The 57,027-nt window shown below is 57.5% G+C and carries 50 protein-coding genes, 1 tRNA gene and 2 pseudogenes (1 of these 53 only partly in view); 29 read left to right on the top strand and 24 right to left on the bottom strand.

Annotated elements, in window-relative coordinates:
* Both argB and AUC61_RS03860 read left to right on the top strand, forming a co-directional pair.
* On the top strand, positions 1–156 hold the 3' end of the coding sequence (gene argB / locus AUC61_RS03865) for an acetylglutamate kinase (protein WP_243244534.1). 750 nt of this gene lie to the left of the window's left edge; the window shows 156 of its 906 coding nt (coding positions 751–906); its start codon lies beyond the left edge, outside the window; it ends in the stop codon at positions 154–156.
* Between the two features lie 230 nt (positions 157–386).
* Positions 387–2,951 carry a hypothetical protein gene (locus AUC61_RS03860; RefSeq protein ID WP_243244533.1) on the top strand — a complete coding sequence of 855 codons (2,565 nt, stop codon included), beginning with the start codon at positions 387–389 and terminating at the stop codon, positions 2,949–2,951.
* 8 nt (positions 2,952–2,959) lie between these two features.
* Here AUC61_RS03860 and AUC61_RS03855 read toward each other — a convergent pair whose 3' ends face one another.
* Positions 2,960–3,562 carry a DUF4124 domain-containing protein gene (locus tag AUC61_RS03855; RefSeq protein WP_243244531.1) on the bottom strand — a complete coding sequence of 201 codons (603 nt, stop codon included), beginning with the start codon at positions 3,560–3,562 and terminating at the stop codon, positions 2,960–2,962.
* Positions 3,563–3,611: 49 nt separating this feature from the next.
* On the bottom strand, positions 3,612–4,253 hold the full coding sequence (gene pyrE, locus AUC61_RS03850) for an orotate phosphoribosyltransferase (protein ID WP_122667332.1): 642 nt from the start codon (positions 4,251–4,253) through the stop codon (positions 3,612–3,614).
* An 82-nt stretch (positions 4,254–4,335) separates the two neighbouring features.
* Here pyrE and AUC61_RS03845 point away from each other — a divergent pair, with 82 nt between their 5' ends.
* A complete protein-coding gene (locus AUC61_RS03845) occupies positions 4,336–5,115 on the top strand; it encodes an exodeoxyribonuclease III (RefSeq protein WP_087271629.1) in 780 nt (259 codons plus the stop codon).
* 84 nt (positions 5,116–5,199) lie between these two features.
* Here the strand turns inward: AUC61_RS03845 and AUC61_RS03840 are convergent, their stop codons facing one another.
* Together AUC61_RS03840 and rph are read right to left on the bottom strand one after the other, a co-directional pair.
* Entirely contained in the window at positions 5,200–5,568 is a 369-nt protein-coding gene (locus AUC61_RS03840) for a DUF4870 domain-containing protein (protein ID WP_243244529.1), read from the bottom strand.
* Between the two features lie 25 nt (positions 5,569–5,593).
* Positions 5,594–6,316, bottom strand: a complete 723-nt coding sequence (rph, locus tag AUC61_RS03835) for a ribonuclease PH (protein WP_027900043.1) — start codon at positions 6,314–6,316, stop codon at positions 5,594–5,596.
* 289 nt (positions 6,317–6,605) lie between these two features.
* Here rph and AUC61_RS03830 point away from each other — a divergent pair, with 289 nt between their 5' ends.
* From AUC61_RS03830 to AUC61_RS03805, 6 genes are all read left to right on the top strand, one after another.
* Positions 6,606–7,469: a YicC/YloC family endoribonuclease gene (locus AUC61_RS03830; protein WP_243244527.1), complete on the top strand. Its 864-nt coding sequence runs from the start codon at positions 6,606–6,608 to the stop codon at positions 7,467–7,469.
* Between the two features lie 13 nt (positions 7,470–7,482).
* On the top strand, positions 7,483–8,115 hold the full coding sequence (gmk, locus tag AUC61_RS03825; RefSeq protein WP_243244525.1) for a guanylate kinase: 633 nt from the start codon (positions 7,483–7,485) through the stop codon (positions 8,113–8,115).
* A 147-nt stretch (positions 8,116–8,262) separates the two neighbouring features.
* The gene (gene rpoZ / locus AUC61_RS03820; RefSeq protein ID WP_002551500.1) at positions 8,263–8,526 is read left to right on the top strand and encodes a DNA-directed RNA polymerase subunit omega; all 264 of its coding nucleotides are present in this window, start codon (positions 8,263–8,265) and stop codon (positions 8,524–8,526) included.
* Positions 8,527–8,586: 60 nt separating this feature from the next.
* Positions 8,587–10,692 carry a bifunctional GTP diphosphokinase/guanosine-3',5'-bis pyrophosphate 3'-pyrophosphohydrolase gene (spoT, locus tag AUC61_RS03815; protein WP_087271641.1) on the top strand — a complete coding sequence of 702 codons (2,106 nt, stop codon included), beginning with the start codon at positions 8,587–8,589 and terminating at the stop codon, positions 10,690–10,692.
* Positions 10,693–10,716: 24 nt separating this feature from the next.
* The gene (locus AUC61_RS03810) at positions 10,717–11,097 is read left to right on the top strand and encodes a RidA family protein (protein ID WP_122667335.1); all 381 of its coding nucleotides are present in this window, start codon (positions 10,717–10,719) and stop codon (positions 11,095–11,097) included.
* A 52-nt stretch (positions 11,098–11,149) separates the two neighbouring features.
* Positions 11,150–11,884 carry a hypothetical protein gene (locus tag AUC61_RS03805; RefSeq protein ID WP_243244523.1) on the top strand — a complete coding sequence of 245 codons (735 nt, stop codon included), beginning with the start codon at positions 11,150–11,152 and terminating at the stop codon, positions 11,882–11,884.
* Between the two features lie 261 nt (positions 11,885–12,145).
* On the opposite strand, the gene AUC61_RS03800 is transcribed toward AUC61_RS03805, so the two are convergent.
* Positions 12,146–13,000, bottom strand: coding sequence for an SDR family oxidoreductase (locus AUC61_RS03800; RefSeq protein WP_243244521.1), 855 nt, complete (start codon positions 12,998–13,000; stop codon positions 12,146–12,148).
* A 214-nt stretch (positions 13,001–13,214) separates the two neighbouring features.
* Between AUC61_RS03800 and exbB the strand changes: the two genes are divergently transcribed.
* The 6 genes from exbB (at position 13,215) to AUC61_RS03770 (ending at position 19,951) form a co-directional block, all read left to right on the top strand.
* Positions 13,215–14,198, top strand: a complete 984-nt coding sequence (exbB, locus tag AUC61_RS03795) for a tonB-system energizer ExbB (protein WP_243244520.1) — start codon at positions 13,215–13,217, stop codon at positions 14,196–14,198.
* A 3-nt stretch (positions 14,199–14,201) separates the two neighbouring features.
* Positions 14,202–14,627 carry a TonB system transport protein ExbD gene (exbD, locus tag AUC61_RS03790; protein ID WP_087271656.1) on the top strand — a complete coding sequence of 142 codons (426 nt, stop codon included), beginning with the start codon at positions 14,202–14,204 and terminating at the stop codon, positions 14,625–14,627.
* Positions 14,624–15,367: an energy transducer TonB gene (locus AUC61_RS03785; protein ID WP_243244519.1), complete on the top strand. Its 744-nt coding sequence runs from the start codon at positions 14,624–14,626 to the stop codon at positions 15,365–15,367. Before exbD ends, AUC61_RS03785 begins: the two co-directional genes overlap by 4 nt.
* A gap of 91 nt (positions 15,368–15,458) precedes the next feature.
* Positions 15,459–16,382, top strand: coding sequence for a hydrogen peroxide-inducible genes activator (locus AUC61_RS03780; RefSeq protein ID WP_122667341.1), 924 nt, complete (start codon positions 15,459–15,461; stop codon positions 16,380–16,382).
* A gap of 8 nt (positions 16,383–16,390) precedes the next feature.
* Positions 16,391–18,466, top strand: coding sequence for an ATP-dependent DNA helicase RecG (recG, locus tag AUC61_RS03775; RefSeq protein ID WP_122667342.1), 2,076 nt, complete (start codon positions 16,391–16,393; stop codon positions 18,464–18,466).
* 87 nt (positions 18,467–18,553) lie between these two features.
* Positions 18,554–19,951: an aminoacyl-tRNA deacylase and HDOD domain-containing protein gene (locus AUC61_RS03770; protein WP_243244518.1), complete on the top strand. Its 1,398-nt coding sequence runs from the start codon at positions 18,554–18,556 to the stop codon at positions 19,949–19,951.
* 224 nt (positions 19,952–20,175) lie between these two features.
* On the opposite strand, the gene AUC61_RS03765 is transcribed toward AUC61_RS03770, so the two are convergent.
* The gene (locus AUC61_RS03765; RefSeq protein ID WP_243244517.1) at positions 20,176–20,577 is read right to left on the bottom strand and encodes a GFA family protein; all 402 of its coding nucleotides are present in this window, start codon (positions 20,575–20,577) and stop codon (positions 20,176–20,178) included.
* A gap of 329 nt (positions 20,578–20,906) precedes the next feature.
* On the opposite strand from AUC61_RS03765, the gene AUC61_RS03760 reads away from it, so the two are divergent.
* From AUC61_RS03760 to AUC61_RS03740, 5 genes are all read left to right on the top strand, one after another.
* Complete coding sequence (locus tag AUC61_RS03760; RefSeq protein WP_087271672.1) at positions 20,907–22,214, top strand: CitMHS family transporter; 1,308 nt, start codon at positions 20,907–20,909, stop codon at positions 22,212–22,214.
* Positions 22,215–22,301: 87 nt separating this feature from the next.
* Positions 22,302–23,069 (top strand): TerC family protein, encoded by a 768-nt coding sequence (locus AUC61_RS03755; protein WP_243244516.1) that lies wholly within the window; start codon positions 22,302–22,304, stop codon positions 23,067–23,069.
* A 390-nt stretch (positions 23,070–23,459) separates the two neighbouring features.
* Entirely contained in the window at positions 23,460–25,112 is a 1,653-nt protein-coding gene (locus AUC61_RS03750) for a Na/Pi cotransporter family protein (protein ID WP_243244515.1), read from the top strand.
* Between the two features lie 72 nt (positions 25,113–25,184).
* Positions 25,185–26,570 carry a M16 family metallopeptidase gene (locus tag AUC61_RS03745; protein WP_243244514.1) on the top strand — a complete coding sequence of 462 codons (1,386 nt, stop codon included), beginning with the start codon at positions 25,185–25,187 and terminating at the stop codon, positions 26,568–26,570.
* Positions 26,571–26,863: 293 nt separating this feature from the next.
* Positions 26,864–28,090 carry a DUF5924 family protein gene (locus AUC61_RS03740; RefSeq protein ID WP_243244513.1) on the top strand — a complete coding sequence of 409 codons (1,227 nt, stop codon included), beginning with the start codon at positions 26,864–26,866 and terminating at the stop codon, positions 28,088–28,090.
* A gap of 3 nt (positions 28,091–28,093) precedes the next feature.
* On the opposite strand, the gene AUC61_RS03735 is transcribed toward AUC61_RS03740, so the two are convergent.
* From AUC61_RS03735 to AUC61_RS03715, 5 genes are all read right to left on the bottom strand, one after another.
* Positions 28,094–29,335, bottom strand: coding sequence for a nucleoside recognition domain-containing protein (locus AUC61_RS03735; RefSeq protein WP_243244512.1), 1,242 nt, complete (start codon positions 29,333–29,335; stop codon positions 28,094–28,096).
* 221 nt (positions 29,336–29,556) lie between these two features.
* Positions 29,557–30,297: a penicillin-binding protein activator LpoB gene (locus tag AUC61_RS03730; RefSeq protein ID WP_243244511.1), complete on the bottom strand. Its 741-nt coding sequence runs from the start codon at positions 30,295–30,297 to the stop codon at positions 29,557–29,559.
* A 3-nt stretch (positions 30,298–30,300) separates the two neighbouring features.
* The gene (gene lpoB / locus AUC61_RS03725) at positions 30,301–30,888 is read right to left on the bottom strand and encodes a penicillin-binding protein activator LpoB (protein ID WP_243244783.1); all 588 of its coding nucleotides are present in this window, start codon (positions 30,886–30,888) and stop codon (positions 30,301–30,303) included.
* 41 nt (positions 30,889–30,929) lie between these two features.
* Positions 30,930–31,301 carry a YcfL family putative periplasmic lipoprotein gene (locus AUC61_RS03720; protein ID WP_243244510.1) on the bottom strand — a complete coding sequence of 124 codons (372 nt, stop codon included), beginning with the start codon at positions 31,299–31,301 and terminating at the stop codon, positions 30,930–30,932.
* 13 nt (positions 31,302–31,314) lie between these two features.
* A complete protein-coding gene (locus AUC61_RS03715; protein WP_243244509.1) occupies positions 31,315–32,712 on the bottom strand; it encodes a COG3014 family protein in 1,398 nt (465 codons plus the stop codon).
* A gap of 345 nt (positions 32,713–33,057) precedes the next feature.
* Between AUC61_RS03715 and AUC61_RS03710 the strand changes: the two genes are divergently transcribed.
* Positions 33,058–33,564, top strand: a complete 507-nt coding sequence (locus AUC61_RS03710; RefSeq protein WP_243244508.1) for a GNAT family N-acetyltransferase — start codon at positions 33,058–33,060, stop codon at positions 33,562–33,564.
* A gap of 116 nt (positions 33,565–33,680) precedes the next feature.
* On the opposite strand, the gene AUC61_RS03705 is transcribed toward AUC61_RS03710, so the two are convergent.
* The 5 genes from AUC61_RS03705 to AUC61_RS03685 all read right to left on the bottom strand — a co-directional run bounded on the left by AUC61_RS03705 (position 33,681) and on the right by AUC61_RS03685 (position 40,050).
* Positions 33,681–35,024, bottom strand: coding sequence for an MFS transporter (locus tag AUC61_RS03705; protein WP_243244507.1), 1,344 nt, complete (start codon positions 35,022–35,024; stop codon positions 33,681–33,683).
* A 423-nt stretch (positions 35,025–35,447) separates the two neighbouring features.
* Positions 35,448–36,212 (bottom strand): hypothetical protein, encoded by a 765-nt coding sequence (locus AUC61_RS03700; RefSeq protein WP_243244505.1) that lies wholly within the window; start codon positions 36,210–36,212, stop codon positions 35,448–35,450.
* Between the two features lie 314 nt (positions 36,213–36,526).
* Positions 36,527–38,161 (bottom strand): GMC family oxidoreductase, encoded by a 1,635-nt coding sequence (locus AUC61_RS03695; protein ID WP_243244503.1) that lies wholly within the window; start codon positions 38,159–38,161, stop codon positions 36,527–36,529.
* Complete coding sequence (locus AUC61_RS03690; RefSeq protein WP_243244502.1) at positions 38,158–38,700, bottom strand: sorbitol dehydrogenase family protein; 543 nt, start codon at positions 38,698–38,700, stop codon at positions 38,158–38,160. Before AUC61_RS03690 ends, AUC61_RS03695 begins: the two co-directional genes overlap by 4 nt.
* Before the next feature lie 15 nt (positions 38,701–38,715).
* Positions 38,716–40,050: a cytochrome c gene (locus tag AUC61_RS03685; RefSeq protein ID WP_422765019.1), complete on the bottom strand. Its 1,335-nt coding sequence runs from the start codon at positions 40,048–40,050 to the stop codon at positions 38,716–38,718.
* A 501-nt stretch (positions 40,051–40,551) separates the two neighbouring features.
* Here AUC61_RS03685 and AUC61_RS03680 point away from each other — a divergent pair.
* Together AUC61_RS03680 and AUC61_RS03675 are read left to right on the top strand one after the other, a co-directional pair.
* Positions 40,552–40,824: a BrnT family toxin gene (locus AUC61_RS03680; protein ID WP_243244500.1), complete on the top strand. Its 273-nt coding sequence runs from the start codon at positions 40,552–40,554 to the stop codon at positions 40,822–40,824.
* A complete protein-coding gene (locus tag AUC61_RS03675; protein WP_087271719.1) occupies positions 40,784–41,065 on the top strand; it encodes a BrnA antitoxin family protein in 282 nt (93 codons plus the stop codon). The genes AUC61_RS03680 and AUC61_RS03675 overlap by 41 nt, the downstream gene beginning before the upstream one ends.
* A 105-nt stretch (positions 41,066–41,170) precedes the next feature.
* On the opposite strand, the gene AUC61_RS03670 is transcribed toward AUC61_RS03675, so the two are convergent.
* The 3 genes from AUC61_RS03670 to AUC61_RS03660 form a co-directional block, all read right to left on the bottom strand.
* Complete coding sequence (locus AUC61_RS03670) at positions 41,171–42,430, bottom strand: metal-dependent hydrolase family protein (RefSeq protein WP_243244499.1); 1,260 nt, start codon at positions 42,428–42,430, stop codon at positions 41,171–41,173.
* Positions 42,427–43,734 (bottom strand): MFS transporter, encoded by a 1,308-nt coding sequence (locus AUC61_RS03665; protein ID WP_371856675.1) that lies wholly within the window; start codon positions 43,732–43,734, stop codon positions 42,427–42,429. The genes AUC61_RS03670 and AUC61_RS03665 overlap by 4 nt, the downstream gene beginning before the upstream one ends.
* Before the next feature lie 290 nt (positions 43,735–44,024).
* Positions 44,025–44,921, bottom strand: a complete 897-nt coding sequence (locus AUC61_RS03660) for a LysR substrate-binding domain-containing protein (RefSeq protein ID WP_243244498.1) — start codon at positions 44,919–44,921, stop codon at positions 44,025–44,027.
* A gap of 382 nt (positions 44,922–45,303) precedes the next feature.
* Here AUC61_RS03660 and AUC61_RS03655 point away from each other — a divergent pair.
* A pseudogene (locus AUC61_RS03655) lies at positions 45,304–45,621 on the top strand (TonB-dependent receptor domain-containing protein); the annotation flags it as partial.
* 202 nt (positions 45,622–45,823) lie between these two features.
* Here the strand turns inward: AUC61_RS03655 and surE are convergent.
* Positions 45,824–46,606: pseudogene (gene surE, locus AUC61_RS03650) on the bottom strand (5'/3'-nucleotidase SurE).
* A gap of 103 nt (positions 46,607–46,709) precedes the next feature.
* On the opposite strand from surE, the gene AUC61_RS03645 reads away from it, so the two are divergent.
* Both AUC61_RS03645 and AUC61_RS03640 read left to right on the top strand, forming a co-directional pair.
* Positions 46,710–47,129, top strand: a complete 420-nt coding sequence (locus AUC61_RS03645) for a MarR family winged helix-turn-helix transcriptional regulator (RefSeq protein ID WP_243244497.1) — start codon at positions 46,710–46,712, stop codon at positions 47,127–47,129.
* A gap of 188 nt (positions 47,130–47,317) precedes the next feature.
* Positions 47,318–48,373: a permease gene (locus AUC61_RS03640; RefSeq protein ID WP_243244496.1), complete on the top strand. Its 1,056-nt coding sequence runs from the start codon at positions 47,318–47,320 to the stop codon at positions 48,371–48,373.
* Between the two features lie 23 nt (positions 48,374–48,396).
* Here AUC61_RS03640 and mnmH read toward each other — a convergent pair whose 3' ends face one another.
* The 4 genes from mnmH to AUC61_RS03620 all read right to left on the bottom strand — a co-directional run bounded on the left by mnmH (position 48,397) and on the right by AUC61_RS03620 (position 51,943).
* On the bottom strand, positions 48,397–49,497 hold the full coding sequence (gene mnmH / locus AUC61_RS03635; RefSeq protein WP_243244495.1) for a tRNA 2-selenouridine(34) synthase MnmH: 1,101 nt from the start codon (positions 49,495–49,497) through the stop codon (positions 48,397–48,399).
* Entirely contained in the window at positions 49,497–50,531 is a 1,035-nt protein-coding gene (gene selD / locus AUC61_RS03630; RefSeq protein ID WP_243244494.1) for a selenide, water dikinase SelD, read from the bottom strand. Before selD ends, mnmH begins: the two co-directional genes overlap by 1 nt.
* Before the next feature lie 406 nt (positions 50,532–50,937).
* Positions 50,938–51,471, bottom strand: a complete 534-nt coding sequence (locus tag AUC61_RS26480) for a DUF3077 domain-containing protein (RefSeq protein WP_340163283.1) — start codon at positions 51,469–51,471, stop codon at positions 50,938–50,940.
* A gap of 395 nt (positions 51,472–51,866) precedes the next feature.
* Positions 51,867–51,943: transfer RNA gene (locus tag AUC61_RS03620), tRNA-Arg, on the bottom strand.
* Between the two features lie 351 nt (positions 51,944–52,294).
* Here AUC61_RS03620 and gabD point away from each other — a divergent pair.
* The 3 genes from gabD (at position 52,295) to AUC61_RS03605 (ending at position 56,950) form a co-directional block, all read left to right on the top strand.
* Positions 52,295–53,737: an NADP-dependent succinate-semialdehyde dehydrogenase gene (gene gabD / locus AUC61_RS03615; RefSeq protein ID WP_243244492.1), complete on the top strand. Its 1,443-nt coding sequence runs from the start codon at positions 52,295–52,297 to the stop codon at positions 53,735–53,737.
* Between the two features lie 174 nt (positions 53,738–53,911).
* The gene (gabT, locus tag AUC61_RS03610) at positions 53,912–55,192 is read left to right on the top strand and encodes a 4-aminobutyrate--2-oxoglutarate transaminase (RefSeq protein WP_027901286.1); all 1,281 of its coding nucleotides are present in this window, start codon (positions 53,912–53,914) and stop codon (positions 55,190–55,192) included.
* A 411-nt stretch (positions 55,193–55,603) separates the two neighbouring features.
* Positions 55,604–56,950: an HDOD domain-containing protein gene (locus AUC61_RS03605; RefSeq protein ID WP_243244491.1), complete on the top strand. Its 1,347-nt coding sequence runs from the start codon at positions 55,604–55,606 to the stop codon at positions 56,948–56,950.
* Positions 56,951–57,027 lie beyond the last annotated feature (77 nt).

Here is a 57,027-nt window from a genome sequence, read left to right as displayed (position 1 = left end):
GGCATGCTGCCGAAGATCAAATGCGCGCTGGAAGCGGTGCAAGGCGGCGTGACCACCTCGCACATCATTGACGGTCGAGTACCGAATGCGGTGCTGCTGGAAATCTTTACCGACACCGGTGTGGGTACCTTGATCAGCAACCGCAAACGTCACTGATCAAGCGCTACGCTCTATCAAAGCCCTGCCGGTCTGCGGTGGGGTTTTTTTATGTCTGTCGTCCGGGCCCTGGGTCGATGCCCCTCCATGACGGGTGTGCTTTGGCTGTTCAAAGAAACCCCCGACCCACGATTACGAAATACCGCTGCTTAGCCGTTGAAATGACCTGCATACCATTTGTTCGCGATCGGGGAACGTCGGGAGACTTTCCTCATATCGAGAACATCTAGATGAACACGCCTATAAACCCTGCTTCACCATCAACCACATCACAGCAAGAGGCTCAGCCCCAGCGGGCATATGGAGTGAATGCGTTGACGCCACTGCTAAGCCCGGTCCAATTGGAGCTTATCCAGACAACCGTTCGTGCTTATGTGCAAGAGCAAAGTGCAGCAACCCGGCTAGAGGCAATACCTATCCTTGAGGCTCAAGGCAGTGGCGTGGCTGCCGTTGAATTTGAGCTGACAAGCCTGCTGCAGTTGTTGTCCTGGAGACGTCTGGCAGATGCTGATGCTTCGAATATGTCTGACAAGCAAGTCAAGCAGTTGCTGGACGATATGTTAGACAGTGCACAAGGCCAGGCAATAGGCCGTCGGCTGAATACGGTGTTGGGCTGGTATGGGGCGGCAGATAACGAATCTGTTGATCCGATGATTATCAGGCAGCTGGTGTGGAAGGCGCTGATTCTGGAGCTTGACCCTCCGGAAAATCGAAAGCCGGGATATGTTGCTGGGTATGAGCTTGGCAAACCAGAGAATTGGGGGGTACCGTTATCAACGATTCAGGGTGATTTCGAAAGAGTCCTTTCATGGAGGACGCGCGACGTTCAGGGGAAGCGCACTAGATGCGCGGCTCGCCTGGCCGCCTACATCCTGGCGCCTTTGGCTCCTCATCTGGTTGTAACGGGCACACCTGATGCTCTGCGCTACGGCAATGGCGTGTGGGTTAACTTTGCCCATGGTGTTGCGTTGGCTGAATCCCTCTCTCCGGGTTCGTCGCAGACTCTGGGCTACGAGCAGTTGCTGAATATACCTCTCAAGATGAGTCATTCTGCGGCAACCCAGAGCGAGAGAGACCTTATTCTTCAGACGCGTATAGCGCCTGCGCTTCAATGGGCTATCGCCAGCAATGTTTTGCCTGTCAAAGTCTCGTCGGACTATTCCGTTTCTGAAATTCAGATCGCCATGGAAGCTCTAGACGCTTACCAACACAAGGTGGCAACTGCTGTCAGTACGCTGCTGCGCAAAGTGCCGGACCGGCCGGATATTGGTTTAAAGAAATTCAATGAAGTGCTTGGGGTGTTCAACTCTAAAGCTTTACTGCGTCTTACCATGCGGCCGACGACGTTCTGGAAAACAGTTGAATATTCACTTCGCAACCCCTCGCCCCGTATACCCTCAGGCGAGTTTTATTTGCTCGATGTGTTCATTGCAGGATTCATGAAAAACGGGACAGATCAATTTGAACCGATCATTCCATCCAGTCTGAATTCTCAGAAGGAATTTTATGAGGAGTTTTATGCCGGGCAGATTGAGCTGCTGAAGGGGATTGATGTCGACGCCCTCTACCGGGAGGCATTTGATAGTTATGTTCGCGATGTGCAGAGCGCCTACTCCTGCCTGATCGAAATGCTGCTCGGCGACATTCCGTATGCCGACAGGCTGGCCGTTGAACACGGAAGAGTCGATATTTATGCTCTGGAGCAAGAAACCGGCATACCCGTTACTAAGGAAACTCGACAGGACCGTGAGCTAAAGCGCGGGCGGGCTGGTTTTATTATTGTTTGCAGGCACGGTGGTGATTCTTTTGCCTATGAAGTATTCCCGATGCTGGGCATCGTGGAGCGGCACCCAGGTCTCTCCCATTTGCCTGATGGCGGTCTGATACTCAGGGGGGCCGATAAAATCCGTCGGCCAGCTGGGCAGTTGCCTGTGGATTGGAATGCTTATGACAAGTTTGCAGACCCGGCATACAAAGTCATGAGCAGTGTGATCCCGGTAAATCTGCATAGTGGGCTACCAAGTGGTGTGCATCCTGTACCTTCGGCCTGCTCATTGATGTCACCCAGGTTCAAAAGCTTTGGGGACAGTGTTGCCGCCACTCACCTGTTTTTTAATAAGGCGTCCTGGCTCAAGGAGAATAGGCGGCAGACGGGCTCTGAGTACGTCACCGCAAACTATCCACCGGCATTGCGCATGTTGGCGGTATTTATTCCCGGGCTTAGCTGCTTCAACGCAGTACAAAATAATGAGACGCCAGTCATCGCTTGTGCGATTGACGTCGGTTTGATTCTTGCCTCGCCTGCTTTCAAATTTGCCAAAGGCTTTGTGTCATTGGTTTTGAACGCCGGCGCGCCTGTTATTGCCTTCCGCCTCCCCGCAGTGGCAAAGGCGACCGGCAACTTCCTCTCCGGTGCAGGGACTTCTTACCTGCGTGGTTTGAACCCATTCGACGGATTTTTATATCGAGTGGGGCCCTTTATCGCTATGGCTGCGTTACTACTCAAATCAACGTACAAGCTGCACGAAGCTGTCGGGCAAACACTGGGAAGGCCTGGAGAGTTTGCTTACATCAATGGCCTGGAGTCCGCCGCAAGTCCTGATAAATGGCGGCCTGTGGCGTTCGGCGACCGGTTAGTCATGATGAGCAACGGTGTTCGTGATGTGCCGGTTCGTGAGGTTCCTGCTATCAGCGGTTCCGTCAGGACCTACCTCATCAATACCGTATCCGGGCAGCCATATGGTCCGGCGCTAGAGGGGGGGCTACTGGCCGCAGCACCTGCTGCCTCGGCTTGAGTTGACGCTTATTGCGCAGTCAGTCGCTGAATGCGCGCGCGGTCCTGGGTGAATGCCGTGTCGGCCTGAGCACGAGCCTGTTGATAGCGCTGTATGTTCAGGTCGAGGTTGTGTTGCTGATCCCTAAGGTCACTCATCTGCTCGATGAGTGATTGGGGCACGGTTTTACCGGCACGCTCCAGATCCGCAGCCTGACCCTGCAGTGTGGCCTGCTGTGTGTTGAGGCCTTTAAGGTTGCCTTGCGCCAAGGCAATCAAGGCATCCAGCTCGGACAGCTTGCGGGCTTTGGCGCGATCAACATCCTCGACATTGCTGTAAAGGTTGAGCAATTGCGCATCTGCATTCGCCTGTGCTTTTTTCGCCTGAGCCTGATGGATCTCATCGGCGGTTGGAGGCGGGGGTACCACTTGCACCACACGGCCTTGGGCATTGAGCACTTCATAGCCTTTGGCAACGTATTCAGGGGGTACACCCTGACGATCCAGCACGGTCACGCCGCGACTGTCGACGTAGCGATAAAGCAGAGGTTGCGGGGTCTCTGCGGCATGCGTCGCTGCAAACGGACTGATAACAAGGGCCAACAGCAAGCAGATAAAGCCCGGCCTGGTCATTCAACTCTCCTTGATATCTCAATCCGAATGTCAGCGGGCATGAATCTCCCTAGATCCCGAACTGTGCCCTGTAAGCTTCCACTGCAGGCAGATGCTGCTTGAGTTGTGGATCGTCGGCAAGGAATTCCAGGACTTGGTTCAACGATACGATGCTGACCACCGGTATCCCGAAGTCTCGCTCTACTTCCTGAATCGCCGAAAGCTCGCCGTTACCCCGCTCCTGACGGTTGAGTGCAATCAGCACGCCCGCCGCTGTCGCTTCCTGGCCTTTGATGATCTGCATGACCTCACGGATCGCGGTCCCAGCAGTGATCACGTCGTCGATGATCAGCACATTACCGGTCAATGGAGCGCCAACCAGACTGCCGCCCTCGCCGTGTGCCTTGGCTTCCTTGCGGTTGAAGCACCAAGGCAGGTCGCGGTCATGATGTTCGGCCAACGCCACGGCTGTCGCGGCCGCCAGAGGAATCCCCTTGTAGGCTGGACCGAACAGAACATCGAAGGAAATGCCGCTCTCGACCACCGCTGCGGCGTAGAAACGACCTAGCTGCGCAAGGGCCGAACCACTGTTGAACAGGCCCGCATTGAAGAAGTACGGGCTGGTCCGCCCGGACTTGAGAGTGAACTCACCGAACCGCAAAACCCCACGATCGATGGCAAAACGAATGAAATCGCGCTGATACGCCTGCATGAAAAAAGCCCCGAATACCACGGATTTAGCTAATTAGGTAGAGCTCGGGTATCATACACGCACGTGATTTTTGGGGCCATTTATGCGGATCATCAGTGTGAACGTAAATGGCATTCAGGCGGCAGTCGAGCGCGGTTTGCTCAGTTGGCTGCAAGCTCAGAATGCCGACGTCATCTGCCTTCAGGACACCCGCGCATCCGCCTTCGAACTGGACGACCCAGCTTATCAGCTGGATGGCTATTTCCTTTATGCGTGCGAAGCTGAAGTTCCGGCCCAAGGTGGCGTGGCGCTTTACTCGCGGTTGCAACCGAAGGCGGTAATCAGCGGTCTTGGCTTTGAAACAGCCGACCGCTACGGGCGTTACCTGCAGGCAGATTTCGACAAGCTCAGTATTGCCACATTGCTGCTTCCTTCGGGAATGAACGGCGATGAAGACTTGAATCAGAAATTCAAGCTCATGGACGATTTCGGCAAATATTTGGATAAACAACGACGCAAGCGTCGTGAGTACATCTATTGCGGCTCGTTGTACGTGGCGCAGCAGAAGCTCGATATCAAGAACTGGCGTGACAGCCAGCAATCTCCTGGCTTCCTCGCGCCCGAGCGTGCCTGGATGGACGAGATTGTCGGCACCATGGGCTACGTTGATGCCCTGCGTGAAGTCAGCCGTGAAGGTGATCAGTACAGCTGGTGGCCGGATAGCGAACAGGCAGAGATGCTCAATCTCGGCTGGCGCTTTGACTATCAGTTGCTGACGCCGGGCCTGCGTCGCTTCGTGCGCAGTGCGCGTCTGCCGCGTCAACCGCGCTTCTCGCAACACGCACCGCTGGTAGTGGACTACGACTGGACGCTAACGATCTAGAGTCCATCGCCCACAAAAAAGCCGACATCGTGTCGGCTTTTTTGTTGTTCGCGAACTAGGTGCGATCCCCTGTGGGAGCGGTGCTTATTTAACCAGTCGCCACGTGAACGGATAGCGATACGCCACGCCTTCGTTGGCTTTGATGCCAGCAATGATCGTCAGGACCAGTGCGCCAGCGGCCACGAGGCCTATCAATGCAAAGCCAACAAGCACTAGCATCAGAAAGACGCACGCGATCATGGCTAACGAAACGGTGATCTGAAAATTCAGCGCTTCCTTGCCCTGTGAGTCAATAAATGGATCGGAATCCTTCTTGAGCTGCCACAGAATCAGTGGGCCCAAGATGTTGCCAAACGGGAACATCATCCCGAGAAACGCGCCAAAGTGACAGAACATCGCCCATTGGCGAACTTCCGGGCCGGGCGCTGGAACGGGCGGTTGGCTGTCACTCATCTTCGTCTCCTGCTTGCTGCCTGGATCAGTCTGCCAGTGCGGCGGTCTGCAACTCAAACAGTTCAGTCATGCCTTTTTGAGCCAGTGCCAGCATGGCATTTAGCTCTTCAGGCTGGAACGGTGCGCCTTCGGCAGTGCCCTGAACTTCAATGAAGCCGCCCGAGCTGGTCATGACCACGTTGAGGTCGGTCTCGGCTGCGGAGTCTTCAAGGTAGTCGAGGTCGAGAACCGGCTCACCCTGGTACATGCCAACCGACACCGCTGCGATCATTTGCTTGAGTGGATCGCCGCCTTTAAGGCCGCCACGCTTCTTGATCACTTTCAGAGCGTCAACCAGGGCAACCATGGCGCCTGTGATAGAGGCAGTGCGGGTGCCGCCATCAGCCTGGATCACGTCGCAATCGACATACAGTGTCACGTCGCCCAGTTTGGACATATCCAGTGCTGCGCGCAGGGAGCGACCGATCAAACGCTGGATTTCCAGGGTGCGGCCACCCTGTTTGCCACGGCTGGCTTCGCGCTGGTTACGTTCGCCGGTGGCGCGCGGCAGCATGCCGTACTCGGCAGTCAGCCAGCCTTGACCCTGGCCTTTGAGGAAGCGTGGCACACCGTTCTCGACGCTGACCGTGCAGATCACTTTGGTGTCACCAAACTCGACCAGTACAGAACCCTCGGCGTGTTTGGTGTAGTTGCGGGTGATGCGGATCGAGCGGAGCTGATCGGCGGCGCGACCACTTGGACGTTTCATCTGGGATACCTGTACTGAGACGGAAAACTGCCGAGCATTATAGAGGCGCAAGTCGGCGCTGGGCACATCTAAAACCAGAGGATGCGAATCCGAAGGCCTGGCAAGGCTCTGATCCGGGCTTTTTTCAGTCTTGAGTAAAAGCCATGCATCGCTTGTCATATTCGTTGATTGGGAGCATTCGCTGCACTGCGCTACAATCCTGCGCCTCTACAGACTCTCGTATTTTCGTGACATGCAGTCATCGCTGATCACGACACGTTCTGTTCACCGGATTTCAGAGGTATTTCCCATGGTCCACAGCATGACGGCTTTTGCCCGGGTCGAACGGGCCAGCACTCAGGGCACACTGAGCTGGGAACTACGCTCAGTCAATCATCGCTATCTGGAGCCGCACTTGCGGCTGCCGGAGTCCTTTCGTGATCTCGAAAGCGCAATTCGTGAAGCGCTGCGCCAGGGCTTGTCCCGCGGTAAGGTGGAATGCACATTGCGTTTTACTGAAGAAACGGCGGGCAAACCGTTGCAGGTTGATCGCGAGCGCGCCGGGCAACTGGTCGCGGCAGCGGAAATCGTCGCCAGCCTGATCAAGCAGCCTGCTGCTCTGAATCCACTGGAAGTACTGGCATGGCCCGGCGTGCTGGTGGGGGATGCCAGCGACCCGCAGGCCTTGAACAAAGAAGCCCTGACGCTGTTTACCGAAGCCTTGGCCGAACTGAAAAACGGTCGCGGTCGCGAAGGCGCGGATCTGGCCAAGCTGCTTAATGATCGTCTGGATTCCATTACCAGCGAAGTGGCGACCCTGAAAACCCTGGTTCCCCAGATGCTTGCAACCCAGCGCCAGAAGGTGCTGGATCGCTTCGCCGACATGAAGGCCGAGCTTGATCCGCAGCGTCTGGAGCAGGAAATGGTGCTGCTGGCCCAGAAGAGTGATGTGGCCGAAGAACTGGATCGCCTCAGTACGCATGTCACTGAAGTGCGTCGCGTGCTCAAGGCAGGTGGTCAGGCTGGGCGCCGTCTGGACTTCCTGATGCAGGAACTCAACCGCGAAGCCAACACCTTGGGCTCCAAAGCTTTCGATCCGCGTAGCACCCAGGCTGCGGTCAACCTTAAAGTGTTGATCGAGCAAATGCGCGAACAAGTACAGAATATTGAGTAAGGCTAATCCCCACATGACACACAGCACTGGCACCCTGTATATCGTTTCTGCCCCTTCTGGCGCGGGCAAGACCAGCCTGGTCAAGGCTTTGGTCGACGCCCAGTCGAGCTCGCAGCCGGAAATTCGCGTCTCCGTTTCGCACACAACCCGCGCCATGCGCCCAGGCGAAGTGGACGGTGTGAACTATCACTTTGTCGATCGTGCCGAATTTCTGCGCATGATCGAGCACGGTGATTTTCTCGAGCAGGCGGAAGTTTTCGGCAACATGTATGGCACTTCCCAAAGCCACTTGCAGCAGACGCTGGACGAAGGTCATGACCTGATTCTGGAGATTGACTGGCAAGGTGCAGAGCAGGTTCGCAAGGTCATGCCTGATGCCCGCTCGATCTTCATTCTGCCGCCTACCCAGCAGGCATTGCGTCAGCGTCTGACCAATCGTGGCACCGACAGCGACGAAATCATCGAGGGCCGGATGCGTGAAGCTGTCAGCGAAATGAGCCATTACAAGGATTACGATTACGTCGTGATCAATGATGACTTCGCTGAGGCGCTGGAAGACCTCAAAGCCATTTTCAGGGCTAACCTGTTGACCGAAGCTCATCAGCAGCAGCGCTTTAGCGGTCTGCTTGAGCAATTGCTGGCCTGAAAATCGACCTTTGGGCAACCCGGGCTACGAGCTAAATAAGACCGCTCGTGGCTTGGCGCTTGAAGCTTATGGGTTGCAGCTTGTAAACTACCGAGTCCGCTCGCCCATCCGGGCATCGCGCATCCGCATTTGCTACGAGGAATACCCATGGCCCGCGTAACCGTTGAAGACTGCCTAGAACACGTGGATAACCGCTTTGAGCTGGTCATGCTCTCTACAAAGCGTGCTCGTCAACTGGCAACCGGCGGCAAAGAACCAAAGCTGGCGTGGGAAAATGACAAGCCTACCGTTATGGCTCTGCGCGAAATCGCAGCTGGCCTGATGGATTACGCTGTAATCGCAGAAGCTGAAATCGTTGAAGATGAACCACTGTTCGCGGCATTCGAGGACGAGTCCAACGAGGCCGTCTAAGCCTATGCCGGGTCGACGTAGTACGGCGCAGGGTAAAAGCCATTGGCAGGGGGTAGCGCCTTGCCGAGCATAGACGCCCTCGCCGATCGCATTTCGACCTACCTCGGCAAGGAACAGGTAAACCTGGTCCGCCGCGCGTATTTCTACGCCGAGCAAGCCCACGACGGCCAACGCCGTCGCAGCGGCGAAGCTTACGTCACGCATCCTCTTGCAGTGGCGAATATCCTTGCCGACATGCACATGGACCATCAAAGCCTGATGGCTGCCATGCTGCATGACGTCATTGAAGACACCGGTATCGCCAAGGAAGCGCTCTGCGCACAGTTTGGCGAGACGGTGGCCGAATTGGTCGACGGGGTCAGCAAACTGACCCAGATGAATTTCGAGACCAAGGCCGAAGCCCAGGCAGAAAACTTCCAGAAAATGGCCATGGCCATGGCTCGCGACATCCGCGTGATCCTGGTTAAGCTCGCGGATCGCCTGCACAACATGCGCACGCTTGAGGTGTTGTCCGGGGAGAAACGCCGACGCATTGCCAAGGAAACGCTGGAAATCTATGCACCTATCGCCAACCGGCTGGGTATGCACAGTATCCGTATTGAGTTCGAAGACCTTGGCTTCAAGGCCATGTACCCGATGCGCTCCTCGCGAATTGGTCAGGCGGTCAAGCGCGCCCGAGGCAATCGCAAAGAGCTGGTCAACAAGATTGAAGAGTCCCTGAGCCATTGCCTGGCGGTTGATGAAATCGAAGGCGAGGTCAGCGGGCGGCAGAAACACCTGTATGGCATCTACAAGAAGATGCGCGGCAAGCGCCGCGCCTTCAATGAAATCATGGATGTCTACGCGTTTCGTATCATCGTCGACAAGGTCGACACCTGCTACCGAGTGCTGGGCGCTGTGCATAATCTGTACAAACCCCTGCCCGGCCGCTTCAAGGATTACATCGCGATCCCCAAAGCCAACGGCTATCAGTCGTTGCACACCACGTTGTTCGGCATGCATGGCGTGCCCATTGAAATCCAGATCCGTACACGGGAAATGGAAGAGATGGCCAACAACGGGATCGCCGCGCACTGGCTGTACAAATCCTCGGATGACGAAGTGCCCAAGGGCACTCATGCCCGCGCCCGTCAATGGGTCAAAGGCGTGCTGGAAATGCAGCAGCGTGCCGGTAACTCGCTGGAATTTATCGAGAGCGTGAAAATCGACCTGTTCCCGGACGAGGTCTATGTATTCACGCCCAAAGGCCGAATCATGGAGCTGCCTAAAGGCTCCACAGCGGTCGACTTTGCTTATGCCGTGCACACTGATGTGGGCAACAGCTGCATTGCCTGTCGAATCAATCGTCGTCTGGCGCCGCTCTCCGAACCGTTGCAGAGCGGTTCGACGGTGGAAATCGTCAGTGCGCCGGGCGCACGTCCGAATCCGGCGTGGCTGAACTTCGTCGTCACCGGTAAGGCACGTACCCATATTCGTCACGCGCTCAAACTGCAGCGTCGTTCCGAGTCGATCAGCCTGGGCGAGCGTCTGCTCAACAAGGTATTGAACGGCTTCGAAAGCAGTCTGGAAAAAATCTCCGCCGAGCGCGTGCAGCTGGTACTTGCCGAATACCGGGTCGAGGTCATCGAAGACCTCCTCGAAGATATCGGCCTGGGCAACCGCATGGCGTATGTCGTCGCTCGTCGACTGCTGGGCGAAGGCGAGCAGTTGCCAAGCACAGAAGGCCCGCTGGCGATTCGCGGTACTGAAGGTCTGGTGCTCAGTTATGCCAAATGCTGTACGCCGATCCCGGGCGATCCTATCGTTGGGCACCTGTCGGCTGGCAAAGGCATGGTTGTGCATCTGGACAACTGCCGCAACATCAGCGAAATCCGCCATAACCCGGAAAAATGCATCCAGCTTTCCTGGGCCAAGGACGTTACCGGCGAATTCAACGTCGAGCTGCGTGTTGAGCTTGAGCATCAACGCGGCCTGATCGCCCTGCTGGCCAGCAGCGTCAACGCGGCCGACGGCAATATCGAAAAGATCAGTATGGACGAGCGCGATGGTCGTATCAGCGTTGTCCAACTGGTGGTCAGCGTGCATGACCGTGTGCATCTGGCCCGAGTCATCCGAAAACTGCGCGCCTTGGCCGGGGTCATTCGAATCACCCGCATGCGTGCGTAGCTAATCACTCAACAGGAGTTCTTCATGACCAAGACCGTAATCACCAGCGACAAAGCCCCTGCGGCCATCGGCCCTTACTCTCAGGCGATCAAAGCTGGCAATACCGTCTACATGTCCGGGCAAATTCCACTCGATCCTAAAACCATGGAGCTGGTTGAAGGCATCGAAGCCCAGGTCGTCCAAGTCTTTGAGAATCTGAAGTCGGTTGCCGAAGCTGCGGGCGGTTCGTTCAAGGACATCGTCAAGCTGAACATCTTCCTGACCGATCTGGGCAACTTCGCCAAGGTCAACGAGATCATGGGCAAGTATTTCGAGCAGCCGTACCCGGCTCGCGCAGCCATTGGCGTGGCTGCCTTGCCGCGCGGCTCACAGGTCGAAATGGACGCTATTCTCGTCATCGACTAAAAAACCTCGCGGGGTTAACGCCCCGCCGCAGCTGATTAAGGAAGGACCTGCTATGCGCTTTGCGCTTGCCCTCTCGCTGACGGCCGTATTTTTGAGCGGCTGTGCCAGCCACGCTGATCGCAACCCTGACGGTACCTGGATCAATCAAGCGGCCATTGAAGCTGCCGTGAAAGGCGACAATCTGCGCCAGGCACTGCTTGCCAATGGCCCTAACCTGGAATGGCAGATCGATACCAAAACCAGTCAGGCGTTGTATTCCAATGGTTTTGAAGTGGGTGAAGGTAAAATCACCAGCGCTGCCAATGGCAAACTGCGCATCGACTACTACAACTTCGTCGAAGACCTGCAGGTCAAGGGCGACGAGCTGATCCAGGCGGCCAGTGAGTCGGGGCCGGAGCAGCGTTTCGAACAGCCGAAAACCCCTGCCGCCGAAGGTGCGCCGACCGGCTCAAGCTTCGAAGCTGCGCTGTATGGCGCCTACATGGGTGGCAAATGGACCATCGTCAGCGGCGACGGCCAGGGCAATACCGTGCAGTTCAAGCCGGATGGCAGTATTCAGGGCTTGCCGGAAAATGACCGCTACGCGTTGTGCCTGGCTGGCGATTGCGCTGCCATGAGCGGTGAGTACGACAGCATGTGGCTGGAGAAGAACGAGCAGGGCAACCCGTGGATTTTCTCTCGCAAAGGCAAGCAGCTGGAGATTTTCCAGGCCGTCAACGCGGCGGAAGCTGACCAGATGCCAGAGCTTCGCCCTGGCCCGCGTCGCTGGTTGCTTGAGTTGAATTGATCGGCTGCACGGCTTCTATCAGGCAAATTGCAAATCACCGAATAGATGCGATTTCTATGTGGGAGACTCTATGTTATTCCGCAAGCGTTGGTCCCACAGGTACTACGTATTAGCGCGGTCTCTGTGGGAGCGGTGCTTGCCCGCGATAAAGGCGACGCGATCTGAAGGATAAATCACGTTGTTGTTATCGCGGGCAAGCACCGCTCCCACAGGAGACCGAGTTTGCTGGGCGACAGCGTGGTAGCCTTCATGGGGCTTTACTCAATCAGACCCCAGCAACGCCTCATACCCTTCCTTATAAGTCGGATACCTCGGTGCCCAGCCTAGCGCCCGGGCTCTGGCATTACTGCATCGTTTGCTGCCGGAGCGGCGCAGGCTGGAGTTCTCCGCCCACTGCGTCACGCCCAGATATTCGCGCATCCACTGCACGACTTCCGCCAGTGGTGCAGGTGCGTCATCCACACCGATGTAGCAATCCTCAAGCTCCGCGCCCTGCGCGTCTGCGTTCAGAAGATAAGCCAGCAACCCGGCGGCATCGTCGGAATGAATACGGTTGCCATACAGCGGCGGATCGATCGCCACGCTGTAACCCTGGCGCACCCTGTTGGATAGATCGCTTCGGCCTGGGCCATAGATCCCAGTCAGGCGCACGATGCTGGCGGGTATGCCGCTATTGAGGGCGGTTTGCTCGGCTTCCAGCATGATCTTGCCCGAGAAAGTACTCGCGTCGGTTGCTGATGTTTCATCTACCCATTCGCCGTTTTGCTGGCCATAAACGCTGCTGCTCGACACGAAAATGATGCGCTTGGGCTGTTGCCCCCGCTCTTTGCTCCAGTGGAGCACTCGCTGCAAGCCTTCGACATAGGCAGCGCGATAGCCAGTTTCGTCGCGCTCCGTGGGTGTTGCGCAATACACCAGATAGTCGATTGCGGTGTCAGGCCAGTCGTCTGGAATTGTTGGCTGGAAAAGATCGCCAGCCACGCCTTTCACGCCTTCTGGCAGGCGGGAAATGTTGCGCCGCAAGCCGTAGGCGAGCCATCCCAAGGCGAGCAACTGGACGGCTAACCGGCTTCCCACATCGCCGCATCCAGCAATCAGAACAGAGGGGGCTTGCATGTTGAATCTCCACATAAAAAGGCGGGGCGCGAACGCCGGATCGGGCCTGGAACCTGATCGGAGGGCCGCATTTGGACGAAAAAAGTTACTCTATTACTTTTGTTAACAAGAATTACTTGCAATAATACCGGCCCGTTTGTTCTCCTCCAGACGTCGAACGCAACGCGCGACGTAGCAGAGCGACCCACATTTTCTTTACTCAGGTCCGGCCAGCATGACACGTACTACCTCCTCCGCTTCGCCAACCCAGCTACCCAGCCTGTCGCGTGCATGGCGTGGTGTCGCAGCACTGCTGCTGAGCCTGATGCTTGCTCCTGCTGCATTCGCTGGCCAGGCTGCTCCAGCCAGTCCGGCAACCTCACCGGCTCCAGTCACCGCTCCGGCTACGACCACTGCGCCGTCGGCGGAAACCACTGCACCGGTTGCTCAGGACGGCGCGGCACCGGTTGAAGGCCCGGCGATCGTCGAGCCAGAGGATAACAGCCTCGGCATGTCGCATGACCTGTCGCCTTGGGGCATGTACCAGAATGCCGACATCATCGTTAAGGCCGTAATGATCGGCCTCGCGATTGCATCGATCATTACCTGGACTATCTGGATCGCCAAGGGTTTCGAACTGCTGGGCGCCAAGCGTCGCCTGCGTACTGAAATCGCCAACCTGAAAAAGGCTCGTACCCTGTCCGAAGCCAGTGAAAGCGCTGCCAAAGAAGGCACGCTGGCTAACCTGCTGGTACATGACGCGATGGAAGAGATGCGTTTGTCGGTAAACAGCCGCGAACGTGAAGGTATCAAGGAGCGTGTGAGCTTCCGTCTGGAGCGTTTGGTTGCCGCTTGTGGTCGCAACATGAGCATGGGCACCGGCGTCCTCGCGACTATCGGTTCGACGGCTCCGTTCGTGGGTCTGTTCGGTACGGTATGGGGCATCATGAACAGCTTCATCGGCATCGCCAAAACCCAGACCACCAACCTGGCTGTAGTTGCGCCCGGTATCGCCGAGGCTCTCCTGGCGACGGCACTGGGTCTGGTTGCTGCGATCCCGGCGGTCGTGATCTACAACGTCTTCGCCCGCTCCATCGCTGGTTACAAGGCACAGGTTTCCGACGCTTCTGCACAGGTTCTGCTGTTGGTCAGCCGTGATCTTGATCACCAGCCGACTGCCGACCGCTCTCAGTCGCCACACATGGTCAAGGTGGGCTAAACCTTGGGCATGCATCTAAAGGAAGGCGACGACGATCTCGCCGAAAACCACGAAATCAACGTCACGCCGTTCATCGACGTCATGTTGGTACTGTTGATCATCTTCATGGTGGCAGCGCCTCTGGCGACGGTAGACATTAAAGTCGACCTGCCTGCCTCGACCGCCAAGCCGCAACCCCGGCCTGAGAAACCTGTATTCCTCAGCGTCAAGGCTGACCAGAGCGTGTACCTGGGCGACGACAAGGTTGCTCGTGAGCAACTGGGTCAGGTTCTCGATGCCCGGACCAAGGGCAAGAAGGACACCACGATCTTCTTCCAGGCCGATAAAGGTGTGGATTACGGTGATCTGATGGAAGTCATGAACGCTCTGCGCTCTGCGGGCTACCTCAAAGTCGGTCTGGTCGGTCTCGAGACGGTTGGTAAGAAATGATCAGTTCGCGCCAAAAACTGACGCGCTATAGCGGTAGTCTGTTGTTGGTGCTGGCCGTGCATGCCATCGCGATTGTGGTCGCGCTTCGCTGGCCTGCATCCCAAGCCATCGAGCTGCCACCGGCAGCCATGATGGTTGAGCTGGCACCTGAGCCAGAACCGGCCCCGCCGCCTCCGCCGCAAGTGGTTCAGCCGCCTCAGCCTCCAGCCCCCGAGGAAGAAATCATTCCCAAGGTTGCGGAAGTCGAGAAGGCTGAAATCGCCGTGCCTAAGCCCGTGGTCAAGCCAAAGCCCAAGCCGCAGCCGCCAAAGCCCGTGAAAAAGCCTGAGCCGCCGCAGGATTTGCCAGCTGACGAAAAACAGGTCGATACGCCGCCAACGACGGCCAAGGTCGAGAAGTCGGCTGCGCCGACGCCGCCAAGTCAGCCTGCCCCGCCGAGTACTGCGCTGCCTAGCTGGCAGAGCGATCTGCTGAAGCATCTGGCGAAGTTCAAGAAATACCCTGAAGACGCTCGTCGTCGGGGCATGCAAGGGGTAAGTCGTCTGCGCTTTGTGGTTGATGCCGAAGGTAATGTCCTTTCGTACTCAATCGCCAGCAGTTCGGGCAGTCCGGCGCTGGACAGGGCCACTATGGAGATGATCCGTCGTGCCCAGCCGTTGCCGAAACCGCCAGCGGAAACGTTGAACAACGGCACTATCGAGATCCTGGCACCGTTCGTTTACTCGCTGGACAGGCGTTAAGTCGCAATTTTGATACAACGCAGGCACTTGATAACGTGCGTCTATCGATTGCAGCCGCTATGCTGGGGCCGCAACTTCATGGACGCACGTTATGACTCTCACAGAATTGCGCTACATCGTTACCCTCGCTCAGGAACAGCACTTCGGCCATGCCGCTGAGCGCTGCCATGTCAGCCAGCCGACTTTATCGGTGGGCGTGAAAAAGCTGGAAGATGAACTTGGTGTGCTCATTTTCGAGCGCAGCAAGAGTGCTGTGCGTTTGACGCCCGTGGGTGAAGGCATCGTCGCTCAAGCGCAAAAGGTCCTGGAGCAAGCTCAGGGTATCCGCGAGCTGGCCCAGGCGGGTAAGAACCAGCTGACCGCGCCGCTCAAGGTCGGTGCGATCTACACCGTCGGCCCTTACCTGTTCCCGCATCTGATCCCGCAACTGCACCGGGTTGCCCCGCAGATGCCGTTGTACATTGAAGAAAACTTCACTCATGTACTGCGCGACAAGCTGCGTAATGGCGAGCTGGACGCAATTATCATTGCGTTGCCGTTCAACGAAGCTGACGTGCTGACCATGCAGCTGTACGACGAGCCGTTCTACGTCCTGATGCCTGCCGATCATCCGTGGACCCAGAAAGAAACCATTGATGCCTCGGCACTCAATGACAAGAGCCTGTTGCTGCTCGGTGAAGGCCACTGCTTCCGCGATCAGGTGCTGGAAGCGTGCCCGACCCTGACCAAGGGCAGCGAGGGTGCCAAGCACACGACAGTAGAGTCCAGCTCTCTGGAGACCATTCGCCACATGGTGGCTTCCGGTCTGGGGATCTCTATCCTGCCGATGTCGGCAGTCGACAGCCATCATTACGCGCCTGGCGTTATTGAGGTTCGTCCGCTGACCCCGCCGGTGCCGTTCCGTACGGTAGCGATTGCCTGGCGCGCCAGCTTCCCGCGGCCGAAGGCGATTGAAATCCTCGCCGACTCTGTTCGGTTGTGCTCTGTGGCACGTCCGAAAACCGAAGCGAGCTGAGTGGTCTGATGAGCGAGTTGTCTCAAGTCTCGGTCACCGCGCTCAAGGGCGTTGGCGAGGCCATGGCCGAGAAGCTTGCCAAGGTCGGGCTGGAAAATCTGCAGGACGTGTTGTTTCACTTGCCGTTGCGTTATCAGGACCGAACCCGTGTAGTGCCTATAGGTCAGTTGCGGCCTGGGCAAGATGCAGTGATCGAAGGCACGGTCAGTGGCGCTGATGTGGTCATGGGCAAGCGTCGCAGCCTCTTGGTACGTCTGAACGACGGTACCGGAAGCCTGAGCCTGCGTTTTTATCACTTCAGTAACGCGCAGAAGGACGCGCTCAAGCGCGGGACTCATATCCGTTGTTTTGGTGAGGCCCGGCCGGGTGCGTCAGGTCTGGAAATTTACCATCCGGAATACCGTGCGCTGACCGGCAGCGAGCCCGCGCCTGTTGAGCAAACGCTCACGCCGATCTACCCCACGACCGAAGGTCTGACCCAGCAACGCTTGCGCCAGCTCAGTCAGCAAACCCTGACGATGCTGGGGCCAAAAAGCCTGCCTGACTGGTTGCCTGAAGAACTTGCGCGGGACTATCAGCTTGCACCGCTGGATGACGCGATCCGCTACCTGCATCACCCACCGGCTGATGCTGATGTTGAAGAACTCGCGTTGGGACACCACTGGGCTCAGCACCGGTTGGCGTTTGAAGAACTCTTGACCCATCAATTGTCCCAGCAGCGTTTGCGCGAAAGCCTGCGCTCGCAAAGGGCTCCGGCATTGCCAGTGGCCAAAAAACTGCCAAAGCAGTTTCTTGCCAACCTCGGTTTTGCACCTACTGGTGCGCAGCAGCGTGTAGGTAAGGAAGTTGCCTACGATTTGAGTCAGCCTGAGCCGATGTTGCGTTTGATTCAGGGCGATGTCGGGGCCGGTAAAACCGTTGTGGCCGCCCTCGCCGCCCTGCAGGCACTGGAGGCGGGTTACCAGGTGGCGTTGATGGCGCCGACCGAGATTCTTGCCGAACAGCACTACATTAATTTCAAGCGCTGGCTGGAACCGCTGGGCATCGAAACCGCCTGGCTGGCTGGCAAGCTCAAAGGCAAGGCCCGAGCCGCTTCTCTTGAGCAGATCGCGGGTGGGACGCCAATGGTAGTAGGCACTCACGCGTTGTTTCAGGACGAGGTGCAGTTCAAGAATCTCGCACTGGTGATCATCGACGAGCAGCACCGTTTTGGCGTGCAGCAGCGTCTGGCTCTACGCAAGAAGGGGGTCGGCGGTCTGATGTGCCCGCACCAGTTGATCATGACGGCTACACCGATTCCGCGCACGTTGGCGATGAGCGCGTATGCAGATCTGGATACGTCGATTCTCGACGAACTGCCGCCCGGACGTACTCCGGTCAATACCGTATTGGTGGTGGATACCCGGCGCATTGAAGTGATTGAGCGCGTGCGGGCTGCCTGCGCGGAAGGTCGCCAGACGTATTGGGTCTGCACCTTGATCGAGGAGTCTGAAGAGCTCACGTGTCAGGCGGCGGAAACGTCTTTTGAAGAATTGACCAGCGCGCTGGGTGAGTTCCGGGTAGGCCTGATTCACGGCCGCATGAAGCCTGCCGAGAAGGCAGCGGTCATGGCCGAGTTCAAGCAGGGCGCGCTGCAATTGCTGGTGGCGACGACGGTAATTGAAGTGGGCGTCGACGTTCCCAACGCCAGCCTGATGATTATCGAAAACCCCGAGCGCCTCGGGCTGGCGCAGTTGCACCAGCTCCGTGGTCGCGTAGGCCGTGGCAGTGCCGTCAGCCATTGCGTGCTGCTCTACCATCCGCCGCTGTCGCAAATAGGTCGCCAGCGTTTGGGAATCATGCGTGAAACCAACGATGGCTTCGTGATTGCCGAGAAGGATCTTGAGTTGCGTGGTCCCGGCGAAATGCTGGGTACCCGGCAAACCGGGCTGCTGCAATTCAAGGTCGCAGACCTGATGCGCGACGCCGACCTGCTTCCAGCGGTGCGTGATGCCGCTCAGGCCCTGCTTGAACGGTGGCCGCAGCATGTCAGCCCACTGCTGGAGCGTTGGCTGCGTCATGGGCAGCAATACGGTCAGGTGTGATGCAGGTCGTCGCTTTGATGATCGCATCACACCCGAAACAGCCAAGCTGGTTATACTTCAGCGACTGTAAGAATTTGGATACCCGCCATGACAGAAGTTGCCCACGTCGATGAAGCGCCTCATGCCCCCTCCGTCATTCGGCAGTTGCTTGGCAAATTAGCGATTAGTTACCGCGAGGTGGATGAGTCCCCAGACCTGCCCGCCGCCCGTATCGTCCAGGCGGTACTGGTCGAGGACGCTGTCGGGGCACTTCTGATCCTGTTTCCGCAGAGCCAGTTACTGGACCTCAGCCGCATCACCGAGCTAACCGGTCGCAAACTGGTCGCCGTGTCTCATGCGCGCATGCTGAAGATGTTGGCCAAGCACAGCCTGCACGTGTTGCCAGGCCTGCCTGCGCTGACCAGTTCGCCTTGCCTGTATGACGATCGTCTGTTGCAGGAGCCGTCAGTGTTGATCGGCTCGGGCGAGCCCGGGATTTTGCTGGAGATTAGCAGCGAAGACTTCAAGTCCATGTTGAGCAAAGCCAGCGCCGCTCATTTTGGCGAGTTGCTGAGCACGATTCATCCAAACCTCGATCGTCCCGATGATGATCGCGAAGAGATTACCCAGGCCATGCACGCCTTCACGGCGCGCCGCATCCAGCAGCGTCTTGAAGCGACTCTGGAAATCCCGCCGCTGGCTGAAACCGCGCAGAAGATCATCAAGCTGCGTGTCGATCCTGACGCAACCATCGATGACATCACTGGCGTGGTCGAGACTGATCCGGCACTGGCGGCACAGGTTGTGAGCTGGGCGGCATCGCCTTACTACGCGTCCACCGGCAAGATCCGTTCGGTTGAAGATGCCATCGTGCGCGTGCTCGGGTTCGATCTGGTGATCAATCTGGCGTTGGGCCTGGCGCTGGGCAAAACCCTCAGCCTGCCCAAGGATCACCCGCAACAGACCACGCCTTACTGGCAGCAGTCGATTTATACCGCTGCTGTTATTGAGGGGCTGACTCGCGCAATGCCTCGGGCACAGCGTCCTGAGGCGGGCCTGACGTATCTGGCCGGGTTGCTGCACAACTTCGGCTATCTGTTGCTGGCCCATGTGTTCCCGCCGCATTTCTCGTTGATCTGCCGCCAGTTGGAAGTGAACCCGCACTTGCACCACAGCTACGTCGAGCAACATTTGCTGGGCATCAGTCGTGAGCAGATGGGTTCATGGTTGATGCGCTACTGGGACATGCCTGATGAGTTGTGCACAGCCTTGCGCTTCCAGCACGACCCAACCTACGACGGTGAGCACAGCGCATACGCCAATCTGGTTTACCTCTCGGTACGTCTGTTGCGCCAGAACGGCATTGGTTCGGGACCCAAGGAAGACATTCCTGACGAGCTCTTCGCCCGCTTGAGCCTGACCCGTGAAAAAGCAGAGGAGTCGGTGCGCAAGGTGCTTGAGGCAGAAGTACTGCTAAGGGAACTGGCTTCGCAGTTCTCGTCCTGATCAGCTCTTGTAACAAACCCACATGAGCACGGCTGAAACGCCACACCATTGTGGGAGCGGTGCTTGCCCGCGATAAGAACACCGCGGTGTATCTTTCAGGCCGCGTCGCCTTTATCGCGGGCAAGCACCGCTCCCACATGGATCTCTGTATGCCGCTAGACAGCGCGGTGTCAGAGGCACAGGGCGATCTCCTGTCAAAAAACCGACTGGCGCTTGTTATGGGTCTACACCGTCTCCTCTGCCTCCCCTGGCAACTGCTCATCCAGGTGCAGCCACGGCAAGCGGTTGTCCGTCCAGATATGACGATCCGCAGGGGCAAGCTCCGGTTGGTCAAAAGTGGCTACGGTGACGTCTATGTCCTGCGGGCTGTTGCGCGAGAATAATGCCAGCTGGGCACCGCAGTTATTGCAGAAATAACGCACACAGGTCGGGCCGGAGTCGTAGGTCGTCGGGCTGCCTTCGGTCCATTCGAATGACGTTACAGGCACTGAAATCCAGGTCATGACAATCCCGCCGGAGGTGCGTCGGCAGATTGAGCAATGGCAATGAGCGATGTCCTGCAGCGGTGCATCAAACTGATAACGCAGATTGCCGCAATGGCATCCGCCGGTAGTGATCTGACCCATATCCCTTTTCCCTTGTTCTAGACGTGCTGATGAGCTTCTGACCGTTCAGGCTCGCATTCGTCATTAAAAACTAACGCTCAAAGGTTTCAGCAGCGAAAGCTGAATGAAAGCTTGGCCGATTAGCATCCACCCACCGCCGGCAACAGACCGGTCAGCCACATGTGCGTTTCAAGACGTACAAAGGCCCAGTTAACAACAACAAATGGTGACCCTGATGTGCTCTAGTGCCCTGCTGCATTCCCCGCTTTCGCTCCCACTCCCTGCGCCGCTCTTTTTGAGCTGATTAGCCTTTCGCCTTAGCCAATCGCGTACCGCCTGGAGTATTTACTATGTTGACCTTCCTTGGCTTTGCCATGGTGATTGCTTTCATGTACCTGATCATGAGCAAGCGCCTTTCCGCGCTGATTGCTCTGATTCTGGTACCGATCCTCTTTGCCATTTTCGGCGGTTTCGCCACCGAAATCGGCCCGATGATGCTGGCCGGTATCACCAAGCTCGCGCCGACTGGCGTGATGCTGATGTTCGCCATTCTGTACTTCGCCTTGATGATCGACTCGGGTTTGTTCGACCCGGCCGTGCGTCAGATTCTGAGGTGGGTCAAAGGCGATCCGATGAAAGTATCGGTGGGTACTGCGGTGCTGGCACTGGTGGTTTCTCTGGACGGTGACGGCGCAACGACTTACATGATCTGCGTCGCAGCGATGCTGCCGTTGTACAGCCGCATCGGTATGAGCCCACGCATCATGGCCGGCCTGATCATTCTGGCGGGCGGCATCATGAACATGACCCCATGGGGTGGGCCGACCGCCCGCGCAGCCAGTGCGTTGCATGTGGAAGCATCCGATATTTTCGTACCAATGATTCCGGCTATGTTCGCCGGGGTGGTTGCACTTCTGCTGATTGCTTACTTCTATGGCAAGCGTGAGCGCGCTCGTTTGGGCGAACTGCATCTGCAGGGCGATGAAGCCGATCACAGCGAAATCAGTGTTTCGCAGTTTCCGGATGCCCGTCGTCCGAAGATGATCTGGTTCAACGGTGCGCTGACACTGGTGCTGATGATCTCGCTGATCATGAGCCTGTTGCCGTTGCCAGTGCTGTTCATGATCGCCTTCAGTATCGCGATGATCATCAACTACCCGAACATGCAGGATCAGAAAGACCGTGTGGCGGCTCACGCCGGTAGCGTGCTCTCAGTGGTAGGTTTGATCTTCGCCGCAGGTATCTTCACCGGCATTCTGACCGGCACGGGCATGGTTGATGCCATGTCCAAGAGCCTGTTGGCAGTGATTCCGGACGCAATGGGCCCGTACCTTGCGGTCATTACTGCACTGGTCAGCATGCCGTTTACCTTCTTCATGTCCAACGACGCGTTCTACTTTGGCGTGTTGCCGGTATTGACTGAAGCGGCTGCTCACTACGGTATTTCGCCAGTGGAAATGGCCCGTGCCTCCATCGTCGGTCAGCCGGTTCACTTGCTCAGCCCGCTGGTTCCTTCGACTTACCTGCTGGTAGCACTGGCCGGTATCGAATTTGGTGACCACCAGCGCTTCACCTTGAAGTGGGCAGTTCTGGTTTGCCTGTGCATAATGGTTGCCGCTTTGCTGATGGGGATCTTTCCTTTCTACAGCAGTCTATAAAGTCGGCTCACTTGTTTTGCGGCCCATGCCCCGGTCTTTATCGTCGGGTCTGGGCCGCAAAAGTTTAAACGCTCAAAGGATTACAAAATGGAATGGCTGACCAGTCCTGAAATATGGATTGCTTTCTTTACCCTGACTGCCCTGGAAATTGTTCTGGGCATCGACAACATCATCATGATCTCGATCCTGGTCAGCCGCATGCCCAAGCACATGCAGGCGCGCACCCGGATTTTCGGTCTGGCGCTGGCCATGGTCACCCGCATCCTGCTGCTGCTATCGATTACGTGGGTCATGCGTCTGACCGCTGATCTGTTCGTAGTGATGGGGCAGGGCATTTCGGGCCGCGACCTGATTCTATTCTTTGGTGGTCTGTTCCTGCTGTGGAAAAGCTCGCAAGAGATCTACCACGGCCTGGAAGGCGAAGAAGAATCGGCGGACGCACCGGGTGGCAAAGGTGGCAAGTTCATCTACACCATCATCCAGATCGCGATCATCGACATCGTGTTCTCGCTGGACTCGGTTATCACTGCTGTCGGCATGGTTTCCCATGTGCCGGTCATGGTTGCCGCGATTGTGGTTGCCGTACTGGTGATGATGTTGTGCGCAGGTACCATCAGCGACTTCATCGAGAAGCACCCATCGTTGAAGATGCTGGCGCTGTCGTTCCTGATCGTTGTAGGTACCGTATTGATCGCCGAAGCGTTCGACGTGCATGTGCCTAAAGGTTACGTGTACTTCGCAATGGCGTTCTCCCTTGCTGTTGAAGCGATCAACATCAAGATGCGCATCGCGCACGCCAAGAAGAAGGCGCAAAGCGAGCCGGTCAAGCTGCGTAAAGACGTTCCGGGGCAGTAAACCGATGTGTTGTTAAAGAACGGGGCGCAGTGATGTGCCCCTTTTTTTTGCTGATGGCCCGGCCACTATACCTGTAGGAGTGAACTTGTTCGCGAACGGCTGCGTAGCAGTCGTAAATCTGGCGACTCTGTTTCAGCAAATGCACCGAGTCGCTGCCGTTGCTGCCGCTTCGCGCCAGATCGCGAACAAGTTCACTCCTACAGGGGAGTGCGCGGCCTGTACGCAAATGTAGATGGCTGATTTATTACAGATTTGTTTCAATGGGCTGATGTGATGCAATGCTGGCATTTAAGCCAAAGGCCGACTAAAGGTTAGTAAAGCCATTACACGCGCCATTCGCTGCACCTTCAATTCATTGCCCGCATGGGCACACCTCAGGGGGCTTTCCGTATGCTGACCCTGCTCGATTTGCTTTCGGCCGTGGCCTTGCTGATCTGGGGCACTCACATTGTTCGTACCGGCATTCTGCGCGTGTACGGAGCGCAGTTGCGCCAGGTCATCAGTCAGAACATGTCCAGGCGTCCGCTGGCGTTCATCGCCGGTATCCTGGTAACTGCGGTGGTGCAGAGCAGCAATGCCACCGCCATGTTGGTGACTTCATTTGTCGGTCAGGGCCTGATGGCGCTGACCCCTGCTCTGGCGATCATGCTGGGTGCGGATGTCGGTACCGCGTTGATGTCGCGAGTTCTGACGTTTGATTTGTCCTGGCTGTCGCCGCTGCTGATTTTCCTGGGCGTGGTGTTCTTTCTGTCTCGCAAGCAGACCCGTCTTGGTCAGATGGGGCGCGTTGCCATTGGCCTTGGGCTGATTGTGCTGGCGCTGCAACTGATCGTCGCCGCTGCGGCCCCGATCACCCAAAACGCTGGCGTGAAAGTACTGTTTGCTTCGCTGACCGGCGATTTGCTGCTGGATGCCCTGGTTGGCGCGTTGTTCGCCATGATCTCCTACTCAAGCCTTGCCGCAGTTCTGCTGACCGCAACGCTGGCGGGGGCTGAGATCATCAGCTTACCGGTGGCCATCGGTCTGGTGATCGGCGCCAACATCGGCAGTGGCATGCTCGCCTTCCTGAGTACCAGCATGCAGAACGTTGCCGGTCGCCAGGTGGCCTTGGGCAGCTTGCTGTACAAGTTGTTTGGCCTGCTGCTGGTCATTCCGGTACTCGACCCACTGGTGCACTGGATCGACAGCCTGGGCTTCAGCCCGCAAGACATGGTCATCGGCTTTCACCTGATCTACAACACCGCGCGCTGTCTGGTCATGTTGCCCACGGTCGGTCCAATGGCGCGGCTGTGTTCGGTCATCTTGCCGGAGCGTCCCGAGGTCAACGGGTTGGCCAAGCCGCGCCATCTGGATCTGACAGCACTTTCTACACCCAGCCTGGCACTGGCCAACGCCGTGCGGGAAACCCTGCGCATGGGCGACCTGATCGAAGGCATGCTCGGCTCGATGCTGGAAGTGTTGCGCGGTACGCAAACGTCCATGACCCAGGAAATGCGGCGTCTTAACGATGACGTCGAGGCGCTGTACAGCGCAATCAAACTGTATCTGGCGCAGATGCCCCGAGAAGATCTCGGTGAGCAAGACAACCGGCGCTGGGCGGAGATTATCGAGCTGACGATCAACCTGGAACTGGCTGCCGGTTTGATCGAACGCATGCTGCGCAAAATCCAGCAGCAGAAAACCTCTCAGCGCCGCTCGTTTTCCGAGGTCGGGCTGGAAGAACTGGCGGGCCTGCAGTCCCAGTTGTTATCCAACTTGCGGCTGGGCCTGTCGGTGTTTCTCAGCAGCGATCCGGAAAGCGCTCGCCAGTTGTTGCGTGAGAAACGCCGCTTCCGGGCACAGGAACGACGTCTGGCCCACGCACACGTCAGCCGCTTACAGCGCAAAGTCGTGCAGAGTCTTGAAACCAGCTCGCTGCATCTTGAGCTGATCGCCGACATGAAACGTCTCAACTCGCTGTTCTGCAGCAGTGCCTATGCGGTACTGGAAACTGCTGACACCGGCGCGCTGTCCAGCGAAAGCGAGCCTGAGCAGTCAGCGTAAAAGACGGGATGTGAACGTACCGGGCACATCGAAGTCTGTTAGACATACCGATCCGCAAGGAAGCAATGTTTTATGCGTTGCCTGCTGTTCGCTTGTCTGTTTTTGATCGCACTGCCTTCATCTGCTCTCGACCGTTTTCAGGTTGAGGGCTACCTGTTGCCCAACGGTCTGCAACTGCTGCTCAAACCTGGCTATGAGAAAGGCCATGTGGCGATTCGCCTAGTAGTCGGCATAGGCTTTGATGACTTTTCTTGCGAAGACAAAGAGCTGCCGCATCTGCTGGAGCACTTGCTGTTCAGCGGTGTTGATGATGCAGGCGAAGGTGGGCTGGAAGAGCGCATGCAGGCGCTGGGGGGCGACTGGAACGCCTTCACCAGTAATACCGATACTACGTTCGTGATTGAAGCCCCGGCGCAAAACCAGCGCAAGGTGCTGGATCTGTTATTGGAAGTGCTGACCAAAACTCACTTCGATCAGGCAGATCTGGATACGGTTAAACGTATCGTCGAGCGTGAAGACGGCGGCCATTACTCGCACTTGCAGCGCTGGCTGGACCGCAAGGATCTGGGCCATGGAGCCAGCAGCCAGCTGGCCGTGGAGATGGGCCTCAAATGTGCCGAGCGTCCGCAAGTCGATCACATCACTCTGGAACAGGTTCAAGAGGTTTTCAGTTCCTGGTATGCACCCAACAACATGACGCTGATCATGGTGGGCGACCTGGACCGGCTGCTGCCTAGCTATCTGGAGCGTACGTTTGGTGAGCTGGACGCGCTCGACCCCATAGAGCATCCGCCCTTGGCCGAGGCCAATGACAATGCCGAGAAAGACAGCACGTTGATTCGCGGCGCATTGGGCGACGCCGCGCGGCTGCATTTGATTTTCAATGAACCGTTGCTGGACGATCAGCACGATGAAACGCTGGAGTTGGTCAGCGACTACCTCGAATGGGCGCTCTACAGCGACCTGCGACTCAAGCATGGTTTGTCCTACGGGCCGTGGGTCGACCGGGAAGTGTTTGGTGGCAGCGGCTTCATGAGCCTGAATGCCGATCTGGAGCGCGATGATGTTGATCAGGCTAAGGAAGACATCCGCGTCATGCTTGAGCGTCTGCAGATCGATGGCCTTGATCCGGCGGCATTCGCTCGTATCAAGCAAGCGACCATCGCCAAGCAGGCCTGGGCCGTGCAGGGCAACAGTGCCCTGGCGGATTATTACTGGGGCGCGCTCAACGACTACGAAAAGGGCCGGTTTGCAGATCCGTCCAAGCGTTATAAAGCGGTTAGCCTGGACAGCGCCAACCGTGCTCTGCGTGAGTTACTCAAACAGAAGAGCTACTGGCGCACTGAGCAGCCGCTGCTGAGTTATGACGGGCTGTTCTGGCTGACGACGGCAGTGGCGGGCATTCTGGTGCTGCTGGTTGGATGGCGTGTTAACAGCTATCGTCGCAAACGCCGATGATCATTCAGGTTGGAATCCTGCTTCTGTGGGAGCCGAGCTTGGTCTGGGCGGCATTCCGACGATAAACAATAACGCGGTATGTCGTCTAGCTGCGTCTCATGTATCGCGAGCAAGCTCGGCTCCCACGGGGAATTGAGTTAGCAGGGAAACATAGAATCTCCGACAGGGGCTTGTGTTCGCCGTGCCGCCGGCGCAGCTCCCGAGATAGCCGTATCAGAACACCGAACAATGAATTCACTGGCAGCACTGTTATCCTGCTGACCCTTTTTCCAGCCACCAAGTGAATCGCCGAAATGCCCCAATGGAAATCCCTGATCGTCCGCATCGTTGAACTGATGAAGCGTTATCCAGGGCTGATTGCGGCGGGTGGTTTCATCTCGGGTATCGCCAGCTTCATCCTCGTCGATCGCCAGGAAGGCCTGGCGACCTGGATTGCCGTGGTGATGCTGCTCAGCTGGCTGTGGTTGATGGTCGAAAGCAGCGCCATGGTGCTGTTCACCAAAGTCTTCAAGCGCGAGATCCCTGCCGGACTGTTGCGTTATGGCACGCAGATGATCCACCAGGAGAGTCTGTTCTTCGTTCTGCCGTTCTTCTTCATCACCACCACATGGAACAGCGCCCAGGCGATTTTTACCGGGATGCTGGGCGCGGCAGGGCTGATTTCCATCATTGACCCGCTGTACTACAAATGGCTCGCACCCCGGCGCTGGCTGTTCATGGCCTTGCACACGCTGACGCTTTTTGCCGCATTGCTGACCGCGTTGCCGATCATCCTGCACCTGACCACGGCCGAGAGTTACAAACTGTCGCTGGGCATCGCCATGCTGCTGTCATTCCCCAGCCTGATATCGAGTTTCCCGGTCAATAGCTGGCGGCGCGGAGTCGGAGTGGTCGTGACCATTCTGGTTATTGGCGGCGCAGGCTGGCTGCTACGTTCCTGGGTGCCACCTGCAACTTTGTGGCTTACCGAGGTAGCGGTGAGTACCGACTTCGACAACAAGAACCGTACTCCCGGCGATAGCATTACTGAAGTGAGCGCCAATCAGGTCCGCAGCAGTGGTTTGTACGCCTACACCTCGATCAATGCCCCGCGTGGTCTGGATGAGCGCATTTATCACGTGTGGAGGCACAACGGCAAAGAGGTCGACCGCATCGCGCTGGATATCCATGGCGGTCGTAAGGAAGGCTACCGGGCATGGACCCATAAGCGTAATTTCCCACAGGACGCTGTTGGCAAATGGCAGGTGAGGGTGCTGACCGAAGACGGGCAGATGATTGGTGTGCTGCGCTTTGAAGTCACCGAGGCTGATCAGCCCGCAGTCACTCGACCGGGCGGCCGTATCATCCGTCTCAAGCCGGGTGGTGATGACAGCGGCAGCGATAAAGATCAAGCTGCCCCGCAACGTTCAGAGCCGGAGGTGAAGCAACCTGAGGCCGCTCAGCCTGAAGCGGCTCAGCCCGAGGCGGCAGAGCCGGACGCGAAACCAGAGGCTGCCGAGCCTGAGGCCGAGCAGCCTTGAGCATTACTGCGCAGTGGCCCCGAAGAACCAGTAGGTGACCATGATCGCCGCGATCACGCCGCAAAGTTCAGCCAGCAGCGCGCAGCCCACAGCATGGCGGGCGCGCTGAATGCCGACAGCACCGAAGTAGACAGCCAGCACGTAGAACGTGGTTTCGGTACTGCCTTGAATCGTCGCGGCTGCCAGAGCCGCGAAGCTGTCCACGCCTTGGGTCTGCATGGTCTCGATCAGCAGTGCCCGGGCTGCACTACCTGAGAATGGCTTGACCATTGCGGTGGGCAGAGCGTCGACAAAGCGGGTGTCGAGACCGAGCCATTGAACCAGGTGACGAATGCCTTCCAGGCCCAGATCCAAAGCGCCCGAAGCACGCAGCACGCCGACCGCGCAGAGCATCGCTACCAGATAGGGCAACAGGCCTTTGGCGACGTCGAAACCTTCCTTCGCGCCTTCGACAAACGCCTCATAGACCTGCACCTTGCGCAACGCGCCGATCACTAGAAACATAATGATCAGGCCGAACAACGTCAGGTTGCCGAGGATGGAAGAGAGGCCCGCCAATGCCGTCGCCGACATGGTTGCCAGTAATGCCATGAAACCGCCGAGGAGCAGTGCGCCGGGGATCAGGTAGGCCAGCACGACCGGATCCCACAGCCGCAGACGCTGCATGAATGCAACCGACAACAGGCCGACGATCGTTGAGGCGCTGGTTGCCAGCAGGATCGGCAGGAACACCAGCGTAGGGTCCACCGCACCTTGCTGGGCGCGATACATGAAAATAGAGACGGGCAGCAGGGTCAGCGAAGACGCGTTGAGTACCAGAAACAGAATTTGCGCATTACTGGCGGTGGTCTGGCTGGGGTTCAGTTCCTGCAGGGAACGCATGGCCTTGAGGCCGATAGGCGTTGCCGCGTTATCCAGTCCCAGAGCGTTAGCAGCGAAGTTGAGCGTAATCAGGCCAAGGGCGGGGTGGCCAGAGGGGACTTCGGGCATCAGACGTAGAAACAGCGGGCCGAGGACTTTTGCCAGCCAGTCGACGATCCCGGCTTTCTCCGCAATTCGCAGAAAGCCCAGCCAGAGCGTCAGTGTGCCGAACAGCAGCACCATGACTTCAACCGACAGCTTGGCCATGGCGAAGATGCTTTCGACCATGGCCGCGAAAATGCCAGCGTTACCACCAATCAGCCACTGGCCGAATGCGGAGATTGCTGCAATCAGAAAAAAACCGAGCCATAGAGCGTTAAGCATTCACAAGTCCCCCGCAAGATGCCGCGATGATAGCGGTGCAAGGGCAAACAACAAACCCTGGACGTGTCGGATAAACCGGTAGGAGCGAATTCATTCGCGAAGCGGTGTGTCAGCCCCGGATATTTTTCAGGACCGCCGCCGTCGCGAATGAATTCGCTCCCACGGGAAATATCATTTCAATCCGGGCGACGGAGCGGTTATAAAAGCCGCCCCTTTTTTACTCAGCGCAAAATCTTCGGAGCTTCATCCCTTGGCAGATTGTTCTGCTGCATCGGCTGCCCGGTGTATTCCACTTCGCCGCGCAGTTGCTCGCGCAGTTGGCGGGCGACATCCACACCGATTGATTGGGACACGTCCCGCACAACACGGGGACGATTCAGAGAGACTTTGACGTCGCGGCTGTTGACCAGTTTGGTGTCCTGCCCCTCACCCATGGCCGTGAACGCCGAGGTGATTTCGAAAGTCCGGGTGTTGATCAGGCTGAAGTCGGCCACCAGCGTCAGACCCAGAATCGCCGAATAGCTGTTGGTGTTCGCCAGCTCGCCGATGTCCTGCTGGAAGTCGACATCCGAAACGGTGCCGAACAACACGTAGTCCGCGCCCTTGAAGCTGCCGTTCTTGATGCGCTTGATGACATCATAAACGTCCTCTTTGGACCCGGCGGTGTAGGGCGTCCCCTGCACAAGCTGGAACATCCCGGACTTGAGAATCTCGCCTTTGATGTCGCCGCTGAATTTGCGCAGCTCTCCCTGCTCGATATAGCTGTAGCGAGCCTCGTACTCGTCATAGCTGGATGAGCCGCTGGCGCTGTAGTAGTTAGCTTGGAAGTTGTTCTTTGCCGAAACAGTGTGGATATAAGCCTCTACACGTTCCTGAAAAGCCAGGTCGGTGACTGCGATTTTCGGTGCGGCCTGAACGCCGAAGGCGCACACCAGGCCGAAGATACCCATCCATGCACGCATTGATTAACGCTCCGTGGTTTTGCGGATTTCTTTCTCGTCCATCCACTCAGCCAGCCCGCTTTCTACATCGATCAGTTGCAGGCTGAATTTATAGAAGACGTCCTTGTAATCTGCACTGCGCTTGACGATGGAACTGATCGAGCCTTCCAGGCGGTACTTGGCAGCGACCATATTGCCGGTTTTGCTGACAGTCGATTTCTTGTACAGGCCGCTCTGGTTTTGCAGCTTGAGCTGATCAACCTGGCTCTGCATCTCGGTATTGTCGCTGGCGAAGCGGGCGGTACCGGATTTCATCAGTTGGGTCTTGATCGACGTGGTGATCTCACGGGTGTCGATGTACTCGCTGGTCTTGTTCTTTACGTCGTAAACCTGAACCACCGGACGGCCTTGCAGAATGCCGGATTGAGCCAGCGAACGAGTCATGGACTCGGCGATCATCTGCAGATCGGTGGAACCGAATTCGTTGGTGATGGTTTCAACAGCTTTGGTGTCGCCGTAGCTGATGTTCTTGCTACCCAGCGCGGGTGAGTTGTTGGCGCAACCGGTGGCGAGCAGAGCGACAGCGGCGATGGAACAAAGGCGGATAAACAGCATTCGGGAGTTCTCTTCAACTGAACAAAATAGGGGGTAGATCAAGGCGTCTTCACTTCAAGGCGAAAGTCAGTGGCTTTCGGCGTCGGTGCAATGGCGGGCAGGTAGCTGGTCTGGGTGCCGTACAACGTCGTGCTTTTCCAGGCCTCTGCATCGGCTACGGGAAAGCCATCGTTGCCCAGCCAGGCGAAGCGGTAATACATCTGCTTGTTGTAGCTGCTGGTGTTGTTGAGCTGCACATTGACGGTGAGAAAACCGTTTTCGCGGGCGACGCGCATGGCACCTACTTCGATGTTCTTCATGTTACCCAGCGACACCACTTTGCTGGCCGCGCTGCCGGGCGCCGGTGGCGGCGGGGTGGCGCAGCCGACAAGCAGGGCCATAGCGAGTGCGCCGAGAATCTTGATACGCATGGTGGGTCTCCGTTCAGGGTTGTTTGGTGGTCGCGATGGCTTGCGGTGCAGTCGATGGCATTACCTGAGCAATCAGGCCGTCGGTATAAACCTGATTGCCAATGGCACGCAGCGCGACGACTTGATAACGCTGATCAACCTTGACCTGCACATGGGTACCGCCGGTGGTGGAAGGCAGGATCACGCTATGCATGCCTTGAGGCAGGCGCAGGCGGGCGACCTGAGTATTGTCCGGCAGCGTGCGCCAGGTACGGGTGTCTGCACCTTCGGTAATGGCTGAGGCGATACCCACGGCCAGACCGGCAAGCGGGTTCACGTCATTGATCTGCTTTTGCGCGACGCCGCGAGTAATCGCACGAACGGTGGTGCGCAGAATGATCCCGGGCATGTCATCACGCAGTGCGCGACGAGACATATCAGTGGTGCTGTTGAGTTTGGTCAGGTTGATCTGCTGACCGTCCAGGCCGATCTGGGTGAAGGCTGCGGTGGTTGTGTCCGGCTTGATCACCGGGAACGACAGCGGGGTGATCACCAGATTGCCGCTGATGGGCAGTGGCAGCGGAATACGCACCGAATCGCGTGCCGGAGCAAAGCCGCTCTGTACCACGATCAGCACTTCGCTGTAGCCGTCCTTGCTCTGCTCGCTATCGAGCTTGAGCAGTGCTTCATCCAGCAATGGCGTGTTCGGACGTAGTTCTGCCGCCTTGCGGTAACCCGGCGCAGCCAGGCCTTTCTCGCCCATGGCTTCATAAACGAAGCCGGACAGGTAATGGCTGAACGCACTCTGATAGCTGTTCTTGAGGCCAACAACTTCAGGTGCATCAAGGGAGGCTACCGGGTAGCCCTTCAGGTCCTTGAATTCGGTTTTTACGCCTTTGCTTTCTGCCTCTTCTTCGCTCTTCAGGTATTCCTTGTCACGCAGTTCTGCAATCACGGCTTCACGTTCGTGAGTTTTCTTGATCTCGACGCGTGCGCCTTCAAAGTCATTCCTGGCCAGCAGGTTCAAAGCCATCTGCGTGGTCAGCATGACCTTTTCATAGTCATAACCTTCGTAGCGACGCACTTTGTCATTGACCAGGAAGCTGCCGAACTGGGCCAGGTACTTGTCGGTGTCCAGCTTGACGGACTCTTCCCACTGGTAGACTACGTTATCAGCGGTACGCCATGCGGTCTGGCTGCCTGCAAGATCACCCTTGGCGCGCAGCAGCTCGCCCTTCTCGAAGTAATAAAGCAGATCCTTGTCGGCACTGGTGTTGTTCTTTTCCAGCACGCCCAAGGCACCGTCAACGTTGCCGCTGGCAAGCTGAAGGTTGGTTTCTTTGAGTTCGGTGTCGTAGCTACGGAAGGCAGAGCAGCCTGCCAGTTGCAGAGCAGCGAGCAGCACAAGAGCAGTCAGTGCACGAGAAGGCATGAAGCGTTCATTCCCTGAAATAGATAGCAGGGACTGAGCCAGCCGCTATGCAAATCCGTTTGAAAAAGCAGCCTTCTGTTGGCGGCTCAATGAGACCCCTTGTTGCGAGCGAATGTCGTTTGCAGCGCAGGGCGCGGGATTATAAGCGGCATTTTCGTGCTGACAATGGCTTTTTGATAGCTCACAAGCTTTTAGGCTGATTCCTACGCTTGCGGAGAGAACTGCCTCACATAAAGTTTCTTCCGGCGCCGCAATTTTTCATCAATGACAGGGTTATGTAAGCGGCACAGCTATGCAAATATCTGCTGCTTTCGGCGCTCGCCCCACTCGAAGGAGACCTGTGTTTTGCCAACTTCAACCGCCAGCAACATCCAGATTTATCGTTTCGAGAGCGCCTATCAGCAGGGCGTTGTCGACGTGATCCTGCCCATCCAGCGCGAAGAGTTCGGCATAGTGATAACGGCTGAAGACCAGCCGGACCTGCAAGCCATTCCGGACTTCTATCAGGTCGGCAACGGTGATTTCTGGGTTGCTAAACAGGACGGGCAGGTGATCGGCACCATAGGCCTCAAAGACATCGGCGCGCAGCAGACAGCCCTGCGCAAAATGTTCGTGGCGGCGCCTTTTCGCGGGCGTGAATTCGGGGTTGCAGCGAAGTTGCTCAGCACCTTGCTTGAGGAGGCCTGGCAGCGCGGCGTGAAAGACATCTACCTGGGCACCACCGACAAGTTTCTCGCTGCGCACCGGTTTTACGAAAAACACGGTTTTGCTGAGGTGGCTAAAGAAGAGTTGCCGGAGAGCTTTCCGGTGATGAAGGTGGACAGCAAGTTTTACGTCTTGCGGCGTGTCTGAGTGGCTTTTGTGGGAGCCGGGCTTGCCGGCGATGAAGCTGACGCGGTGAGCCTGAAATCCGCGTCGTCTGCATCGCGGGCAAGCCCGGCTCCCACAAAGATTGCGATAACTCTTACCTACTTCTGCTCCGCATGCGCCCAACGGTAATCAAGACGCGGCGCACTGATTTTGATTTTCCGTTTGGTCTTGGTCAGTGTCGGTTCGAACACCGGCTCAGGGTCGCGCAGGAAGGCGGTCATGACTGCGCTCAGCGCATAGAGGCCGGTGAATGCCCAGACCACGCCCGCCAGGCCGAAGCTGTCCTGGAAGATGGCGACTACGGCAGGACCGACCCAGGTCGATGCGCCTGCACCAAGGCTCAATACCGACAGTGCGGCTGCCTTGTTCTGCGGGGCGAGGGCAGGCGCCAGTGCCGAAAGCGGTACGAAGCAGGCCAGCGTCAGGCCGTAGAAAGCACCGAATATCGAGGCAATCAGGAAGTCGTTCGGGAATGCCTGCGGCATGAAGAAGAACAGCGGTGTACTGATCGTGCTGCCTACCGCGCCCAGCCACAGGATCGTGTTGCGATAGCCGATCCGGGTACTGATGATGCTTGAGGCCAGGTTACCAATGATGTTGAACACGAACACGATGGTCAGCAGTCGCAGCCATTCTTCAAGGCTGAAGCCCACGGTGTGCATGAAGAACCCGGGCATGATGACCAGGAAGCCGAACATCGATGACGTGTTGATCACGCGCACCAGACCTGCCAGCGACACCTTGGGCATTTCCCACATGATGGTGATGTTCTTGGCCATCGACACCAGCGGTTTTTCGCCTTCGGGGGCCAGACGTTTCATACCGTGTGCGTCGCGCATGCCCACCAGGCCGATGACTCCGCCGATTACTACCAGGGCGAAAGACAACCAGAAAGTGGCCATGGCACCAATCAACGGGATGCTGACGCTGGCGACCAGCGAGCCAAGGGTCGGCAACCCGGCTGCATAAGCCACCCAGAACCAGCCAACGGCCATGCCCATTTTGCGCGATGGCGTTGCGGCGGCAATCCACACCAGAAACCCATAAGCGAACAGCGGGTAGCCGAAGCCACGCAAGCCGTACGTGAGCAGGATCATCGAGTAGCTGAGCTTCTGCAGGCCGTAGATCAAGAACAGCACCTCGAAGGCGCTCCAGATCAGCAAGCCAATAATCATCACGCGCTTGGGACCCCAGATGTTCGAGAGCGCGCCGGCCAACCAGGAAGAGATACCGACGGTGACGCCGTAGACGGTAAAGACCATGGCGATTTCATCGGCAGGCATGCCGCGTTCGCTAAGGAAAGGGGAGAGATAACCCAATTCGACGCCATCGCCGATCATGAAAATCAAGAGGCCGACGAAGCCCCAGAACATGGGATAGGGGATGCCGGTTTTCTCGCAGAATCTGGCGAGTGCAGTGTTCGGAGTGGATTGATCGCTCAATTTTCCGGTCCTTCTTTTAGGTACAGCACAGCGTTTGGTGACGCCGTATGAATGGCCTCAATGAGGTTGAAAGGCAGGGGTGACCAGCACGCTGTTGGCACAATGCGCGAACACAATACGTGTGGACTTTTAGCTGATGCAGGATCGCCGCTATACGACTTCAATGACCCATGAATCTACGTTTTTTATAGATTTTCGAGCCCGTTTGCTTTTTGTTTATCCCATCTGAGACCGATGATGGCAACCGCTCTAGCCGGGGCCACCTGTGGCGTGATGACGCACCGTGCCGCACGACGCGCCCAGTTTCAGGGGGCGTAAGGCGTTACAAAAGATGTCGAAAAAAACGGCAAAAAAACTGATGATGGCCAGATTGCTAGCAATCATTTGGCTGCATGAGGGCATTTACGCCATTTTGATAAGGGCTCAACCCAGTGGGTTGAAACCTTCACCTGCCGCGCAAAAGCGCTCCTCGATAGCCTGGCTCGCATCGCTGCCATCTTTATCCCGGCGCTTGCCCCATTCTCGGCACTTTTCCCGGAAGTAAACTTTGGCGCCTTTGCGGCATTCGCGGTGTTCAATCGAGCCGCGTCGATAGTTGGCGCAAACGCTGCTGCCGTCGATTCGATTGCTATTGATCGCCCACTCGGCGGCGTAGGTGCGTTTGCCGTCCCACTGCCAGACCGTTGCGCGCTCAATGTTGAAAGCGGTGACGCGTTTGGTTCGGGCCGGGGGCTGTTGCTGGTCGCTTTTGTACTTTGCCATGTAGGAAGCGCTCACCATGCCCTGTGCATTTGTATCTTCGGTTGCGCGTGGAAATTGTCCGTAGCGGCAGGTGGCAACTGCTTCGTCGATGATGTTGTCGGGTTTTATGCAATCGGCCAGCGGCTTCGGTGCGACCAAGGCGTCGCGTGTGTACATCGGTGGCACAGGATTCGAGCTGGCGGGCAGCGCAGGCGCTGGATTTCGGTAGGCGGTGACCTGCTGAATGACGTTCTGCAGGCGTTCACTGAAATGCATCAGCAGATAGCCAGCAGCAACGATGAAAATCAAGGGCACAAAGATACGGCGATAGAGTCGTGAAGGCTTGGAGGGGTGGCGTCTATATGCCCGAGGCGCGTCATCGGCCTGCGCATGCAGGTGCTCAAATGGATTGAGTTTGTCCCGAGACGGGCTCTCGCTGGGATCCATGCACTCTTCCTTGATGTCGACGGCGCATCCATTGCGCTGCGGATTGGCGAGGTTAAACCGATTGAAAGTGTTTCGCCAGCGTTACAGGTTTTGGGTTTAACCCCTGTAGGAGCTGCCGAAGGCTGCGATGGCGGTATGTCAGGATAAACGCTTCGCAGCCTTCGGCAGCTTCTACACGGTAAAGCGCTTTTTACCAGCTACACCGATTTCCCTGTAGGAGCCATCGGAGGTTACGACGGTCGCGAAGCGGTATGTCAGACAGACCGCCATCGCAGCCTTCGGCAGCTCCTACAGAGGGTTGGCGATCCAGCGCTTTAAACCTCTTTCAGCAGTTCATCCGCGATCCGCAGGCTCAGTGCCGCGCCTGTCAGCGTTGGGTTAACGCTGGACGAGGACGCCATGACGCTGGTGCCTGCGATGAACAGGTTCGGGTGATCGTGGGTGCGGCAATCGCGGTCGACCACCGAGTCCTTCGGATCGTCGCCCATGATGGTTGTGCCCATGATGTGCTGGCGGTTCTGGAAGCCCACGTCGGTGCTGAGGATGTCGGCATCGAGCAGTTTGGCGAACTGTTTGAAGTCCTCCAGCGCCTTTTCCTTACCGGCATGCCAGTAATCCGGAACGCTGTAGTAGATCTCCGGTACCGGCAGGCCGATGGCGTCGAACTTGGTCTTGCTTGGCGTGACGCGGTTTTCCGGCAGCGGCAAGGTTTCGAAGTCCACCGCCCAGTTCAGCGAGCGAGCCGATTGCAGGCGAATGCCTTCGTCCAGCTTGGAACCGAGCACGCCTTTAGCGATCAGGTTTGAAGTGATCTGCGAGGTCGGCACGGTGTTACGCACCTTGATCTTGTAGCTCGGATAATCCTTGCGGAAGGCACCGTCGCGGCTGTTCAGATAAACCAGCAACTGGGTCGGACCTTCACCCGGCCACATGTCTTCCTTGGTCATCACGTTCATGCTGATGCCAGTGTGGTCCATCAGGTTGCGGCCGACCTGGTCAGACGAGTTGGCGATACCGTTCGGGTATTTCTCCGACGTGGACATCAGCAACAGTTTCGGTGACTCGATGCCGTAAGCCGCGAGCACGAAGTACTTGGCCTTGAGCTGATGCTTGGACTTGTCAGGCTTCATGTACCAGATCGAGGTGATCTTGCCGCTGTCGTCGGCCTCAATCTTGTACACCACCGAGTTGTCCATGACCTTGGCGCCATGTTTCTCGGCTTCGTCGATGTGCATCGAGCCGTCGTACTTGGCGGCAATCGGGCACACCGGGTTGCAGTTGTTGTTGCCTGCACACGGTGGACGCTTGCCGTAAGGGCGAGTGGCGCGGCCGTTGGGCTCCAGAATCGGGTTGTAGCCGCCTTTGCTCAGCAATTCCGAGAGGCGCTTGAACATGTAGCTCGGCTTGAGGCCTTCCATCGGGTAGGGAATGGAGCGGGGCGGGAATGCTTCGCCGCCCTGGCCGCTTTCATCCTGACCGTCGACGCCAGAGACGCCCAGTTCTGTTTCGGCGCGAGCGTAGAAAGGTTCCAGCTCGTCGTAGCTGATCGGCCAGTCGCGACCACGCCCGTACAGGGACTTGAGGCGGAAGTCGTTGGGCAACATGCGCCACAGCGACGAACCGAAATGCCAGGTGGTACCGCCCACCACGCGCAGGTACGACGTGTTGTATTTCACCGGCCCGACTTGCTGCAGGTAGTCGCCATAAGTGGACGGCGCGTGCGGCAGGCTTGGGTATGGCGAGCCAGCGCCTTGCAGTTTGGCGTTGGCCAGCGACAGTTTGATCGGCGCATTGCGGAAGGTTTCGACGATGTCGCGTCGATTAACCCGAGGGCCTGCTTCCAGCACAATCACTGATTTTTTGGCTTTTGCCAGTTCGCTGGCAATCAGGCCACCCATCACGCCGGAGCCGATGATCACCACATCGGCGTCGAAATCACCGCTGCTCATATTCTGGAATCCTTGGTGTCTGCTGGCTTGGGACCCCATGTAGCCGGGCCGCTGCCGTATGTTGGGACGATGAGGGTGCCGTGGGTCGGGAGGTACATCATCGCTTCGGAGAAGGCGACGAGTTCCGTGTCGGCTGCTTCGCCGACAATGCCCAGGTACCAGGCTGCAATGATGCTGGTGGCGGTCGCCTTGAGGGACGCGTCAGGGTTGGCCAGCTTCAGGTACTCATCGACATGCTTGAGGTTGTTGTCGACGATCAACTGCTTCAAAGCTGCAGCGTTTCCGGCGAAGTTCGGCGCGCGTTTGGCCAGGGCTGTGTAGTAGCGCCCGGCCAATACCGGATTGACCGGACGGCTGACCAGAAACTGCGACAGCGCGATGAAGTCAGCGGTCGACTGATCGGCGGCCAGCACCGATTGCCACGGTAGCATGCCACCCACCAGACCCATCAGGCCCAGTGCAACGGAGCCGCGCAGCAGATTGCGGCGAGAGAAGCCGGTCGGTGATTCAGCTTGAGTCGGTGCTTGCTTGTGATTCATTGAGTTATCCATTGCTCAGGCTCCCTTGCGGCGGCGTGCGATCAGCCATACCACGAGGCCGATCAGCAGAACCGCGAGGGTGATTGCCGGGATCGTGAACCTGGCCAGTGTCGCCAGCGGAGCCGTTGGGCCGCCTGCGCGAGTTTGGGCGACGTCGGCGGCGGTGACTTTCTCGGCCGCGTTGCCATAGTGCGAGAGCACATAGTTGCTGACGTCGGCGATCTGCTGGTCGGTCAAACGGTCAGTGAAGAATGCGTCTGGACCAAAGCCCGGCATGTCCACAGCCACACCGTCGACGGTGCGATGCACGCCGTAGACGATGGTCGCGATCAGGTTGTCCGCACGGCTGGTGGCCGTGTTGTTGAACAGCGACGGATATTCTTTGTTGCCCTGGCCGTTTGCCTGGTGGCAGTTGGCGCAAGTACCACTGAAAACATGCCAGCCCGGATTGTCTTCCGGCTTGCCGCCACGCAGGGTCAGCTCATCAGTCGAAGCCTGGCCAAATTCATGGCGTGCCTTGGTTTCGCCCGATTTGACTGGCCGGGTTTGCTGCAGATACGCAGCAATAGCCTTCAGGTCTGTATCCGGCAGATATTGCAGGCTGTGCTCGACCGCTTCAGCCATCGGACCTGCCGCTTGTGCTTTACCTTCCACGTGACCGGTGCGCAGGTAAGCGACGATTTCATCGCTCGACCAGGCGCCAATACCGCTGACTTTGTCGGAACTGATGTTGGGCGCATACCAAGGCCCCAGCGATCCGCCGCCCAGTGGTTTGCTGTTGTCAGCAGCCATCAGGAAGTTACGTGGCGTGTGGCAGGTATCGCAGTGGGCCAGAGCGTTGACCAGGTAATCACCGCGATTCACCTCTGCGGACTTGCTGGCGTCCGGCGTGAAACGAGTGGTGTCGTGGAACATCAGGTTCCAGCCAATCATCGATGCGCGAATGTTGAACGGGAATGCCAGTTCAGTTTTCGGCGACGGCGTTTCTACGGTAGGGACCTCGTGCATGAAGTAGTCGTAGAGCGCTGCGATATCGCTGTCGGTGATTTTCGAATACGAGGTGTACGGCATCGCTGGGTACAGGTGCGTGCCATCAGGCGTCACGCCGTCGCGCACCGCTCGAGCAAATTGCTCTTGGGTGTAGTTACCGATACCGGCGGTTTTCGACGGGGTGATGTTCGTCGAATAAATCACACCCATTGGCGAGTTGAGCGGGTAGCCGCCCGCGAATGGTTTGCCGCCAGGCGTGGTGTGACACGCAACGCAGTCCGACGCAATTGCCAGACGTTTGCCGGCCGACGCATTGGCCTCCAGCTCTTCGCCACTGGCGGAGCCCGCCAGGCAAAACATCAGCGTCAGCAGGCCCAGACAGGCACCCCTGATCCGCTGTCTTTCTCGAATAAAACAAGACATGTATTTGTCTACCTTAGGCAACTGCAGCCGTGGCTTTTCAGGTTCGGAGGCTAGTGGTGCGCTTGGTCGGAAACGACGCTCACGGAAGGCGTCAATTCAGCGCTAGCGACAAGTTGTCGCACAAAAACGAGGGGAATGTTTCACGATCCGTAACATCTTGCAACATCCAAAACAGGCAAAGTGCCATGCTATTTTTGAATCGTCGAAGGCTCTAGGTCGGGCATCTCGCCTGCAGGCCACGGCCTGTATGGGCTAGATGTACGACGACTGTATGACTTTGGAGGGGAGGGCTTTGGAACGTTTGTGCTGTTTTTTTGGAGATCGGTCGGAGTCTTACGTGAACAAGGATCAATTCTTCGATATCTGCTGAAATTCCCTGCATTGACTGGAGGCCTTGTAAGAATCGGCGGATATATTTATTGTGCATACAATAAATACATGCAAATTACCTTCGATTCAGCCAAGCGTGACAAGACATTGGCCGAGCGTGGCGTTGATTTTGCCGATGCGGTGCATGTATTTGCGGGGCACTATTTCACTGCCGAGGATGACCGGGTGGATAATGGAGAAGTGCGCTTTATTACTGTTGGCTTACTGCATGGGCAAATGCTCGTCATGATCTGGACACCGCGCGGCGCGGCTCGCCGTATCATTTCCATGAGGAAAGCCAATGAGCGAGAAAAAAACTTCTACCGGTATCAATTGGGTTGACCCGGATGATGCGCCAGAGCTGACAGACGCTTTTTTCGAGCGAGCTGATGAATATCAGGGTAGCCGCGTCATCAAACGTGGCAGACCAAAGTCTGACGCGGTGCGTGAGCGTATTACGATCCGACTTGCACCTGAGGTACTTGAGCAATTCAGAGCGTCAGGTCCGGGTTGGCAGACACGCATGAACGCAGCGCTTGCTGACTGGCTCAAGACACACACTCCTTCGGAGTTACAGGTTTGATTAGCGTTTCCCCTTGCAGGAGCGGAGCTTGCGGTTGCACATGGTTTTCGCCAATCCCAGAATCAACAAAGCCCGCGCAAGGCGGGCTCTGAAGCACTTCAGCGTTTACACCAAGGTGTTCTTCTTGATGCCGCCTTCCTGAATGATCATCGCCAGGTTTTCCCCTTGGCCCACCAGGCACTCGATGGATTCCAGCGGGTTGCCGTCGACCACCAGCAGGTCGGCGATAGCGCCTTCGGCGATGCAGCCCAATTGACCTTCGCGTTGCAGGATTTTGGCCGCGATGGTGGTGGCGCTGCGCAGGGCGGCGAGGTTGCCGAGTACTTCGGCGCGGATCTGCAGCTCATGGCTTTGGTACTGATGCATGTCGCCCAGCAGGTCTGAGCCATAACCCATTTCCACGCCCGCTTCTGCGAACAGCTTCAGTGCGTTACGACCGGCCATGCGCACGTCTTCAATCTTGGCCACGGAATCAGGCGGCAGACCGGCTTCGGCGCCATGTTTGGCGAGCATTTCGTAGGTGACTTGGGTCGGCACGGCGAACGCGCCTTTTTCAGCCATCAGTTTCGCCGTGTCGGCGTCGACCAGATTGCCGTGCTCAATAGTCCGCACGCCGCACTCAATGGCGCGACGAATCGCGCGGGCGGTATAAGCGTGGGCCATCACATAGGTATTGGCGGCTTCTGCTTCATCGACGATGGCGCGGATTTCCGCTTCGCTGTACTGCGTGTTGGCAATCGGGTCTGTCGGGGATGATACGCCGCCCGAGGCCATGATCTTGATCTGGTTGGCGCCTTGTTGCAGCTCTTCACGCACCGCCAGACGCACGTTGTCGACGCCATCCACGACGCGGGCGATAGCGCCAGCGCGGAAGCAGCACGAGCACGGCTCGCTCAGTAGCAGCTCGCCGCGAGCGCGCATGTCACCGTGACCACCGGTTTGCGACAGCGCTTTACCCGCTGCAAAAATACGCGGCCCCGGCACGAGACCCAGTGCTATAGAGCGAGCCAGCGCCCAGTCAGCACCGCCCGCGTCACGCACGGTGGTGAAACCGCGATTGAGCATCGCTTCAAGAATCGGCAGGGCTCGGTACATGATGATCGCGTTGGGTTGCAGCGCATTCATGCCCAGGTTGGCGTTGGAAGCCAGCACATGAACGTGGCAGTCGATCAGGCCGGGCATCAGCGTACGGCCGTTCAGGTCGATGACCTGGGCGTCGGCTTCGACAGCGTCATTTTGTGGGCGAACTGCGCTGATGCGCCCACCCTCGATCACAACTTCCAGACCGCCCAGCAGTTCGCCTTTGTTCAGGTCGAGCAACTGGCCGTTGCGCAGGATCAGGCGTGTCGTTTTTTCAGTACTCATTGCAAGGCTGCTCCCTTGAAGGTGGCATTGGCGGTGGTCTTGCGGTCGCGGTACAGAAACGCGCCGCAACCGCTGACCACGGCCGCGAACATGATGTAAAAGGCCGGCGCGACGTTGCTGCCGGTATTGGCGATCAGCCAGGTAATCGTGAACGTGGCGAAGCCACCGAAGATTGTGACCGCAAAGTTGTAGGCCACGGACAGGCCGGTGGACAGCACGTGAGTCGGCAGCAGTTCGCTGAACGCGGCCAGAATCGAGCCGATGTAACCAGCGATCAGTAGGCCCATCACCACTTCAAAAATCAGCAGCGAGGCCAGCCCTGGCATCTGGTTGATGAACAGGAACATCGGATACGCCGCAACGAAAATCGCCGCCGCCGAACCCAGCAGCCAAGGCCTGCGACCGGTTTTGTCAGCCAGCATGCCAACAATGGGCGTCGCCACGATCAACACCGCGCCGCCCATCATCCCGGCGCTGAAACCGATGCCACTTGGCAGCCCCAGAACGCGGGTGGAATAGGACGGGATGTAGAACAGAATCGCGTAGGTGCAGACCGTCCACAGCACAACCAGCGAGAAGCTGATCAGGGTTTCCCGTGGATAGGTGCGGAAGACTTCGCGCAGTGGCGATTCGGTGGTTTTTGACTCTTTGTAGACCGGCGTCTCGTCAATGCGGCTACGGATGTAGAAACCGACCGGACCGATCAGCGTGCCGATGATGAACGGGATCCGCCAGCCCCAGCTTTCCAGCTGCGCCTGAGTCAGGTAGTTCGAGAGGATAGCGCCCAGCGTGGAACCCAGCAGCACGGCGACGCCGATACTGGCCTGAATCCAGCTGGAGTAAAACGCTTTCTTGCCGTCTGGGGCGTGCTCGGTCAGGAAGGCCGTCGCGCTGCCCATTTCACCGCCCGCAGAGAAGCCTTGCAGTAGCCGTGCGAGCACAATCAACACCGGCGCAATCATGCCGATCTGTGCATAACTTGGGGTGATCGCAATGATCAGCGTACCCAGCGCCATCAACAGGATGGTCAGCGAAAGAGCTGCTTTACGCCCGTGCTTGTCCCCATAAACGCCCAGCACAATGCCGCCGACCGGACGCATGAAAAAGCCTACGCCGAAAGTCGCCAATGCCAGTAGATAAGAAGTGAGTTCGCTGTCGGTGGGGAAAAACACCTTGGCGATGATGACCGAGAAGAAGCTGTAGACCGTGAAGTCGAACCATTCAAGACCGTTGCCGATCACTGTCGCGATCACGGCTTTTCGTGCTTTCTGGTTGTGGGTTGGCGTGTTTTTTATAGCGTTCACGTTGAACTCCTGCATGCAAATTACGCAGGGAGTGGTCCCGCGCACGAGTGGGGCAGAGAAGCAATCGGGTGAAACATCGTCAGGGTCTTGTGCCCTTGTAGGCCCGAGAATAACTCGCGAAATTGAATGCGGGAAAACGCTCATTGGGAAGATATGCATGCGCTGGATGCATGCAAGAGGGCGTGGATCTGTAGGAGCTGTCAAGCACCGCGAGGCTGCGATATCGGTGCGTCCGACAAATCCCTATCGCAGCCTCGCGGTGCTCGGCAGCTCCTACAGAAAAACGTAATTCAGTCCCCGCTCTGAACCGTCAACCACTGCTCAAACGACCGGGCCGCACGACTCGGAAACTGCCCCGACGGATTGAGCAAATAATAACCACCGATCTCGCCCACATGGACATCACAAGCAGGCACTAATGCCCCGGACTTAACATGCCCATCAATCATCGGTTTCCAGCCCAGCACAATGCCGCGTCCGTCAATGGCAAGGTCCACCATCACCGGGTAGTTATTGACCGTCAGACGTTTGGAAATCGCCGAAGCATCGATACCCTGCCGTGCAAACCAGTCTGTCCAGGACAGCCACTGGCGCTGACCATCCTCAAGCATCAACAGGCGATGTTCGAACAGCGCTTGCGGCTTGAGCACCCGGCCTTGCAGATAGCCCGGCGCGCAATACGCCCCCACCGACTCCGCAAACAACAGCCGACTGTCCAGCCCCGGCGGCGACCCCGAGCGCAGGAAATACACCGCCAGATCAAACTCCGCACGCACCAGCGAATCCAGCCCGTCGACCACCCGCAGGCGCACGTCGACATTGGGAAACTCATCGGCATAACGCCCCACCAACGGCCCCAGCCATAACGCCGCGACACCGCTCGAACACGCCAGCGTCAGTTCCTGCTCGCCGCTGTGGGTCATGACCTGCGCCGTCGCTTCAGCACATTGGGCAAGCACCCGATGCACCTGCTCGGCATACACCTGCCCGGCCACCGTTAGGTGGATGCGCTTGTGCTCCCGCCGAAACAACGCCCGCCCCAGAAACTCCTCAAGCTGCTGCACCTGCCGACTGATCGCACTCTGCGTCAAATGCAGCTCAGTGGCAGCGCGAGTGAAACTGCCATGACGTACCGCCGCCTCGAAAGCGATCAGGGTTTGCAGTGGCGGCAGAGGTTCGATGCGCATGGGGGATCCGGACAGTCGTGAAGTCCCGCCATCAGAACAAAAAAGCGCGGAGGTTTCACCTCCAGATGGATTAGCCCCGTTGAACTTGTGTACGCGGGGTGGCGCTCCACCTGCCAGCGATAAACGATTGCGCGGTATGTCGTCTATCCGCGTCTCATGTATCGCGGGCAAGCCCGGCTCCCACAACGCTCGCCGCTGTCTCAGGGTTAACCTGTGGGAGCTGAGCTTGCTCGCGATTCAAGCGCCTCGGTCGACGAGACCTGCCACGAAATCGTTAGTCGCCAGCCCTGTGAATTCCTACCCGGTGACTCCAACAGGCGAAGCTGCAAATCAGCTGTACTCCTGCGGCAATTAGCCCCCTACTCGCGACTGTCTCAACCCGAACCGAACACGTCAGGCGCGAACCCGAGACCAGCAATTCAACTTCAACACCTATGGCGGTTACGTCCAGGCCGTCATCCAACCCTTCGAATCACTGAAAATCATCCCGGCGTATCGCGTGGATAAAATCGAGGGCGACTTTACCAACCGCATGACCGGTCTCGACTCCGACATCAACGACGGCCTGATCAAACAACCGAAAATCAGCGTCGTGTACTCACCCTGGAAACAGGCCAGCCTGTATGCCAACTGGGGGCGCACCTTCCAGGTCGGCACCGGCGCCGCCGCATACAAAGTGCCGCCTCGTGACCGACCGCTACTACGAATACGTCTGGTACGACCCGGACGACCCGGACGGCGCGCAAGGCTCGCTGCACTCGCCGGGGGATGGGCGTGCGGTGTATGCGGGGGTTACGTTTGATTTTTGATGGGGATATTGCTTGGAGGTAAGCGAGCTCGAAGTGTAGAAACAGAAAAGGCTCAGGTTTCACTGAGCCTTTTTTGTCGGTAACGTCTGGCGTCTAGCTTCGACTCAGTCGTTCAAACGATTCAACAGCTTCGCGATGAGTTCGCTCAAACTGAAGCGGCGTTACGGTGATGTGCCCGGCAAGCAGCTCGGCTGTTTCGCTGCCTGCTGCATCAAGCTCGGCATGTCTATCCAGCCTCAACTAATGGTACTCAAGGCCACGAGGATCATTCTCTGAGCGCACAGACACACCACTCAAACGTCCGGAACCTTGGCGGGTGATTTTCAACGGCAGTACGGCGCTCAATGGGCAGCCAGGGAAGTTGACGTTAAGACAGACATCCTTGGGCCAGTCCATGCCCATGAGTTGCGTGATGACATGCGGCGCATGGTTAAGCGCAATGTCCCAAGGCACGGCACTTCTATCGGTAAATGCCTGGCTCAATGCAATGGACGGAACGCCATGCAGCATTCCTGTCATTGCGGCCCCGACCGTACCCGAGAACACTGTTTCCACGCCCAGATTTGCGCCTCGATTGATTCCTGACAGAATCAGGTCCGGTTTATCGTGATTGAGCAAATGTCCTAGCGCTATCGCCACACAGTCCCCAGGCGTGCCGTTGACGGCAAAGCGTCTGGCGCCATGAAAGCTCAGGCGCAATGGGGCGTGCAAACTCAATGAGTGCGACGTGCCGCTCTGATCGAGCAATGGCGCCACTACCCAAACCTCATTCGCCAGCTGCGAAGCGACGCGCTCCAGAATTTTGAGCCCCGGAGCATCGATACCGTCATCATTGGTGATGAGTATTCTTTCGAATCTTGGGTGGCAGCTAGACATATTCGTCCTCTTTTTGGCATTTCTCTGGGCTGAGAGAAGGTAGCAACACTGCAAAGCTTTTTTAGCTATGATTGCATAGCTATTTGATTGTAGGTATTGGCTTATGGATATTTCGTTGTTTCGCGGACAGCTGACTCGTTTAAGCAAACGTCTACGTCAGGAAGCGCAAAACCACCCAGAAACCTGGTCCCAGATGTTGGTCCTCAGTGCAATCGATCACATGGACGGAATGGCAACGCCTTCAAAAATCGCAGACGTGGAAAACATGCGATCGTCGAACGTGGCTTCGTTGTTGCGAGACCTGGAAAACCGGGAGTTGATTACGCGCGAGCAAGACACGGATGATCGCCGCCGTACCTGGATCGGGTTATCCGAAAAGGGAAGGTTGGTATTGCAGGAAAGCCGGGATCGCCGTGACGAATGGCTCTGCAACGCGGCGCAGGCCTGTCTTTCGATTGAAGAGCAAAAACAGCTACAAGCTGCAGGCGCGCTGATGGAGAAACTAAGCGCTTATAAAAGCTGACTGAAAGGAAATGGCCCGCAGTCAAAGGTATACACGGCAGGGAAGTCATCGGGGCGTAGGGACGAACCACGAGAAACGACACAGCCCGCACAGTTGCGCACAAGGCTAAAAGAACCCGGAAACTTCACACTCCCGCATCTACGCGGCCTGTGACGTATGATAGGGGACGCTTCTGCACGGATCTCATCATGATTACCCAGCTTCATCCCTCCACAACCCGCTCTTGGGCATTCTGGTGTAAACCGGCGTTGTTCCTGTTGGTCGCCGTAATCGGCCTGTACTACGTCAAATGGTCACCTTATTACCTCAAGTCATTCGTCGCTGCCGACACGCATAGCATTGGCGGCTCGATCCTCAACGATCATTCGGCGTCGCCCTGGCTTGCTGCACTGAGTTACGCCCAGGTGTATTTCCTGGCTATCTGGAAGGCCGCCGTGCTGGCGATCATCCTTGGCTCATTGGTACAGGTACTTATCCCCCGCGACTGGTTGCTGCGAGCGTTCGGAAAAGCCGGCTTCGGTTCTACGCTGCGGGGAGGACTGTTCGCCCTGCCGGGCATGATGTGTAGCTGCTGCGCGGCCCCCGTTGCGGCGGGGCTACGGCGGCAGAATGTATCGGAAGGTGCGGCGTTGGCGTTCTGGATCGCAAACCCGGTACTCAACCCCGCCACATTGATATTCATGGGCTTCGTACTCGGTTGGCAGTTCACTGGCCTGCGCCTGGTGGCTGGCGTAGCACTTGTGCTGGGTGCGGCATTACTCGGCCAGCGCATGTCGCGACCAGAAGCGCTGCCGCAAGCAGCCGTGGATGCCGTTGAAGTGGCCACCACTGCAGATACCCGCAGCCTCCCGGTGCAGTGGTTACGCACCATGTGGCAGTTGTTCTGGACCACCATCCCGATCTACGTGCTGGCGGTGCTGATTCTCGGAGCGGCAAGGGTATGGCTCTTCCCTCACGTCGACGGAGCAATGGCCAATAGCTGGCTATGGCTGGTGCCACTCGCTGTCGTGGGCACCTTGTTTGTGATTCCTACCGCGGCAGAAATCCCTATTGTGCAGGCCCTGATGGGTCTGGGCTTGGGTACAGCCCCCGCCGTCGCGCTATTGATGACGCTGCCAAGCGTCAGCCTGCCGTCGCTATTAATGCTGCGTAAATCTTTTGATCGTCGGGTGCTGGTGGCCGTCGCGTTGCTGACCATGCTGGTGGGCATTGTCAGCGGCGTCATCGGCACGCTGATTTTCTAGAAAAGGCGCAGGCGCCGCTGGGCTCACCCCTTGCGGCGTTGCCGTAAATAGTCGATGACTGCGGCTTGGTCACCGGCAAACTCAATACGCTTGGACTTGCTGTCGCGCTGGTAAGCGTACATAGGGTCGTAGTATTCGTTGAGTAACTGCTCGATCCATTGCCGATGCGCGTCCACTTGCCCGGTGGTCTGCTGCGTCTGCAGAGCGCCATCCATAATTGCTGCCAGGCGCTGATAGCGCTCGCCCCCCAAGCGCTTGAGATTGCTCGCCAGACTCTGGCGCAGGCGCTCAGCAAACGCATTGAATCCTTCGTCCTGTCCATACGCGGCGACGAAATCTGCGCACAGGTCGATCACGTAATCCTTGAGAATCCGCTCCACCCGACTCTCAACGCTATCTTGTAGCCACACCAAAGGCGCGGATTGCATCTGTCGAAACAGCGACAGCGGCACCGCGCGGCTGCCGACGGTGCGACCTTCGTCCTCGAGTATCAGATGATCAGCACCGTGATGGCGCTTCTTCAGGATGTCCACGGCCAGAGCGTTTTCAAAGTCGATCTGCCCAGGCTGGCCACTGACACGTTTGCCGAAGCTGGAGCCCCGATGGTTAGCGTGGCCTTCGAGGTCGAGGCCGTTGCTCAACGCCGCCAGCACTTCAGTCTTGCCGGACCCGGTCAAGCCACCCACTACCACCAGTTCACACTCCTGAACGGCGTATTCGATGGTTTCGATAAGGAAAGTACGCATCGCCTTGTAACCGCCCAGCACTCGCGGGTAAGAGATACCGGCAATGTCCTTCAGCCACTGCTGGGTGATCTGCGACCGCAGGCCCCCGCGAAAGCAATACAGATAGCCTTCGGGTTGATTCCGAACGAACTGAGCCCAGCCCTCAATGCGGGCCTGCTGGGTATCGCCAGACACCAGCCGATGCCCTAACTCGATGGCGGCTTGCTGCCCGTGTTGTTTATAGGCCGTGCCTACGGCCTCGCGCTCGGCATCATTCATCAGTGGCAAGTTAATGGACTGACCAAAGGCACCCTTCGTGAATTCCACGGGCGCGCGGACGTCCATCAGCGGGATATCGTTTAGAAAGATATGGCGCAAATCGTCGCTGTTGTCGCGCATCAGAACACCTCGACGGCGTTGGCCTGGCGCTCGATGAGTGTGCCAATCGGGTGCAAGCTCAGGCCCGCGTCGGCGGCGGTCTGCAGAAATTGCACCTGGCCCTCAGGCGTTACCGCGACCAGCAGGCCGCCACTTGTTTGCGGGTCGCATAGCAGATGTTTTTGCCAGTCGGTCAATTGGCCGATGCGGCCCCCGTAACTGTCAAAGTTGCGCAGCGTGCCGCCCGGTATGCACCCTCGCTCAAGGTAATAATCAACACTGGCCAGGCGCGGCACGGCGTTGGCCTCGATACGTGCGGTCAGTTGGCTGCCGTCAGCCATTTCCACCAAGTGACCTAGCAGGCCGAAACCCGTGACGTCAGTCATCGCCGTGACCCCGGCGAGCTTACCGAAACGGCTGCCGACGGTATTGAGCGTGCACATCTGGTCGCGTGCCACACCAATGTCAGCGTCGCGCAGCAGGCCTTGTTTCTCGGCGGTGGTGAGTACACCGATCCCCAATGGTTTGGTCAGATAAAGCGTACAGCCCACGGTGGCGGTGTCGTTGCGTTTCATGAAGCGTTTTTCGACCAAGCCCGTGACCGCCAGGCCAAAGATCGGCTCTGGCGCGTCAATGGAGTGTCCGCCGGCCAGCGGGATGCCCGCAGCATCACAAACCGCACGGCCGCCGCGAATCACCTCGCGAGCGATTTCCGGAGCAAGCACGTTGACCGGCCAGCCCAGAATGGCGATCGCCATGATCGGATCGCCACCCATGGCATAGATATCGCTGATCGCGTTGGTAGCGGCAATGCGCCCGAAATCGTAGGGGTCGTCGACAATAGGCATGAAGAAATCGGTCGTTGAAACCACTCCGCGTTCTTCATCAATGGCATAGACCGCCGCGTCGTCCCGCGAAGCATTACCCACCCAAAGTTTTGGATCGAGATTTTGTGCGCCGCTGCCAGCGAGGATCACCTCCAGCACCTGGGGCGAGATCTTGCAACCGCAGCCGGCGCCGTGGCTGTATTGGGTCAAACGGACCGTTGCGCTCATGGGATGCGACTCTGCGTGTAAAGGGTTGGCATTCTAACAGAGGGGACGCGCGGCTTGATGAAGGTGGGGATTGTGGGGCGGGGTTTCAGTCCACAGTGCTTGTCGATATGGCTAGGTTCTCAGCGAAGTACTCTCCGACCAAAAACAACAAAGCCCTTACAAGGCGGGCTTTGGGTAATATGAGGCCATCAATCTAGCTCTGAAATCAAATATGGTGCACCAGACGGGATTTCGAACCCATGAACTGCGGGGCGACTATTTTCAGGGGGGGCTTCAAGCCAGGTTGCAGAGGCAGTGTCACACCAAGTGGAGCTGGTTAATGTCTCTTAATCCGGCCTGTTTTGCCCATTAAAATGCAACACGTCACCCTGTGATCTGAACTGCTTATTATCTGCTCACATATCCGTCACTCGCCGTGCTCGAAGCAGTCTCCCTGATCCATATCTTCATCGTCACTGGTCCCTTGGTAACGTTCATTGTTCGGGTTGAGCTGGTCTGAGTGATTATCCATGCTCGATTGGTAAGCATCGTTGTTTGGGTTCAGGCTGTCGCTACGGTCATCATTCGATGTTCTGCCCATCGTCCGCTCCTCAATGTCGTGCTGTTTGTGGCACCTATTGGGGTGGTGCTCACTCTGACTGACGCCAGCGGAAGCATAGATCATTTGACCTTTTGCTGCGCCAGCCGACAACGCATCATCCAGAATCGCCTTCGCCATATCGCTCAAATAATGAACAGCCCAGACACTCTTCTCGCCCGCATTATCCATCGCGGCGCCGAGGCTCAATTCATGGATACACGCCAATAGGCTGGAAGCGTGTTCCAGTGCGGATTCGATAGGTATGTCGGGATTGATGCGAAACAGCGGCTGACGGGCTGGGCCGCAGGTGGAGAAGGTGGTGGTGCCGAGGGTTTTGATTGAGGTATGCGGTTGCTTCATTGACTGCTCCTGGAGTTGGAAGCTGCCACCGTTTGCGGCCAAGCAAATCAGGGTGGCAACTGTACGCGGGTTGGCCGACCGGAACTCCAGGCACCCGGCACACCCGAAGGTGTCCCACGCACAGCTGCCATAACTCGACATCGCAGACGGAATACATCCCCGAGATCGAATGGTGAGCGCTTGTGCGCCTGGAGTTTAGTCGAGCGGCCAAGCCCGGTCGTTACGTTTGCAGCGACGGCGTGGACTCTAGGGTTGTGGAGTGGGGGCGACAAGGATGTGAAGCGGACGGAGGATGTAGGGGGATTCCGCAAATCCCGCCACCAAAAACAACAAAGCCCGCACAAGGCGGGCTTTGGGTAATTTCAGATCTGCTAATCCAGCTCTGAAATCAAATATGGTGCACCAGACGGGATTCGAACCCATGACCCCTGCCTTCGGAGGGCAGTACTCTATCCAGCTGAGCTACTGGTGCAATGCGGGCGCCATGATACTCATCTGGTTGGCGGGCGTCCATGCTGGTGAGTGCTGTTGTTGATTTTGCACGTTTCAGGGTATTTGGTTAACGCTGATCAGAAAATCCGGCGGATGTTGGCAATTGCGTTCTTTTTTTCGAACGGCCTATTGTCCTTTGCCCTAGCAGTGCCTAGGATTCGTTTGAGATTTCAAACGCTCTTGCCCGGTTTTCCTGCATTTTTGACCTTTCGTGGCGGGGGCCGGCAGATGATTTCCTGATGGCAGCCTTGTTCGAGGCGCCTTTTGTACGATCAAAAACCTGCTCCGCCGGTGTGCGGTGCATTTTCGGTATATCAAAGCGGAGGCCGACATGCAGCTCAAAGATTCCAAGTTGTTCCGCCAGCAAGCCTATATCAATGGCACCTGGCTGGATGCGGACAATGGCCAGACCATCAAGGTTAACAACCCTGCAACAGATGAAACTCTGGGCACCGTGCCGAAGATGGGCGCTGCTGAAACCCGTCGTGCGATTGAAGCTGCTGACAAGGCGTTGCCAGCCTGGCGTGCGCTGACCGCCAAGGATCGTGGCAACAAGCTGCGTCGCTGGTTTGAGCTGATGATCGAAAATCAGGACGACCTGGCTCGCCTGATGACCCTGGAGCAAGGTAAGCCGCTGGCCGAGGCCAAAGGTGAGATCGGTTATGCCGCTTCCTTTATTGAGTGGTTCGCTGAAGAAGCCAAGCGCGTGTATGGCGATGTGATTCCGGGCCATCAGCCGGACAAGCGCCTGATCGTGCTCAAGCAGCCGATTGGTGTGACCGCTGCGATTACGCCGTGGAACTTCCCGGCTGCAATGATCACCCGTAAAGCAGGCCCGGCGCTGGCTGCCGGTTGCACCATGGTGCTCAAGCCTGCTTCGCAAACCCCGTATTCCGCACTGGCGCTGGCTGAACTGGCTGAGCGTGCAGGCATTCCGGCGGGCGTGTTCAGCGTTGTAACTGGCAGTGCTGGCGATATCGGCAGCGAGCTGACCGGCAACCCGATCGTGCGCAAGCTGTCTTTCACCGGCTCGACCGAGATTGGTCGCCAGTTGATGGCTGAATGCTCCAAGGACATCAAGAAGGTCTCGCTGGAACTGGGCGGCAACGCGCCGTTCATTGTGTTCGACGACGCGGACCTGGATAAGGCCGTCGAGGGCGCGATCATTTCCAAGTACCGCAACAACGGTCAGACCTGCGTGTGTGCCAACCGGATCTACGTGCAGGACGCGGTTTACGATACGTTCGCTGAAAAGCTCAAGGTCGCAGTGGCCAAGCTGAAGATCGGTAACGGTCTGGAAGAGGGCACCACCACTGGCCCGTTGATCGACGGCAAAGCTGTGGCCAAGGTTAAAGAGCACATTGCTGATGCCGTGAGCAAAGGCGCGAAAGTCTTGTTCGGTGGCAACAGCATCGAAGGCAATTTCTTCGAGCCGACTATTCTGGTCAACGTGTCCAAAGATGCAGCTGTAGCCAAAGAAGAGACTTTCGGCCCGCTGGCTCCGCTGTTCCGCTTCAAAGACGAAGCTGAAGTGATCGCCATGGCCAACGACACTGAGTTTGGTCTGGCGTCGTACTTCTACGCTCAGAACATGAGCCGCGTGTTCCGCGTGGCTGAAGCGCTGGAGTACGGCATGGTGGGTATCAACACCGGGCTGATCTCCAACGAAGTCGCGCCGTTTGGCGGTATCAAGGCCTCGGGTCTTGGCCGTGAAGGCTCGAAGTACGGCATCGAAGATTATCTGGAAATCAAATACCTCTGCCTGTCGGTCTAACGCAGGGGTTTGCAGCCGCCGGGGCGCGAGAGCGACGTCTCGGCGGTTTTTAGTGGCACTCAAAACCTTTTTGGTGGCTGGAGGCCGTGACAGTCGATCATCGAATGCTGTCACGTGTTGATCCACCGCTTGATCCTTGAACCACGCCGACCGATGAGCGGCGAATGAGGAAACATGTCCCAGACAAACGCAGAATTGATGCAACGCCGCGAAGCCGCTGTTCCACGCGGTGTTGGCCAGATTCACCCGATCTTCGCCGAATCGGCAAAGAACGCCACCGTTACTGACGTTGAAGGTCGTGAGTTCATCGACTTCGCGGGCGGTATCGCGGTACTGAACACCGGTCACCTGCACCCGAAAATCATTGCCGCCGTGCAAGAGCAACTGACCAAGCTGACTCACACCTGCTTCCAGGTATTGGCCTACGAGCCCTACGTTGAGCTTTGCGAGAAAATCAACGCCAAGGTGCCAGGTGATTTCGCCAAGAAAACCCTGCTGGTCACTACCGGTTCCGAAGCGGTAGAGAACGCTGTGAAGATTGCGCGCGCTGCCACTGGCCGTGCTGGCGTGATCGCGTTCACTGGCGCTTACCACGGTCGCACCATGATGACCCTGGGCCTGACCGGTAAAGTCGTGCCTTACTCGGCAGGCATGGGCCTGATGCCGGGCGGTATCTTCCGCGCACTGTATCCGTGTGAACTGCATGGCATCAGCGTTGATGATTCCATCGCCAGCATCGAGCGCATCTTCAAGAACGACGCCGAACCTAAAGACATCGCGGCAATCATCATCGAGCCGGTTCAGGGCGAAGGTGGTTTCTACGTTGCGCCGAAGGCGTTCATGGCTCGTCTGCGCGAGCTGTGTGATAAGCACGGCATCCTGTTGATCGCTGACGAAGTGCAGACCGGCGCGGGTCGTACCGGTACGTTCTTCGCCATGGAACAGATGGGCGTTACGGCTGACCTGACTACGTTTGCTAAATCCATCGCTGGCGGTTTCCCGTTGGCCGGTGTGTGCGGTAAAGCTGAATATATGGATGCCATTGCCCCAGGCGGTCTGGGCGGCACGTATGCCGGTAGCCCGGTAGCGTGTGCTGCAGCGCTGGCGGTGTTGCAGGTCTTTGAAGAAGAGCACCTGCTGGATCGCTGCAAAGCGGTTGGCGAGCGTCTGGTAACTGGCCTCAAGGCTATTCAGGCCAAGTACCCGGTGATCGGTGAAGTCCGTGCGCTGGGCGCGATGATCGCGGTAGAGCTGTTCGAAAACGGCGATACCCACAAGCCAAACGCTGCTGCTGTTGCGCAGGTGGTGGCCAAGGCTCGCGACAAGGGTCTGATCCTGCTGTCGTGCGGTACTTACGGCAATGTGCTGCGAGTTCTGGTGCCGTTGACCTCGCCTGACGAGCAACTGGATAAAGGTCTGGCAATCATCGAAGAATGTTTCGCTGAGCTGGCGTGAAAATGCCAGGGTCGCAATTGATTAAAATGTGACCAAACAGACAAAAAAGACCCGCTTCGGCGGGTTTTTTTGCGTCTAAAAGGGGTAAATGAGGCTTTTTGTCTATATCCCGTCGTTTGCTTTGGCTAAGGTGGGTGCATTGGTGGAAGAGGATCGTAGTTCTTCGTATTGGTGTTTCTGACTTCGCGCTGTCGTGAAGCAAGCACATGACCTGTAGGAGTGAGCTTGCTCGCGATTCGATCTCTTGGTCGACTAATTTGTCGCCTGGACTGGCGCTATCGCGAGCAATGTGGATCGCCACCCCGGTCACTTCTACAGGGAATGCATTCCAGTTCAACGGATGCAGTAAGGTTGGTTCATACAGATACATTTCAGTTCATTGGTTATGAGTTGTTCGACGAGAGAGTTCTGATGACAGCTGTAGATACACCCGCAGGACCTCGGGTTTTGATTGCTGAATCCGATCCATGGATTCGTGAAACGCTCAGTGAACTGATTCTGGCTGTGCGTGACGATGTTGCGCTCGAGATTTGCAGCGATGGCAAGCAGGTCGTTGAGTTCTTGAAGAAGCACATTCCTGATCTGATCATCGCCGCCAGAGAGTTGCCCGTTGTCGACGGTCTGAGTTTGCTGCGCGGTGTGCGCGCATTGCGCCGCCAGCCTCAGGTGCCTTTTATCCTGATCAGCAATCGAGGTGACACCGCCAGTGTCCGCGAGGCTGTCCCGCTGGCGCCGACCGCTTACCTGACCAAACCGCTGGACACCGAAAAGCTGCGCCAGCGTCTTGAAGGCGTGTTGTTGGCCTGTCCGGTGCCGGGCGCAGTGCCAGCGCTTGCGCCGGGTCAGACGCTGAGCAAGTACCTTGAAAAACACCGTGACACTGCCGACGGTGCGCCGTTGTTCGTGGACGTTGCCACTGCGCTCAAACTCAGTCAGGTAGGGGGCGGCGTTGATGCGACGTTGCTTGAACAAGAGCTACGCGCAGACCCGCATATCACGGCGGTGTTGATTGCTGCGGCCAATACGGCGGCCAAACATCTGGTCAAACCGGTGCAGACCCTGGGCGCGGCGCTGGCGCTTTTGGGCGCTCCGCAGAGTGCCAGTATTGTTTCCGGTTTGACCAAGAAGCGCGTGTCCATCCTCAGCAGCAGTGCGCTACAGACAAAGGCCAGCGAGTTCTGGGAGATGTCGCAACGCACGGCCGAATATGCACGGGTGTTGGCGGGCATGCTTGATGTGGATCCGGAGCGTTGCTTTTGCGCGGGTCTGCTGCTGTCCTTGGGTGATCTTGCCGTGCTGGGCAGTTTGCAGGAGTGGTTGCTGGCCGGTGGCAAGCTGGATGACGAGCAGATAGGCAAGGCGCTGGAGCAGTATTCCGCCGCTTACGGCTCAGCATTGCGCGTGCGCTGGCGTCTGCCGCTTGAACTGCGTGAGTTGACGTCATCGGTTTACCAGTACAACACCGGGGTTTATACCCGCGAAGTGTTGGTCATGAACCTGGCCGGACACATGGCGCGTCTGGGTGATGAAGACAGCGTTACGACGCTGCTCAAAACCAAACCTGCCAGATTGTTGAAGTTGACGGTCGCGGACTTGCAGCGGTTGCGCAAGAAGCTGACGGGTGTGACGGACCCAAGTCTGCTGGCGCCACCGGTAGCATTGTCGGTTGAAACGCTGCCCGAAGCGGAGGCGGACGAAGGCCCGGATTTACTGGACGGTGCGCCGGAGGTGGAGCCTGAAGCAAACACCGACCTGTAGGAGTGCACGAGCACCGCGAGGCCGCGATAGCGGTTTACCAGTCAGGGCGCGTGATCGTTCATCGCGAGCAAGCTCGG

It is taken from the genome of Pseudomonas maioricensis, assembly GCF_022790535.1.
Lineage (GTDB): Bacteria > Pseudomonadota > Gammaproteobacteria > Pseudomonadales > Pseudomonadaceae > Aquipseudomonas > Aquipseudomonas maioricensis.
The sequence above is the reverse complement of the archived record's forward strand: the minus strand, read 5'-3'. Positions and strand labels throughout refer to the sequence as shown.

What these genes read in the sequence shown, in the direction of transcription:
- AUC61_RS03860 (WP_243244533.1), top strand. Translation starts at nt 387, where the DNA reads ATGAACACGCCTATAAACCCTGCTTCACCATCAACCACATCACAGCAA.
- AUC61_RS03855 (WP_243244531.1), bottom strand. Translation starts at nt 3,562, where the DNA reads ATGACCAGGCCGGGCTTTATCTGCTTGCTGTTGGCCCTTGTTATCAGT.
- pyrE (WP_122667332.1), bottom strand. Translation starts at nt 4,253, where the DNA reads ATGCAGGCGTATCAGCGCGATTTCATTCGTTTTGCCATCGATCGTGGG.
- AUC61_RS03845 (WP_087271629.1), top strand. Translation starts at nt 4,336, where the DNA reads ATGCGGATCATCAGTGTGAACGTAAATGGCATTCAGGCGGCAGTCGAG.
- AUC61_RS03840 (WP_243244529.1), bottom strand. Translation starts at nt 5,568, where the DNA reads ATGAGTGACAGCCAACCGCCCGTTCCAGCGCCCGGCCCGGAAGTTCGC.
- rph (WP_027900043.1), bottom strand. Translation starts at nt 6,316, where the DNA reads ATGAAACGTCCAAGTGGTCGCGCCGCCGATCAGCTCCGCTCGATCCGC.
- AUC61_RS03830 (WP_243244527.1), top strand. Translation starts at nt 6,606, where the DNA reads ATGGTCCACAGCATGACGGCTTTTGCCCGGGTCGAACGGGCCAGCACT.
- gmk (WP_243244525.1), top strand. Translation starts at nt 7,483, where the DNA reads ATGACACACAGCACTGGCACCCTGTATATCGTTTCTGCCCCTTCTGGC.
- rpoZ (WP_002551500.1), top strand. Translation starts at nt 8,263, where the DNA reads ATGGCCCGCGTAACCGTTGAAGACTGCCTAGAACACGTGGATAACCGC.
- AUC61_RS03810 (WP_122667335.1), top strand. Translation starts at nt 10,717, where the DNA reads ATGACCAAGACCGTAATCACCAGCGACAAAGCCCCTGCGGCCATCGGC.
- AUC61_RS03805 (WP_243244523.1), top strand. Translation starts at nt 11,150, where the DNA reads ATGCGCTTTGCGCTTGCCCTCTCGCTGACGGCCGTATTTTTGAGCGGC.
- AUC61_RS03800 (WP_243244521.1), bottom strand. Translation starts at nt 13,000, where the DNA reads ATGCAAGCCCCCTCTGTTCTGATTGCTGGATGCGGCGATGTGGGAAGC.
- exbB (WP_243244520.1), top strand. Translation starts at nt 13,215, where the DNA reads ATGACACGTACTACCTCCTCCGCTTCGCCAACCCAGCTACCCAGCCTG.
- AUC61_RS03785 (WP_243244519.1), top strand. Translation starts at nt 14,624, where the DNA reads ATGATCAGTTCGCGCCAAAAACTGACGCGCTATAGCGGTAGTCTGTTG.
- AUC61_RS03780 (WP_122667341.1), top strand. Translation starts at nt 15,459, where the DNA reads ATGACTCTCACAGAATTGCGCTACATCGTTACCCTCGCTCAGGAACAG.
- recG (WP_122667342.1), top strand. Translation starts at nt 16,391, where the DNA reads ATGAGCGAGTTGTCTCAAGTCTCGGTCACCGCGCTCAAGGGCGTTGGC.
- AUC61_RS03770 (WP_243244518.1), top strand. Translation starts at nt 18,554, where the DNA reads ATGACAGAAGTTGCCCACGTCGATGAAGCGCCTCATGCCCCCTCCGTC.
- AUC61_RS03765 (WP_243244517.1), bottom strand. Translation starts at nt 20,577, where the DNA reads ATGGGTCAGATCACTACCGGCGGATGCCATTGCGGCAATCTGCGTTAT.
- AUC61_RS03760 (WP_087271672.1), top strand. Translation starts at nt 20,907, where the DNA reads ATGTTGACCTTCCTTGGCTTTGCCATGGTGATTGCTTTCATGTACCTG.
- AUC61_RS03755 (WP_243244516.1), top strand. Translation starts at nt 22,302, where the DNA reads ATGGAATGGCTGACCAGTCCTGAAATATGGATTGCTTTCTTTACCCTG.
- AUC61_RS03750 (WP_243244515.1), top strand. Translation starts at nt 23,460, where the DNA reads ATGCTGACCCTGCTCGATTTGCTTTCGGCCGTGGCCTTGCTGATCTGG.
- AUC61_RS03745 (WP_243244514.1), top strand. Translation starts at nt 25,185, where the DNA reads ATGCGTTGCCTGCTGTTCGCTTGTCTGTTTTTGATCGCACTGCCTTCA.
- AUC61_RS03740 (WP_243244513.1), top strand. Translation starts at nt 26,864, where the DNA reads ATGCCCCAATGGAAATCCCTGATCGTCCGCATCGTTGAACTGATGAAG.
- AUC61_RS03735 (WP_243244512.1), bottom strand. Translation starts at nt 29,335, where the DNA reads ATGCTTAACGCTCTATGGCTCGGTTTTTTTCTGATTGCAGCAATCTCC.
- AUC61_RS03730 (WP_243244511.1), bottom strand. Translation starts at nt 30,297, where the DNA reads ATGCGTGCATGGATGGGTATCTTCGGCCTGGTGTGCGCCTTCGGCGTT.
- AUC61_RS03720 (WP_243244510.1), bottom strand. Translation starts at nt 31,301, where the DNA reads ATGCGTATCAAGATTCTCGGCGCACTCGCTATGGCCCTGCTTGTCGGC.
- AUC61_RS03715 (WP_243244509.1), bottom strand. Translation starts at nt 32,712, where the DNA reads ATGCCTTCTCGTGCACTGACTGCTCTTGTGCTGCTCGCTGCTCTGCAA.
- AUC61_RS03700 (WP_243244505.1), bottom strand. Translation starts at nt 36,212, where the DNA reads ATGGATCCCAGCGAGAGCCCGTCTCGGGACAAACTCAATCCATTTGAG.
- AUC61_RS03695 (WP_243244503.1), bottom strand. Translation starts at nt 38,161, where the DNA reads ATGAGCAGCGGTGATTTCGACGCCGATGTGGTGATCATCGGCTCCGGC.
- AUC61_RS03690 (WP_243244502.1), bottom strand. Translation starts at nt 38,700, where the DNA reads ATGAATCACAAGCAAGCACCGACTCAAGCTGAATCACCGACCGGCTTC.
- AUC61_RS03685 (WP_422765019.1), bottom strand. Translation starts at nt 40,050, where the DNA reads ATGTTTTGCCTGGCGGGCTCCGCCAGTGGCGAAGAGCTGGAGGCCAAT.
- AUC61_RS03680 (WP_243244500.1), top strand. Translation starts at nt 40,552, where the DNA reads ATGCAAATTACCTTCGATTCAGCCAAGCGTGACAAGACATTGGCCGAG.
- AUC61_RS03675 (WP_087271719.1), top strand. Translation starts at nt 40,784, where the DNA reads ATGAGCGAGAAAAAAACTTCTACCGGTATCAATTGGGTTGACCCGGAT.
- AUC61_RS03670 (WP_243244499.1), bottom strand. Translation starts at nt 42,430, where the DNA reads ATGAGTACTGAAAAAACGACACGCCTGATCCTGCGCAACGGCCAGTTG.
- AUC61_RS03660 (WP_243244498.1), bottom strand. Translation starts at nt 44,921, where the DNA reads ATGCGCATCGAACCTCTGCCGCCACTGCAAACCCTGATCGCTTTCGAG.
- AUC61_RS03645 (WP_243244497.1), top strand. Translation starts at nt 46,710, where the DNA reads ATGGATATTTCGTTGTTTCGCGGACAGCTGACTCGTTTAAGCAAACGT.
- AUC61_RS03640 (WP_243244496.1), top strand. Translation starts at nt 47,318, where the DNA reads ATGATTACCCAGCTTCATCCCTCCACAACCCGCTCTTGGGCATTCTGG.
- mnmH (WP_243244495.1), bottom strand. Translation starts at nt 49,497, where the DNA reads ATGCGCGACAACAGCGACGATTTGCGCCATATCTTTCTAAACGATATC.
- selD (WP_243244494.1), bottom strand. Translation starts at nt 50,531, where the DNA reads ATGAGCGCAACGGTCCGTTTGACCCAATACAGCCACGGCGCCGGCTGC.
- AUC61_RS26480 (WP_340163283.1), bottom strand. Translation starts at nt 51,471, where the DNA reads ATGAAGCAACCGCATACCTCAATCAAAACCCTCGGCACCACCACCTTC.
- gabD (WP_243244492.1), top strand. Translation starts at nt 52,295, where the DNA reads ATGCAGCTCAAAGATTCCAAGTTGTTCCGCCAGCAAGCCTATATCAAT.
- gabT (WP_027901286.1), top strand. Translation starts at nt 53,912, where the DNA reads ATGTCCCAGACAAACGCAGAATTGATGCAACGCCGCGAAGCCGCTGTT.
- AUC61_RS03605 (WP_243244491.1), top strand. Translation starts at nt 55,604, where the DNA reads ATGACAGCTGTAGATACACCCGCAGGACCTCGGGTTTTGATTGCTGAA.